The sequence below is a fragment of the Streptomyces amakusaensis genome (genome assembly GCF_039532665.1).
Lineage (GTDB): Bacteria > Actinomycetota > Actinomycetes > Streptomycetales > Streptomycetaceae > Streptomyces > Streptomyces amakusaensis.
The window spans coordinates 1-54,568 of record NZ_BAAASB010000029.1 but is presented as its reverse complement, the minus strand read 5'-3'; the positions used below and the strand labels follow the sequence as shown (position 1 = coordinate 54,568).

The window sequence follows — 54,568 nt, the reverse complement described above, 5'->3', positions numbered from 1 at the left end:
ACGGGACCGAGCACGGTCACGAACCACATGGGCAGCAGGGCGCGGTCGCGGACCGCGTCGGCCAGGCGGCCACGCAGCAGCCGGTTCAGCTCCCGCTCCGCCTTGTCGCCCTGCTCGATCAGCGACGCCTTCGCCTGCAGCAGAAAGTCGTCCTGGGCCAGTGCCGCCTGCGCGGTCTGGGCGGGGCCGGCCAGCTTCTTGGCCCGCTGATCGTGGATCTCGGCAAGGGGACGGGACCTGCCAAAGTCCATGGCGGCCTGTTTGAATTCGCGGGACGTACGCGGCTGGCTGGCCAGGACGCCCGAGGCCTCCACCACCTTGTCGCGGTGCTCGTCGCGCTCTTCGACCGCTGCTTCGTACTCTCGGATCTTGAGGCGGTGGGCCTCGCGCTGGTGTCCGGGAAGCAGGCCGGAGCGTACGTTCCAGCCGTGGCCGGCGGCCCTGGCCAGCTTCTTCCACTCCGGGTCGATGGTGTCGAGGTCGGCGAGCGGAGTGCCGCCCGCGGCGAGCAGGTGCGCTTCGAGGGCCTGGACCCGGCCGGTCAGCCGTTTGAGGGCCCGCTCGGTGCCCCGGATGTCGCCGCGTACGTCCTCGTCCAGTTCGGTGAGGTCGTTGCGGACGGTGCCGAGGTCGTCCTCGACGCTGCGGATGTCGCCGCGGATGTTGCGCAGCTCGTAGTCGAGGTCTTCGACCTCCCCCAGCTTCGAGCGCAGCGAGTACAGCTCGTGTTCCATCCCGCCGGTCCGGCTCTCCAGACGGCGGACCTGGTGACCGTAGTCGTCGCTCACCGTCGCGCCTCCTTCGGGTCGGCGTCCGTGCTGTCCACCGTGGCCCCGGCGACAAGCATCCAGCCCAAGACCGCGGCGATGATGAACCACCGGCTGATCACGCTCAGGCTGATGAGGGCCATCAGAAGCGCGACCACGTGCAGTGCGACGGCTCCGAAGCGGCGGTCACTGTGCTGTTCGACGCCGACCTTCTGGAAGCAGCCGGCCACCGTGCCCGCGAAGTGCGGGACCAGCAGGACCAGCCACCAGGCCGAGCGGTCGAGGACGAAGACGAGCGCGATCAGCACGGCGCCGATGGCCGCCTGGCCGCGCCAGGACCACATCACGATGCGCTCACTGCGTCTGCGCTCGGGTTCGGCCAGACGCTCCGGAATCGTCTTCTCGAACTCCACCAGCTTGCTGATGGAGTTCACGAGCCGGGCGTACTCCACCGCGAACCGGTCGTCGTCGACGTCGTGCTTCAGGACCTCGGCACGGCAAGCGCCGACCTTCTGCTGCAGCTGCGCCAGCTGCTCCTCGATCTGCTGTTCGGTGCTGCCCACCGAACCACCCCCACCCGCGATGCGACGACATGCCGACCGGATACTTCCCCGCCGGCGGAAATCTCCAGCCGGAAAATCGATCGACCGTATCCGCAGCGGTCCGGCACTCGCCAGGTAATCGCCTACGGTGGCCGAAACCTTGCCGATCACGTCCGTGTACCGATGCCTGGCCAGGGGCTTTACGGCGAGGGCGGAGTGGGGGTCAGCCAACGGTCGGTGCCTCCCGCTCAGGAGCGAGCGCGGCCACCAGGCGGTCCAGCCGTTCATAGAGGGATCGGACCAGGCGGGCGCGGTTCTGGACACAGCGCACCGTGCCTTCCACCGTCACGGACAACCGGCCTTCTGCCTCGCGCAGGACGACGTCGGCGAGCGCCCGGGGCCCGCTGCTCTTGGGCAGTTGGTCGGCGCGGCGCCGTACATCGGAGGCGACGGCGCGGGCGTGGCCGGTGAGCTGGAGGCCGATTTGCTCGTAGTCGCGTACGGCGAGCGTGTCCTCGCCGGTCCAGGCGAGGACGGCCTTGACGAGGCACTCGTACGGTTCGCGGTCGAGCGGGAGTTCTGCCTCGATCAGTCCGTCGGGGTCGTGCAGGACGGTGTGAGTGCTGGTGTGCATGGCGGGCCTCACTGCCGGGAGCGTCTCGTGCGGGTGACCGGCGGTCACCGCTGGGGCGCACGCCCGGCCGGGACGTCCGGCCGCGCGGGCACCACCTCAGCACGCGGGGGCGGGCCGGGCAAGCCCACCGTTCGAGGACGGCTTGTCCAGGGCCTCCGGTCAGGCGTGCCCGGCCGCCGGTTCCCACAGCGGGCGGGCCCGTCCGGTCCCGTCGCAGTGGAAGCACCGGCCGCCCCCCGGTGTGGTGCGGGCCCTGATGGTGCCGGCGGCGTGTCGGAAGAGCCGGGTGAGGCCGGCGGTGTGCGCCGCGTGGACCGGGAGCTCCTGCCGTCTGCCAAGCGTGAGCTCCAGGGCGACGCCGGGGCCGGTGAAGTGGGCGTGGGGAAGATGGCCGGTCATCGCGCGGAGCGTCTCGTTCACTTCGTGCATCGTCTCCGCGCCGGTCAGCTGCACCCGGGCCGCGAGGATGGTGTCGGCGGCCGTGGTGAAGGACAGCAGCCCGGCGGGGCGGGCGAGCGGCCCGACACGGCCCACCGGGTCGGGATGGGTGTGCTGAAGCTGGACCAGCGCGTGCCACAGGTCGCCCGCCAGATCCTGGGGCGCGGTCTCTTCTCTGCTGCGTCTCATGAGCCCTGTCTAGGGCCTGGGACCGGCGTACGGCCGAGCCCGGCTGCATCTCTCCCGTACGGCGGTGCCCCGACTTCACGAGCCGTCCCGCCGGGCGGGCGGTCGCGCCCGGCCCGGCGGGCGGCGTGGCTTGTTCAGGCTCCCTTCGGGCTTGCCCGGGTCAGGTCCGCCGGCGGAACCAGCCGCGGCCCCGGTCCGGCTCGGGGCCGTCCTCCGGCTCCGGCGGCGTGGCGGCCTGGAGGCGGGCGGCTTCGGCAGCAGTCTCCTGGCGGGCGATGTCGTCGGTGTGGCAGGTGCCGCACACGGTCAGGTCCCCGGCCGTCCAGGCTCCGCCGCGCGCGGTGGTGGCCTCCCAGCGCTCGTCGGTGAACTTGTGCCCGCACCGCGTACAGACCGGGCGCTGCGCCTCCCGCCGTGCGGCGCGGTGCTCCTGGTCCTGCGCGTGGGCGCGGGCCTCCTGGGCGCGGTAGAGAGCGTGGCCATCGGGGTTGGTGAGCGCCTCCGTCAGCGTCTGCTGACCGGTCCGCCCGAGGCGTCGCCACACCGCCGCGTCCGCGCCGTGCTCCTGGAGCTGCTCCAGGGTGGTGACGACGACGGGCACCGCCTGGCTGTAGTCCCGCGCGGTGACCGCGTTCTCGTAGAGGGAGTCGTACCGGCGCGGCGCCCAGTAGCGGCGGCCGTACTCCTCCAGCACCGCGATGGTGTTGTCGACCTTCGCGGTGGTGGTGTCCGCGAACACGAACCCGAGCGGCACCAGGCCCTCCCGGCCGGTCGGCGGATAGACCCGGCGCCACAGCCGCTCCTCGTGGCCGACGACCTCCTCGATCGCGTCCGGCCGCGAGCGGACCAGGTCGACGGTGCGCTTGTCCGCGTCCTTCGGGAGCAGCCAGCCCCACTCCCAGTACCGGCGCAGCTTGGCCACCAGTTCGTGGGCGTCCTCGGTGCGGCGGTCGATCTCCAGCAGCAGCACCGGCACCCCGGCCTCCGGTGCCCGCACCACCAGGTCCGCCCGTTGCACGTAGCCGTCTGGGAGCCGGTGTCCGATCTCCGTCTGGAAGCCGAGCCGGTGGCCGACCCCGGCTTGGTGGAGTTCGGCGGCGGTCGAGGTGACCGCGGCGGCGTGGTCGTCGTAGGCGGCACCGAGCAGCTTCCCCGTGTCCGGGTTGTACTCCTGCTTGCGCAGTGCGGAGACCCGTATGCCCTTCGGTTCCAGCAGCCGCTTCGCCTCGACGTGGCCGCGCTTGGTCAGCACCCACACCTGCCGCTGGTCCTCCCGCACCGACTCGATCCGCACCAGCTGGTGGTCCTCCAGATCCAGGAGGTTGTCCCGTACGAGCTTGTCGTGCCGGTTGCCGGGGCGGGTCAGCTTCCAGAGCTGGTCGGGCGTGGCCCGCTGGAAGATCCCGAGTGCTTGCAGGATCTCCTGGCGTCGGGGCTCGGTAGAAGTCCTCCGGTGCTCAGGACGCCTCGCTACATCTACATGAGGGATGTCGACGCTGCGACGCCCCCCTGTCCGCCGGGTCTGACCTGAGGAAACACCCGGCCGCTGAGCGCGCGGCGCGGAGGGAACGACGGAGGGGCTCGTGGAGGGGGCCTCCCCGGTGCGGTCAAGGGGATACTCGGGGCCATCTGTAGTGCCCACAGGCGCTCCTGAAGAGTGGGGCGGGCCCATCCCGCCATTCACCTCCTACAGGTGCGAAAGTCGGGCTCCGTGTGACACCGGCCCCGGGAAACCCTTCCACCGTCACCGCATCGTGACCAACCGATGTGGCACTGATTCGTAGGTGACCAACGCTGGCTCGAAGCCAGTTGGCCCGAAGCTGTGTTGATTCTTGGCTGGCCAGCGCGGGCGGGCAGTTTTATCCGTGTGGTCACGGGAGGCGGAAACCGGCTGCGCAGTGGACGGCGGGTGGTACAGGGTCGAGTTGTGACGGGACTCGGAGGGCGCCGCCAGGGGCGTGTGTGGCTGCTGATGTGTGTGGTGTGTGTGCTGGTGGCGTTGGCGTGTGCCGGGTATGTGGGGCGGCAGCTGAGTCATGGCGGGTTGAAGGCTTCCGATACGGCGGGGCTGGCTGCGGTCGGTTTGGCGGTGGTGGCGGGGTTGGTGGCGGTGGTGGCGTTGCGGAAGCAGTCGCAGGCCAATACCGCCGCGTTCGCGGACGTCGCGCTCGCCCGGGGCTGGGCCGGCACGCTGGCGAAGCAGGTGGAGACCGGGGAGGGCGCGGTGCGGCGGCAGTTGCTGGGGGATGACACCCGGCGCATCAACCTCGTCTACCGTCTCCACCCCGCCGGGGCGCGCCCGGCTGTGGCGCCGGGCGCGGGGCGGTTGTTCGTGGACGGCCCCGGAGGGCCGGCGCTGCCGGAGATCGCCGCCTACTACCGGCAGACCCGGCCGGACCGTCTGGTGATCACCGGCGCCGGAGGGGCCGGGAAGACGGTGTTGGCGCTGGAACTCCTGCTGGCGTTGGTCGAGGGGCGTGGGGAGGCGGATCCGGTGCCGGTGCGGGTTCCGCTGTCGCGGTGGGACACCGAACGGCATGCCTTGCCCGAACTGCTGGTGGAGCGGCTGGTGGAGGCGTACGACTGGCCGCGGGGCATGGCGGAGGGGCTGGTCCGGCACGGCTTGGTGCTGCCGGTCCTGGACGGCCTCGACGAGATGGACGCGCCGGGCCCCGGCGGGATACCGGACCCGGCGGCGCCGCGGGCCACTGCGGTGGTGGAGGCGCTGAACGCGTACCACCGGGGGCGGGAGGCCGGGCCGCTGATCCTGACCTGCCGCACCGCACACTACGACGTGCTTCATCCGCAGGCGGCAGTGGTGGACGCGGCCCGGATCGAAGTCGCGCCTGTCGGTGTCACCGACGCCGGGGAGTACCTGGCCGGCCGTGCGCTCGACGAACTCCGGTGGCAGCCGTTGACCGACCATCTTGCTGCCGAACCCACCGGGGTGCTGGCCGGAGTGCTGTCGACGCCGTGGAGGCTCGGCCTCACCGCGACCGTCTACCACCGCGAAGGCGACCCGGGCGACCTCCTCGCGCTGCCCGACACCAGGGCGGTCGACGAACATCTCCTCGCCCGCTACATCCCCGCCGCCGTCCGCACCGCACCCAACCCGAACCGGTACACGGCCGAACAGATCCACCGGTGGTTGCACCGTCTGGCCGTCCATCTCGACCCGGTCGGCACGGCAGGCGGTCCACCCGGAGCGGTCCCGGGGGGACACGGACCGGAAGGAACCGACCTGCTCCTGCACGAACTGTGGCTCCTCGCCGGACGCGTGCGTGTGAAAGCGACCGACGCCCTTCTCACCGGCTTCGCGGTGCTCAGCGGCCTGCTGTCCCTCGCTCCGCCCCCTCAGGAGGCGACTGCCCCCATTGTGGGCATGGCCGTGGCGGCGGGGGCGTTTGTCCTCAGGGAGCCCGGGGCGCCCAAGCACTGGACCAACCCGTTCCGGCAGGCTGGGGCCAAGCGCCGGATCGTGTCCGGGCTCGCAGCCGGGACCATCATCGGCACCACAACCGGCACACCGGCCGGGATCATGGCCGGGATCGTGGCCGGGCTCACCATCGGGATTTCGTCCGTGACAGTGGGTGAGCCGGGCGCGAACCGGGGAGCGCGGGCGGCCATGAGAAGCGACGCCCTCCTGGGAATCACAACCGGGATCGTGGCTGGGCTCATCATCGGGCTCATCATCGGGATCCTGGCCGGGAGCGCAGCCGGGCTCACGTTCGGGCTGACGGCCGGGCTCATCATCGGGCTCACGGTGGTGATAACGGCCAGCACGGCTTCACGCAGATATCTGTTGTTTCTGGTGTGCTCGCTGGGGCGCCTGCCCTTCCGGCTGGCACGCTTCCTGGACTGGGCAGTAGGCGCTGGGCTGCTGCGGTACAGCGGGGCGGGGTACCAGTACCGCCACCGGGAACTCCAGCACTGGCTCCGCCGCAACCCAGTTCCGCCGCCCCGCCTGCCCTGACACAGCCCTTGGCTCACCACGCGATGCCCGCCTTCCGGATCATGCGCACCGACTGACGATCTCCGGCACTCTCGTGCACGCCACGATGTCGAGCGTCCGATGTTCCGCACCGCACGCGATGCCCGCTGCTCGGATCGCGCGCACCGGCGGCCTGCCCCCTTGTCCGGCTCCGGCCGGGAACTCAGCCACCCCTTGTCCAGGTCCGGGCGGCCGCGCGTTTCCCCGGCTTGGGGCCCATGCTCGGCGCCCGCGTCCTCGCCGAGCTGGGCGACGACCGGTCACGGTTCGCCGACGCCAGAGCGTTGAAGTCATACGCCGGATCCGCCCCCATCACCAGGGCTTCCGGCAAGAAGCGATTCGTCGGCCGCCGGTTCGTCAAGAACAACCGCCTCATCAATGCCGGCTTCCTCTGGGCCTTCGCCGCCCTCACCGCCTCGCCAGGAGCGAACGCGCACTACCGGCGCCGACGCGAGCACGGCGACTGGCACGCCGCCGCACAGAGGCACTTGCTGAACCGCTTCCTCGGCCAGCTCCACCACTGCCTCAAGACCCGACAGCCGTTCGACGAACAGCACGCCTTCACACCGATCCTGCCACCTCCAGCCGAGCAGGCGGCTTGACTTCATAGCCCCCTGAGATGTCTTGACAGCGCCGGTCCCGGCCACCGATCAGATCGTGGTCAAGGGGGCTGTGATAGAGAGCCCGCCACCGCGCGCCGTGCGCCCGGTGCGGTGGGGCGGTGGTCCGGCGCGCGGCGCATCGGATGCCCGACATCGTGGCGCGCGTGCCGGGCATCGTCGGGAGGCGCGCCGGGTGTCGTGCGGAGCATCGTGATGCGCGCGGGAGTGGATTCCAGCGTCAGCCGGTGCACCCCGGAGTGGCTTCCACCTGGTGGAATCCATTCGATGTTCTGCATCCGGTGCCGGGCATCGTCCACTGGATACTGAACATCGTGGATTCCACTCGGTGGACGATGCCCGGCATCGTCACCACAGCCAGACGCTGGAGTGGGGCAGCCGGGACAGGGCCCAGCCATCGTCGTCGGATGCTGCCTCGGCCCCTGCCGGTGGGCACCGGCGGTGCGGTCCACGGCACCGTGTTCGGCCACGACGGCTCGGCTCTGCCGGCCCTGCCTAGGTGAGGCCAAAGAGCGCGATGACGCCGAGCATAAGGGCAAACAAACCGAGGTACCACAAGAGCCACTGCTGCGGGGTGCACCGTTCACGCGCGATCAACACAGCGAGGACAATCCCGAACGCAGGGCCGAGCATGACCAGGATCACGACTTCGAAACCGGCTATACCGTTCTGAGCAAGCATGATCCCTCGCAGGTCCATACACGTCGAACTAACCACAGAACACGGCTACTTGCAGACGATAGCGCGCCACCACCCCGGTGCGGTGGTGTCCATCGTCATCCGGCGCACCAGAGTGGGGCCCACTCGGTGGACGATGCCCGGCATCGTCACCACAGCCAGGCGCTGGAGTGGCGCACCCGGGACAAGGCGCGGGCGTCGCGGCGTGCGGCCGCGTTGCCGATCCGGTTCTGCCGGGGGCGGGGCCGGCGCGTGTTCCCGGCGGCGAGGCGGCGCTTGGCGGCGTCCTGGAGCCGCCGTCGCTGCTTGCGCAGCTCCTGCTTCTGCGCAGCCTTCGATTTGTGCTTCCGGGGGCGCTTCCACACCGGCTGCCACCCCGGGTCCTGATCGAGTTCGGGCTCTGGGTTCTCGTCGAGCGCGGTGGTCATCTTCTTGTGGGCTGCGCGGGCCCGGGCGAGGGCGTCCTCGAGCCCCGGGATCTCCGGAGCCTCCGGAGTCCTGCGGTTCTCGGGGTTCTCGGGGTTGTCCGGTGTGGTCATGCGGGTCCTCCGGTGGGGGTGCGGCCCGGCGTGGGCTGCGCGCCAGGCGGCGGGGTGTGTGACGGCGCGGGCGCCTGCGGGGCGGGGTGCGGCCGGTGGCGGTGGGCGGCGGCGCGCTCCCGGACGCCGTTCTGGAGCCTGGCGGCCATCTGGGCGACGGCCTCGATCGTGGTGCGGGTCTGCTCCAGCGCGGCGACATCCGGCCCCTGCTGCTGCTCCTGGGCGCGGCCAGTCTTCCGGTCCGGGCGCGAGGGGCGCGGGCCGGACCTCGGGACGGCGGGCGCGGCGACGGTGTGCGGGCGGGCACGGGAGCCCAGTCGCTCCGAGCGGCGCACCGCGTGAACCCGGGCTTCCAGCACGCGGGCGGCAAGGCGGGCCCGCGCGTAGAGGGGCAGTGTCCGGTTGCGGGTCAGCGGCCGCAGCACGGCCTGGTCCTCGGTGTCGTGCGGGTACAGGGCGTTCAGGTCGGCGGTCATCATCAGGCCCCGGCCGACGGGGCGGGTGTAGTCGTCGATGACGGTCTGCACGATTCGTTCGTCCAGGCCGGGTTCGTGCGGGCGGCCGCGCAGGACGTAGGAAAGGTGACGGCGGGCCTCGGCGAGGAGATGGTGGCGCTTGAAGGCGCCGCGCATCACGTACACCATGGCCACGACGTCGACGGCCGCCAGGGCGACGTCGACCATCGGCCGTACCCGCGCCCAGACCGCGGCGGCCGCCGCCCGCGCCCGTTCCGCGAGCCGGTCCACGACATCGGCGCCGAAGGCCCGGATCGCCGAGTTCCGCCATCGCTCGCGGAGCTCGGACAGCGACCGGAGCTCGGTGCGCTTGGGCGGGCGGGTCCGGTCGGCAGCCCGGCAGCCCAGCCCGTAGCCGGCCTTCTCCCCCGGCTCGTGCCCGTGCTCCTGGACGTACTCGGCGGTGAGGACGGACAGGGCGTCCTCGATCTGCTGACGACGCGTCGACTGCCAGCCGATGAGCCGCCGGTCGACACCCGCGATCTCCATGACGGGACGCCGCCCCGGAGTCACCTCGCGCGGCTCCCACGCCCACCCGAGCCGGGCGGACACCTCCTCCATGAAATAGAGGAGGTAAAGGGTGTCGGCGGCGACGATGTGGGTCATCAGCGAGTCCGCCGACAGATTGCCCCACTTCCCGTCGTGCCGCCGCCGGGCCCGGATCGACACCACCGCGTGATCGTGGAGAAGTGGCCTCGACTCGGCGGCCCTCGATTCGTAGTGCCGGAACACCGCGACGATCAGCCCGTCCTTCACCGGGGCGCGCTGCTTCCCGCCGGCCTTCCAGCGGATCTCCGCGACCGACTCCCCCAGCCACTTCAGCGTCCTGGCCACGGAGATGTCCTGGCACTCCTCCAGCACCCGACGGATCCCGTCATCCATCAGCGCCCACGCGATGTGTGCCGTCGGCGGCGGCCGGAACGTGAGGTCCATGCCCAGCCAGGGGATGCGCTCCTTGGCCTTCTCCGTCTTGGGTGAGCGGTTGTGCTCGATGGGCCTGCCCAGCACGGTCGCCCGCCGGGCCTTCGCCGGATCGTCGCCCGCCTGAAGGCGCTCGGCCTCGATCCGGTCCGCGTCCGGGTGCCGGCCGTCGCCCAGGAGCAGCTCGGCCTGCCGCTCGGTCACCACGTCCCCGGCCGCAAGGCCCACCGCGGCCAGTCCCCCGCCCCTCCAGATCCCGGGCGGGACACCGGCTTCGTTCTGGGCGGCGCGCAGCGCCTTACCTGCGGGGCGGTGGCCGTCGCCGACCATCACGCCGCGGAACAGGTAGCGCCACCCGTCCCCTGGGCGGACATCCGATTTACTGATCACGGGCCCATGGAACACCGGAGTTGACCTGCGGAAGAGGCCGATCCCGGGTGCTTCCCGCCGGGCGGGAGGCCATCACCGAACCTTTACCGGAGCGCCCGTCAGACGGGCCGCCGTATCGGCCCGCGACGGTAAGCCGCCGACCTGTGCACAGTGCGCCGCATGAACACAGAACAGCTCCACGGAGACCTCTGCCCGCTGTGCCACCGCCCCCTCACTGAGCGGATCACCACTGTGGTCAGGTCAAACCAGTCCGCCTACCCGACACGCATCGACACCCCCCCTGCGCCCCCTGCGCCAACGACATGACCCGCGCGCAGCAGTTCTGGGACCTCATGAACGCCCGCGACGAGAGCTGACCCCGACCGTGCGAATACTGCGCGCCAACCACCACCCACACCCCACCGGCCTCAAAGACGCCGGGTAGGGCCAGGGAACACCACCACTGGTATCCAGCACGCAGCAGCGCACCGCTCCCCCACCCGACCACCACCGCGTCGCCGACGCCCTTCAACACGACCAGCCACCACCGCCCCCGGCCGACCTCCGGCCGGGGGCTTCGCACGTCCCGGAGAAGATCGCCGTGCCCACGTACGAGACCCTGACCCGCTTCACCCGCGACTGGGACCGGCTCACCGCAGCGCAGCGAGACCGCCATCGGTTCAGCGTCTGGTGCGGACGCCCTGGTAACCGGGCCCGAGCCCACGCCGCCCCGCCCGGGGCCGGGCTGGCTTTCCAGACGCGGCCCGTTGCCCGGTACCAGCATCAGGTACAGCCCGTTCCCCGGACGCGGCGGTGTCAGGGTCGGCGGGGAGACCGAGCCGGCGGCGCGCCTCTGCGGTGGCCGCCGCCACGGCGGCGAGCGCCTCGGCGGTCTCCGGGCCGATCCCGGACAACGCCGTGGCCAGCACGCCGATCGCGTCCAGCACGTCCTCGGCCGCCGCCTCGCTCCAGGCAGTGGGCGTGACCGCATCAGCAAGATGACAGGCACTCACCACCGCCATCTCCGCCCGCTCCTCGACCCCGGGCGCAGCCCGGGAGTTCAGTCCCATACCCGGGTTCAACGACGCAGCGGGTGGAAACGATCGCCGCCTTCGCGCTGATGCCGGTCCGGTTTTTCAATTCGCTGTCCGGGGTCCGGGGTGTTCACGCCGTCTCCAACCTGGGTTGTCTGTCCGGTCTGGAACGGAAGTCGCCCGCGAGGGGGCGGGCCCGGCCGGAGGCGGCGTCCGGGCCGCCGTCCTCACTGTGCCTTCGACGGCCCTGCACGGGGGCGCTGGTCCAATGCGTCCTTCAGCACTGACCGGCCGGGCGGCAGCCGTCCCCGAACACGACTCCGCACAGACCGTCCGGACCATGCGCATGCCGGGCGGCAGCCACCACACCAACCCCACACACCTCAAAACGCCCAGCAGACGACTTCTTCGCCGCACCGCACCTGCTCTACGCACCACTCCCCCACCGAAGAACCACCGCCCCCGGCAGGCAACGCCGGGGGCTTCGTGCTTCCCAGAGGAGATCGCCGTGCCCACGTACGAGACGCTCCCCCGCTTCACCACCGACATCCACCGGCTCACCCCCGCCCAGCGCGAACGCTTCCGCCGCGTCGTGCGCACCGCCTTCGTCCCCGACCTCCGCACCGGCCACCGCCGCTCCGGACTCAGGGTGAAAGGGGTCCAGTGCGCCCGGCAGGGCGTCTACGAACTGACCTGGGCACCGGACGGACGCGCCACCTGGGAATTCGGCATACCGCTACGGCCCGGGCAGCCCCACATCGTCTGGCGGCGCATCGGTACCCACGCCATCCTCACCAGCCCCTGACTATCCAGCACAACCCCGCGTACAACGAACACATAGCTGCGTACCGTCGGAACACAGCAGCGCTGCTACTCCCCGCCGTCATCGCCGAGTGCGAGCCGAGCCGGGAAGCAGGACTGTCGAGATCCACAGCCTTCATCGTGCCGGTCTGCGTCGCGGGATCCCGTCGGCTACTTACACGAGACGGCCGTGACATGACGAGGGGAACGCCGCGTCAGCAGCTGCTATCTGGCATCCCACTCCCAGTCGTACTGACTACCGACCACTCGCTGTCATTAGGCCAGCACGGTGGAGCAGTCCGACGCGCGACGCGCCAGGAGGCCGATTCTCGGCCTGCCCATCCGGCTTGGTTTTACGGCCGTAAAACATCTCAGAGGGGGGCTTCGCCAGATCGCATGCCCTGTCTGAAATGATGCTCTCCGTCCGAAGTACCGGAACGCGGGAAGCACTCGGAGAAGTACATGCCCCACATCACTGTCGTCCTGAACCAGAAGGGCGGCATCGGAAAATCTATGATCGCGATGCAGTTGGCTGCGGTCTACGCGGAGACCCTGAGCGCCGAGGGGGACCCTGAGGTCGCCGTGGTGTCGATAGACCCTCAGAGCACAAGCGTCGACTGGGCCGAGCGTATCGAGAAGGCCGGACGGGTTGTCCCGTTCAGAGTCATCGAGGCCAGCGGCAACATCGGCAACCTGCGCAAGCTGCGTCGCGCGAAGGCCAGCATCATCGTGATCGACACTCCCGGCTTCTTGCCCTTGGGCGAAGACGGAGAGAGCATCGACCCTCTCGGTGACGGCCCTGTCGGGGATGCTCTGCGGGCGGTGCTCGACATCGCCGATGACGTCATCGTTCCGCTGGAACCAGACCCGGCTGGCTTCAAACCGACCCGAACCACGATCGAGAGGGTCATCAAGCCACGAGGGCTGCCCTACGGCGTAGTGGTCAGCAACTGGGAGCCGCGTGACGGACGTCTGGACCTGGAGCGAACCCAGAGCATGGTCAGAAAACAGGGCTGGGAGCTGTACCGGTCGGACATTAGGCACTTCCGGATGCATGCTCGCGCTCTGGAGGAGGGCCGAGTCTGCACTCAGTACATGTCCAACCACACCGCGACGAAGGCCAAGCAGGACTTCCTCGGCCTGGCTCTGGAGCACCAGTTGCGTCGCCAGAAGCAGGCGGCACTGTGATGGCGGCCAGCAACCGGAACGCGTTCGATGATTTCTTCGACAATGACGAGCCTGAATCAGTCGTTGACACCAAGGCTGAGGGCCGCCTCTTGCGTGTGCCCCTCGGCCGCATGGCACCGAACGGCGTGAACCCGCGAACCGATTTCGGCTCGCCGGAACAACTGGAAGACCTCGGACGCAGCCTCAAGCGTCGGCAAATCCAGGCGGTACCGGTCGTCACAAAGCGCGCCTACTTGAAGCTCTGGCCCGACCATCGGGACCGGGTCGGCAACGTCGACGTCGTCATCGTCAGCGGCGAAAGGCGATGGCGCGCGGCGACTGTGGTGGACCTCGGAGCTCTCGACTGCGTCATCAACGATGATTTGGCTGCCAGCCGGAAGGTGTTCATAGAGGCTGTCGTCTCCGAGAACGTGGACCGGGCGAATTTTGACCCGGTGGAGGAGGCTTACGCCGTCGTCGCCCTAGTGACGGAGTTTGGCACCAACCGGGCCGTCGCGCAGCACTTCGAGCGGGCCGACGGTTGGGTCACCCAGCGGGTCCTGCTGACGCATCTGGCTCCGGCAATGCAAACGCTGGTTCGACAGAAGGGGATGCCGGTCGAGAAGGCCCGCAGCCTCGGCAAGCTGGCCCGCGACCATGCCTGGACTGAGGAACAGCAGGCGGAGTGGTGGCAGGAGCAGCAGGCGGAGCGGGAAGCGGCAGCGGCGACCCGAAAGGCCGGGAGGAAGGACCGCAAGGATCCGTCTCGCCTGAACGGCACATCTCCCCCGCGTGCGGCTTCTGGGAGGACTGCGAACGACCAGCAGGCCCAGCCTCAGGCCGGGAGTGCTCCGGTCATCACTACGCAGGCATCAAGCTCTGCCGAGCCGGATGCTCTGCGGTCTGACGAGCTGGAGCAGAAGAGGATTTCGGATACTCCGGATGTTCCGGACCCCCGCGGTGAGTCGTCTGCGGGCGCCAAGGAACCGGCTCGGTGGACGGGGAGGGTTCCGTGGCGGGATGTCGAAGGACTCGCCAGAGCGATGATCGAGCACATGACTGAGGAAGAGATCGGGCTTCTTGCCACCCGGTTGATCGAGCACCGGAGCGCTCATCGGAACATCGCTTCTTCCTGAGGTCTGAGACACGTCGACCGCCATGGGGTTTTACGGCCGTAAAACCCCATGCTCCGAGCACTCAGGGCCTGTGGCTGCGCCAGGAAGCCGCTGCAAACTGCGCTGGCACCCGGTGGACAAGCTCGACGGCGTCCTCTCTGGCAGTCAGGGGAAGCACAGCCCGCCGCAGAGGCCCTGAAACAGAAAGAGCCCTGCTCCTTCCCTGTTTGGGAAGGAGCAGGGCTCTTTGACGTGCGCGTTGTGTCTCCTACAGGACGATGAGGATGGTGGCGGCCAGCGTCAGGTCGATGGCGTTGCTGTGGTGGCAGTGCTTGTGGTGGGTGACCCGGGAGAGGCTGTGGATCTTGTCCGGTCGGCAGCCTTCCTTCATCTCGACGCGGATCTGCGCGGGGTGCTTCTGGCCCGGTGGTGGGGGGAGCTGGCGCGGTCTGCTCCGCTGAGGTGGAGGCGGACGACGAGAAGGAGCAGGACTGCGGAGGCGGCGAGGGCGGCGATGACCTTGCCGTCGGTCCTGCCGACCTCCGTGGCCGCTGCGACGACCGCTTCGGTGAGATTCAGGTCGGTCCGGTCGGGCACCACGGTGCCGGCGGTATCGAGGTCGGGGTGTGCAGGGCGGTGGCGAGGTCGGCGGTCGGGTTCGGGGGCAGGGCGGTGGCGAGGTCGGCGGTCGGGTTCGGGGGCAGGGCGGCGGCGACCCGGCGGCGGAGGTCGTCGTCGGGGATCCACAGGCCCTGGCGGCCGGGTACGGGGACGGGCTGGGGGAGTGGGAGGACGTCGGCGAGTTGCCAGTGCGAGTGGCCGGGAAGGGCCCAGGTGCTGCACGTTCCGCCGCAGTCGGCGTGGGTGCCGGTGATGCGGGCGACGGCCAGGACGGCCTTCGCGGGCATCGTGAGGTCGCGGGGCATCTGCCGTGCGGCTTCCGGGTCGGTGCGCAGCCCGGCGTGGATGAGGACCAGGCCGCGGTAGGTGGTGCGCCAGGTCCGGTTCTCGGTGTCCTTGCCGAGTTCGGTGATGGCGGATGCCCAGGGCTGCCGGAGGGTGAGCGCGCGGAGCGGGCGGGTCTCGGACACGGCGACCGGCCCGCTCGTGTGGGGACGGGGTGTCATGCGGCGGTCGGAGTTGTGTGGTGGGTGCCGGGGCGGCCCGGGTGGCGGCCGTTGACGCTGGGCACGCGGTGGTGTTCGGGGCGGGCCTCGATGGCGTGGCCGGTGCGCTTGCCGTCGTACATCGCGATGTCGGCGGCCCTGAGCAGTGTGAAGAGGGTGCGGGTTTTGAGGGTGTCGGGGGAGGCAGCGCCGATGGAAACGGCGATGTCGACGGCACCGTCGCTGGTGGTGATGGGCCGGCGCAGGGCGCGGTTGAGCTGGTCGAGGCGGAGGGTGCGGCGGCCGGTGCCGATCCGGGTGATGGCGGCGAACTCGTCGCCGCCGAGCCTGCCGACGAGACCTCGGCTGCCCCTCCCAGGCGGTGAGTCGGGCGGTGGTCTCGGCGAGGACCAGGTCGCCGGCCGGGTGGCCGAGCCGGTCATTGACCTGTTTGAAGTGGTCGAGGTCGCAGACGAGGACGACGGCCTGGTCGCGGTAGCGGTCGAGGAACCGCTGCGCGTGGGCTGTCCAGCTCTCGCGGCGCAGGGCGCCGGTGAGCTGGTCGCGTCCGGCTTCGGCGAGGCGGCGGCGCAGGCGGATGCCGTCGGCGACGGCGGCCAGGGCGAGCGGGACGGCGGCGGTCACCAGTGCGGCAGGGGACTGCCGTAAGGCGGCGGGGCGGGCATGATGCTCTCCGTTCTCGCCCTTCGTGGGCGGGGATTGGGAAGAGGCGCACCCGGAGCTCTGCAGGCGGTGGGTGCGCCTCTTTGCGTGTCGCTTGGTGCCGGCGCTCACTGGCTGGCGGGAAGGGGCGGTGCGGCTGGTCAGTCGCTGGTGCCGGTGACGACGATGACGGTGGCGTCGTCACGGCGGCCGGAGGGGCGGTTCTCGGCGGCGGCCACGAGCTTCTTCGCGAGCTTCTTCGGGTGGGTGGCGTACCGCTTCGTCAGGTGTTTGATCGTGCGGCGCTTGACCTGGTCGGTGATGCCGTCGGACATCAGCAGGAGGACCCTCGTGCCGCTCGGGGCCTTGGTCTCGGCTTCGGCGACCGAGGTCGGTGTCGCGAGCGCGAGCGATGTGCGGATCCAGTTGTTGTGGAGCCGGGCGCGGGTCTTGTCGCCGTTGCGCCGCAGGAACACGCCGATGGTGTGCGGGTCGGTCAGGGTCCGCAGCCGGCGGCCGTTCCATTCCAGTGCTTCGCAGTCGCCGACCCAGGTCAGGCGGGTGTGACGGCCGGGGTGGATGACGGCCAGGACTGCGACGCCGTCGGGCACGGACTCGGGGCCGGCCCCGTCGTCGGCGACGAGGGCACCGGCGGCGAGGAGTCCGGCGAGCGCGCCGCGCTGGACTCCGATCCGGACCGCGGTCTCGGCCATCAGTGTGCCGGTCTTCGGCGCGGTCTTGGCGTGCCCGATCATGTCGACGACGCACACGGCGGTCTGGCCGGTGGAGCTGGTGAACTGGGCCCAGCGGTCGGCGTTGTTGCGGTCGGTGCCCTTGCGGGTCGCGGCCGCGATGCGGATCTCGGGCATGAAGCTCCTCCGGGTGGGATGCGAGGGGCGTCCGGCCGGAGTGTTCCCGGCCGGACGGAAGAGGCGGCCCGCTCGGTGCGAGCGGGCCGCCCCTGGGTGGTGTGGGTCCGGAGCCGGGCCGCCGTGGTGCCTCTGCGGCTGACGGCGGCGTAGGTGCCGTATCGGTCGAGGATGAGCTGCGCCTCCACCGCTTCGGTGTCCTCGGTGGTGTGCTGGGGCACAGTGGCGAGGTTGTCGAGCGCGTCGACTGCAGCAGCCGCGCCCCGATGGGGCGTGGCCTGTGGGGGTTCTGCCGGGTCGTGCTGCGGGTGTGTTCGGCGTGTGCGTGGCTCAGCGGGTCAGGTTGGCGAGGAAGGATTCGGCTGCCGACCAGGGGGTGAGCTCGATGCCGAAGGCGCTGTGTGTATGGGGGTTTTGGATGTGGACGAGTCTGCCGGACAGGTAGACGGTGTCGCCGGTGCGGAACGCTCCTGTGTAGGCGCCGAGGTAGCTGCGGAAGTGGGTGATGCGGTGGGCGAACACGGACGGTTCGTCGACGGTGGACTCCGTGACCGTGTCGACCTCGATCCCGTAGAGCGCCGGTGTGACCAGGCCTTCGGAGTGATCGGTGATGCGGGCGAGGACGGAGATCTCGCCTACCTCTTTGGCGACCGTCCCGGAGAATGCCTTGTCGCCGTCGGGCCTCAGCGGCTCACAGTTGATGTGCGCGCCCGCGCCGGCTGTCAGGCCCTGCAGTTTGCGGGCCTCCTGGCGCATGAGGGCGTCGAAGCTTCCCCCGGTCATGTATTTGGCGCGGCGCACATACAGGCGGGTGAGGGTCTCGCCTTCGTAGGGGTGGATGAGGGCGCGTTCGGCGAACAGTGCTTGTGCTGCCTGGTAGCCGCATGGCCCGTAGCAGACCAGATCGATGTCGGAGCGGGCGTTGGCGGTGCCGACGAGGAAGGATCCGGTCACGCCGATGACGTCCGCGGCGCCGGCCGCGACGATCCAGTTGATGATGGCGAGGAGGTCGTCGCTGACCGGGGTTGTGTCCAGGAGGTCGGGGGAGTGGTGCAGTGCGGTGAGGGTCTGGCGGCAGGAGTAGTGGGTGATGATGTCCTCGCGGGGGACGCCGGTGATGACGCAGCCCACTGTGGGGGAGTAGAGGTAGCACTCGGGCCGGTCGGCGAGAATGCCGAAGGCTTTGGACACGATGCTGTTCTGCCGGTAGGTGCGGCCGAAGAGCGTGCGGTCGCCGCGGGGGTCCGGGTAGTACTTGACGTAGCCCAGGTAGTGCGTGCCGGGATGGACGTCGCCGATGACTTTGAAGATCACCCCAGCGCGGTCCAGGAGGTAGTCGCGGTCACGGATGGTCGCCAGCGAGGTGCCGAGCGGCGAACTCTTCGAGGCTGGGGAAGAGGGCGGTATCGACCGTCCAGGTGCGCTCATACTGCTCGAGTCCCTTCGTGAAGAGGTGTCGGCGGTACTGCCATTTCAGGTGCTTGTCCGTGCGGGAGGGGTCGGTGGGGCGCATGAGGGCGAGGAAGAAGGAGGCCTTGACGAGGAGGTAGGCGCCGAGGTGCTGGCTGACCGGTTGTCCGGTGGTGCTCTCGCTCGCGTCGTCCAGGACGGCGAGGTACCGGCGGCGCTGTCCGGGGTCGGCGGTGTAGCCCTTGGCGTCGCCCTTGAAGGCGATGATTTCCAGGGCCGGGAGGGCGTCGTATCCGAGGGGCACCAGGCCGTGGTGCTGCCAGTCGATGACTCCGGCCGGCAGGACGTTGGGCAGGCCGTAGTCGAGGTGGCCCCGCACCAGCGGGACCGTGCCGAGGCGGTGCAGCGCGTCCTGGAGCGCGGCGTGGGTGCGGGGGCTGTCGAGGTCGGGGTTCTCCTGGAAGACGTTCTGGGTGAATCCGGCGCGGTCCAGCCACTGCCGCAGTGTGCTGGGTGTGGGCTGGACGAGGTGGGCGGCCTGGGCGTGCAGCAGCCGGGCGGCGACCTGGGCGGCGGTGTCGGCGATGTCGTCGGGCAGGTTCCGGCCGGGGCCGGGCGATGTGATCGCCTGGTTGTGGAGGGTCTGGTCGCCGAGGGACTCCTCCACCGTGTAGTAGTGGCCGTCGTCGGTGATGCCTTCGTCCAGGATGTGGGGGACCGGGTAGTCCAGGTCCGCGATGAGGCGCTGGAATCTTGCTTCTGCTCGGAGTTCGGGTCCGCCGGTGCGGCGGTAGCGGGTTCCGTCGGCGGAGACGTACACCGCACCGTCCGCAGCGGTCCGCTTCTTGACGTACCGCCAGTTCTTGTCGTTCATCTGCTCGTTCCTTCCGGCCCCTGTGGGGAGCCGTGGGTGGCCGGGGGGTCGGGGATGGCCAGGGGGAGGGTGTGGATGTCCATCACCCAGCGCATATCACCCGCGGCAACGCGGTGCCGGAGTTCGGCGAGGGCGTCACTCCCGGGTGTGTCCTGCCGGGCCAGGTGGGCGCGGCGCCAGAATTTCAGCAGGCCGGGGAGCTGTGCGGGGGTGATGCCTGCCCGGAAGTGGAGTGAGCACAGCGGGAGGAACCAGGTGAGGAACCGTTCCCGGAGTGCCGGGCTGACGCGGTGGACCTCGCAGAGCCGCTGCAGGACCGCAGGGTCGTCGTTGTAGGGGACGCGTCCGTGGAGCGCGTACGTCAGCCGTGTTCCGTTGTGCCGCCGGAACACGGTGCCGTAGGCGGCGACGTTGGCCGCGGCGTTCGCGGTGACCGTCATCACCGGCCGCCCGGCGCCGCACTGGGATGCGGCGGCCAGGGCGGCGATGTGGACGCCGGCGCGCGGGTCGAGGACCAGGCCGTGGAGCCCGAGCGGTGCGAGGCTGATGCCGTGGTCGCGGGTGCGGGACAGGATCAGCCGCTCCGGGACGTTCTGGGCGATGGTCAGCAGATGTCCCGGTGGACGGGCCCGGTGGGCGTGGAAGTCGTCACGTGCGAGGACGAGTGTGTCCGGGGGCCGTTCCCAGAGCAGCAGTTGGCGGGTGCGGGGCCGGGAGCCCTGGTGCCCGCACGCCCGGCAGGTGCGGGCGGCGGCACCGGTCATGTGATGGCAGCGGGTGCAGAGACGGACCTCGGCGGGAGTGATGGCCAGGGTGCCTTCCGTGAGGAGGCGTTCGGTCATCTCCAGCGCGAGGGCGGCCACCACGGCCGCGGTATCGGTGAGAACGGCCGGGGGTGGGCCGGGCGCGTATTTGGCGGCGATCGCGCGCTCTTCCCGTTCCTGCCGGCCGACGGTGTCCCTGTCGGGGGCGGCGCGGTGGCGCAGGTCTCCGGCCAGGGTGACGGTGTTCCACAGATGCGGGACCGGCCCGGTCCCGAGGAGGGTGTTGAGGGCTTCCGCAATGCGGATGCCGGCTGCTTTGCCCGGCCGTCCGGCGATGGTGAAGGGCCCGTTCTGCACCGGCCCGTTGACGTACAGGACGCTCACGGCCGCAGCCTCCTCACCGGTCCGGCCGGGCGGTGCCGCGGGCGTGGAACAGGCCGTCGGCCTGTTCGTAGATGAGGACGGCGGCGTTGGGCGTCTTGCACACCCGGGCCTCGTCGACGAGCTCGGTCACCGGCCGGCGCTCAAGGACCGCGCGCAGGGCGAGGATCGCGGTGTGGTGCGTGAACGCCACGACATCCCTCGCCGACAGGGTGTGCAGGCCGTCGACGAACGCCGTGGCCCGCTCCAGGACACCGTGGGCGAGGGATTCCCCACCGGGGCCGGGGGGCGTCCACAGGTGCTTGCGGCTCCGCCGGTCCTCCGCCAGCTCGGGATAGGTCGCGTACAGCTCCTGCTTGGTCATGTAGGTGGCAGCACCGTAGTGCTGCTCGTTGAGGAGCCCGGTCACCTCGCAGGGCAGACCGGGCAGAGCGAGCGCGGCGGTGTCGCGGGCGCGACGGTACTGCGAAGCGCGGATCGCCGGTCCGGGACGAGTGAGGTCCCGCAGCGTCTCCCGCAGCCACAGGCACTGCACAAACCCACGGGGCGTCAGCCCGACGACATCCCGCGACAGGACATGCGCGGCCGGCCCGGACCACGGACGGGGATTCTCGTAGAAGCCGGTGTACTTGGTGGCGTTCTCAACGGACTCGGCGTGACGAACAAGGAAGAGCATCCTCATCCTCTCGTTGAAAGCGCTGCTCCGGTGGTCTGGGGCGGCGCAGAGTGCGCTCAACTCGGTCAGGGGTCAGCTGGCGGTCTCGATGCCGTCACGCAGACGGGTGCGGGCCCGGGCCAGGGGCGCGGCCTGTTCTCCACGTCCTTTCCGGCGAGGATGCAGGTGGTCCAGGGCTGGCGGATGGTGCTGCCGCGGATCCAGTCGGGGTTTGAGAGGTTCATGCCGCCTGCCTCAGGGTCGCGGTGCCGGGGCGACCGGCGCGGCGGCCGTTGACGGAGGGAACGGTGTGGTGGCGCGGTCCGGCGAGGATCACACGGCCGGTGTGCTTGCCCTCGTAAAGGGCGGCGTCGGCGGCCCGCTGCAGCGGGGAGAGGTCGGTCGTCCCTGCCGTGCCGGGCGAGGCCGCACCGATCGAGGCGGCGACGTCGACCGGCCCGGTACCGGTGGCGACCGGCTCGGCGAGGAGCCGGATCAGGTGGGCGAGGCGCAGTTGGTGGTGGCGGGGGTCGATGAGGGTGAGGACGGCGAACTCGTCGCCGCCGAGGCGGCCGACGATGTCGCGGGGGCCTGCCCAGTCGGTGAGCCGGGCGGCGCTCTCGGCGAGGACCAGGTCGCCGACGGCGTGGCCGTGGGTGTCGTTGATCTGCTTGAAGTGGTCGAGGTCGACCAGGAGGACGACGGCCTGGTCGTGGTGGCGGGCGAGGAGCCGCTGCGCGCGGGGTGTCCAGCTCTCACCGCGCAGGGCACCGGTGAGTCGGTCCCGTCCGGCTTCGGCGAGGCGGCGGCGCAGCCGGATCCCGTCCGCCACGGCGGCCAGGGCGAGCGGGACGACGACGGCGGTGGTCAGCAGTGCGGCGGGGGAGTGCCGTAAGACGGCGGAGGCAGGCATGATGGGACTCCTTCTGCCGCCCTTTCGGGGCGGGGGATTGGTGAAGAGGCGCACCCTGTTGCTGTCGTAGGCAGGGGGTGCGCCTCTTCGGTGTCTTCGCGGGATGACTTTTGTTCGTGTGGGGTCGCGGCCGGGACGGGGATGTCGTCCAGGTCGACGGTCAGGCGCGGTAGACGGGCGGGCGGACCCCGGCACGGAGCTCGCGGATGAGGGAGCAGGGGCCCTTGGTGGCGCAGTAGGCGTCGTCGGTGTCCGGCAGGGTGTTGCCGGTGGTGCCCCACATGTCGCGGGCGACCGCGTTCACGACGCGCAGCATCTCGCCGTTGTTGGGGCGGCAGGCGCTGTTGGTGCCGCTGACGCCGTGCCGGTGGGCGCTGATGATGTGCTGGCGGGCCTGGCGGGCGGCCCAGCGGCGGCTGGTGGGGCCGGTGTTCTCGTGCACGTGTCCGGAGTCGTGGGCGGTGTCGAGGTGGCAGGCGGTGCAGTGGTAGGTGACCAGCTGATGCGGCTCACCGCCGGGGCTCCAGGTGCCTTCGAACTCGTAGACGATGACCTCCGCACCCGGGATCTCGGTGTGCGCGAAAGCCGTGATGAGGCCGATGCCGTCCGCGATGCCGCCGCGGGTCTTGGTGTTCCAGTAGGTGCGGGGGAGGAAGGTGTCCCAGCCCTTGCCGTGGGGCCACTGGGCATACATCACGCCCTGCGAGGCGTCGAAGGCCGCGTTGCCGCCGGTGTTCTCACGCTGGTACCGCTCGATCTGCGCGATCGACCCGACGTACATGGCGGAGAACTCCTCCGACTCCAGGAAAATCAGCCCGTATCCCTCGGGACGGGTGTCGTGACCGTCGCCCTTCAGCATCTCGACGATGTCCTCGTAGCCGGGGGTTACGGGGGTGATGGTGCCGACGAGGGAGAGCCGGTACCGGTCGCAGCTGGTGACGTTGGCCGGGTTGGTGTCGCTGACGTGGTGCGCGGTGCCGTACGTGGTCGTGATCATGATGCCCATCGGGGTGTCCTTCCTGGAGTAGCCGCGGGCGCGGGGTGTGTCCGGTGCCCTGCGGGTGGTGAGGGACCACCGCGACCGCCCCCGCAGAACCCGTTCGGGGTGCGGGGGCGGCACGGAAATCCGTCACCGGCCCTCAGCCGGCCTGCCGGTCCGGTGTGGTGTGGTGTGGGCGGCGTCGTAGGCGTCGAGGACGCGCTGCGGGATGACGCCCCGGTCGGCCACCTCGTAGTGGTTGGCGCGGGCCCAGGTACGGATCGCCGCCCGGTCCCGGCGGCCGGACGCGACCGGAACGGGGTCCGCCTCCGCGCCGGTGCCCGCGGCACCAGCCCGGTTCTTGACCGCCTTCAGCTCCCGCTGCGCCTGGTCCAGCTCGGCACGGAGCTTGGCGACCCGCTCCTCCGCGGCGCGCTGGGCTTCGTCGGCGGAGTGGCGCTCGCGCAGACCGTGGAGGCCGTCCCGGATCCGTACGGCCTTGGTGCGGATGGTGGCGGCGGGGTGGTCGTCGGCCCAGGCGAGGAGCTGCTCGACGGTGACGTCGGCAGTGGGGGCGGGGTGCTCGGTGACCTCGGTGATCGGGGTGTCCATGGTGTCTCCGTCAGGGGTGGTGGGGGAGGGGTGGGTGGCGGGGGCGGGGAGGCCGAGCGCGTCGAGGAGGTGGTGGAGGTCGTCGGGGCCGGTGGCGGCACGGGCGACAGCCCGGGCAGCGGCGGCCTCCTGCTGCTCGGTGGTCTCCGTGAGGTCGAGGCTCTGTGCCTCCCGGGAGACGTCCCAGTCGGTGAACACCTCATGCCTCCATGCGGTGGAGCGGGAGGAGGGCGGTCTCGCAGGTGTCGCAGCGGGCCTCGTCCGGGTCGCCTCCGAGATGGACCGAGAGGAGGTCGGCCGGGCCGGTGACCCGGGTCCACAGTGCGCGGTCACCGCAGTCCGGGCAGGACTCGGGGAGGCGGGCTTCCCAGCCGTGGTCGAACGGGTCACCGTCGTCCTGCTGGCGGAGCAGGAGCTCGCGCCCGGCGACAGCCAGGAGCAGATGTCCGGGGGCCGGGTGGGGGGAGACAGCGGCGGCCAGGTCGTCGCCGAAGGCGGCCCGGAACTCGGCCCGCAGATCACCGGCTGGTGTGTTCGCGGCGCTGGTGCGTTCCAGCAGCATCCGGAGCAGGTCGAGGCCGGTGACGTCGTGGACCTGGGCGAAACCCTCCTGCCGGAGCGTCTCGGGAGAGGGGATGTTCTGGTGCTGGTGGGCGATCACGTCAGCGGGCACCTGCCGTGCCGGGGGCCGCCCTTGCTGGCGGTCCTGGCAGACGGTCAGCGGGGTGCGGACGACGAGCGCGACCGCCGGGACTTTGTGGGTGCGGGCCCGGTCTACCAGAGCAATCCGGTGGGCGTGGTGGGTGCTCGTTGCGTCCACGACAGTCGGCAACCGCCGGGCCAGACGGCCCGCAAGGACGGCGTGGAAGACGGCGAGCGCCGCAGGGGTGGAGCCTTGGTCCCCGGCGCAGCCGGACACCCGGGCGCGGCAGTCGTCGAGGGACAGCCTCCACTCGGCCGGGAAGGCCGCGGTCACGGCCGTCTTCCCGGCGCCGGCAGCCCCGATGAGGACGTACAGAGCCGGTTCGGGCAGCCGCAGGCGGGCGAGAGCGCTGGCGGTGGCGGTGTGCGGGTTCATGGGGCTCCTGATCGGTGGCTGGGGGCGGTTGCTGAGGGTTCACCGCAACCGCCCCGGCATCAGCGGTCCGAGGGCGTCTGTGCGGGGCGGGTGCGGGTCTTGAGTCGGGCCGGGCACCGGCCGCGGTGGCCGGTGCCCGGGGTGCCAGGTGGTGCTCAGGCGGTGGTGGTGTCCGCGGTGGTCGTGCTGGTGTCCGTGGCCGTCGTCTCGTACGGGGCGGTGAGTTCGTCCAGCGCGCGGCGGATACGGGCGGCGTTGCCGAGGACGTACTCGCGGTGGTGCTCGGCGGATACGGGCGCGGTGTGGGCGGCGCGTTCCTGCTCCGGGGTGCCCACGGTCTCCACCAGGTGCTCCAGGTGGAACATGGCCGCGGCCATGGCGGTGAGCATCGGTGTCTCCGTGCGGGAGACACGGTCGGCGAACGGGCAGCCGGACTGCGGAAGTCCGGGGGTGCGGGCGCTGCTGGGTACGGACGTCGTCATGCGGGATCTCCTTGCGGGTTGAGGGCGCGGGCCGCCCAGCTGAGGCGCGGCCCGGCGTTGGGGGTGGGGAGGGCGGCGGCCTCGTGCAGGTAGCGGGAGGCGTCACCGTCGCGGTCGGGCTCGATCTGCTCCGCCCGCCGGGCGGCGGTGGTGACCAGCTGCGCGAGGGCGGGGACGAGGCCGCCGGGGACGTCGGCGTCCTCCTGGAGCTCGCGCAGGATCGCGGCGAGCTCCAGGCCGTCGACGTCGTCGGCACCGAGGTCGTCCTCGATCTGCTGGAGGGCCAGGGAGGCGATGCCGACCGCCGCGCGGACGCGTTCCAGGCGGGTGCGGGTCACCGGCTGGGGCGGGTGGTGAGCCAGGTGGTGACGGCGGCGGCACCGACGCCGATGGCGCGGTGGAGGGCCGCGTCCAGCTCCATCCACGCACTCCCGGGGCCGGTGATCTCCTTGGTGACCGCGCCTTCGGCGTTGAGGCGGAGCGCCTGGCAGTGCTCGATGTAGCCGGTCTTCTTCGTCTTCTTCGCCAGCCACAGAAGAAGAGCTCCGCGATCAATGGCGGCGTGCGTTCCGGCGTTGATGGCCGCGCCGGCGAGCAGCGCGGCCGGGGTGATCCGGTAGCCGAAGGCACGGGTGATCGCGACGGTCGCGGTGAGCTGGACGGCGGTGTAGGAGGCGACGTGGGATGCGACGGCGCGGCGGCCGAGGGTGGTGGTGGTCATGGTCGGGCGGGTGGAGTCCTCGGTGGCGGGGGAGCCGTCGGCGTGGACCAGGTCGTCGCCGTACAACCGCTTCCGGGAGGCGGTCTTGCTGCCCTGGACCCAGTGGTCGCAGGCGGGGTGGAGTTCGCCGAAGAGGGTCAGCAGGGTGCCGAAGAGGGCCAGGCGTTCGATGGTCAGCGGGTTTCGGGGCATGCTGGTCTTCTCCTGATCTCGAAAGGGTGAAGGGGAGTGGGTGGCCGGCCTCTTGCCGATGCTGCGGTCACCCGGCAGTCCCGCCCCCGGCCTGTGTGGCCGGGGGCGGGACTTGTTTCGGAACGGGGTTCGTCCGGCCGGGCCGGTGGGAGCGCAGCCGGGTCAGCTGCTGCGGCGGCGAGGGGTGCCGGTGTTGTGCCGGCTGCGGGGGATACGGACTTCGCCGGTCATGCTGTTGGCGTGCACGTCCAGGTCGTCGGTGACGGCCTGTTCCGTGCCGGTGACGGTGATGTCGCCGGACACCGTCTTGGCGGTGATGTCGCCTCCGGCGGTGGCGTGGATACGGATGTCGCCGGACGTGCTTTTGAGCTGTGCGGTGCCGCCGAAGTCGCGGATGGTGACGTCGCCGGAGACGGTGGTGGCCTCCGCGAGATCGGTGCGGCCGAGCCGTACGTCGCCGGAGATGGTGCGGGCGGTGATGGTGGGGGAGTTCTCCACGTCGATGTCGCCGGACTGGGTTCGGGCGGTGACTCGCTCGCTCTGGCCCGGGGCGCGGAGGTCTCCCGACTTCGTGGAGGCGGAGATCTCGGCGAAGGTGCCCTCGGCGGTGACGTCGGCGGAGTGGGTGGAGGCGGTGACCGAGCTTCCTTCGGGGACCACGGCGGTGATCGTGATGGGAGACCCACCCCGGATCGTGCTGAGGGTGTCGCGGTACTGGAACCGGGACTGGCCGCTGCTGATGTTCAGGTCTCTGCCGGACACCATGACGATCGAGCCGTAGTTGTTCTGCACGCTCTGAACGACGCCGCCGTAGTTGTCGCCGGTGATGAAGACGCCGCTCCCGCTCATGCCGCCGCCATCGCCGTTGCCCTGGACATGGGCGGTCAGCACGCCGCGGCTGTCCCAGTGGAGGTCGGCGTCGCGGACCGCGTCGGCAAATTCGCCGGTGTCGTCGGCCGTGTGGACGGTGATCTCGGCTTCCGTGCGGGTGGGGTCGGTGCGGACGGTGACGACGCCGCCCGCGCCCAGGAGCCGGGCGTCGATCAGGACGGGGCCGGGCTGCTGGGCGGTGAGGGTGCGGGTGGGCATGGCAGATCTCCTCTGCGGTCGGTGTGGGGTGAGGACGGAGTGAGCTGCGGCCGTCAGGTGACAGCCGCGGGAAAAGGGAGTGCAGGTGCCGGGGCCGGGGCCGGCGGGGATGCCCTGGCGCGGTCCGGCTCGATCGGGTGTGGGCTGATTGGCCACCGCACCGCCCCTGCCGGTGGCCGGGGCGGAACGGGCAGTCCGTCAGACCGCGACCGTGGGGGTGAAGGTGGGGTCGTCGTCCAGGAGCTCGCTGCCGGCCGCCGGGACCGCGGGGAGACCGGCGGTCCGGGCGGCGAGGTGGTGGCGGATCTCCTCGATGCCGGTGATGGTCACCGGCTCCTCGCTGTCGCCGGTCAGGAGCGTGAAGCGGTGCTCGCGGACGTAGGTGCCCTGCTCGCCGCGGTGGTGGAGGACCACTCCGGGGGCGAGGTAGAAGGACGCCTCGCCGTCCTCGTAGCCGCGCCACCTGTTCTCGTCCTGGAGGAACCCGGCACTCTCGTCGATGCGGAACGCGGCCGTGGCGGCGCGGTGCGCGGCGTCGTTCTCGGTCGCGGTGACGACCTGGGCGAGGGCCTCGTCCAGGGTGACGGCCGGTACGGGGGCCGAGGGGCGCGTGCTGCTCAGCGGGGCACGGGTGCGCAGCAGGCGGCGCAGTGGGGCGAGGGCGAGTTCGGTGAGTGTGTCGGTGGTGATGGCGCCGATGACGGCGGTGGCTCCGGCGAGGAGGATCCGGGGTTCGTGGGACCAGGTGGGGGTGAGGTGGTGGCCGAGGTAGGCGCCGATCGCGCCGCCGGTCAGCATCGATGCCATGCCGCCGCATTCGATCGCCGAGGTGGCGATGGTCTTGGCCGTCTGGCGCAGGGTTGCGGTCATGTGGTGGAACTCCTTCTTCTCGGTGCGCTCAAGAGGGGTGGGGGCTGCTGCGGGGCGGAATGGGCGCTCGCGGTGTCGGGTCAGGTCCGGGGTGCCTCGGCGGCGGGGGTGGTGGGGTGCTGGTCGAGCCATGTCCGGGGGTTGTGGCCGGCGGCCGTGGCGGCGTCCCAGGCGAACTCGCCGGTCTCTCCGCTTTCGAGCTGTTCGGCGGTGTCGGCGACGGTGGTGGCGGCGAGGTGCGGGTCTGCGGTGTGGAGGGCGTCGAGGTAGCGGTAGGCCGTCCAGGCCGTGGCGCCCGCGGTGGCGTAGGCGGCGAACGCCTCGGTGCCGATGCCGTCCGCCGTGAGCAGCGCGTGGGTGTTGCGGAGGGCCTGTTTGAGGAGGGCTCCGGCGGCTTCGGCGATGTCCGTGGGGACTTCGCCGGGGGAGTGGTCGGGGGCGGTGGGGATGCCGTCCGGCATGGTGGTGGCTGTGCCGGTGGAGAGGGTGTGCTGCCAGGCGGTACGGACGCTGGTGGGGGTGGTGAGGTGGTCGGTGCCGATGCCGTGGCGGCGGCTGCGGGTGGGCATCTGGGCTCCGAGGAAGTCCTCGCCGACGAGGAGGACAGCCTGTTGGTCGGCGGTGGCGCGGAGGCGGATCCTGGTGTCGGCGGTGCTGAAGCGGGCCAGGAGGCGGGTGTCGAGCGCGGGGAACGGCACCCCCGTACCCGTGTCGGAGGTCTGCTCGATGATGCCGAGGAGAAGACCGCGCCAGTCGAAGAACTTCGTGTCCGGGCTGACCGCGATGCCGAGGTCGCCGGTGGTGGTGAACCGCAGCCGGTCGCCGTCCGGGGTCACGGTGACCGGGATGTGTCCGGGCTGGGCGGTGGCCCACTCGCGCAGGGAGCCCAGGGCGGGGGCCGGGATCGTGCGGACGAACAGGTCGCCGTCCAGGCCGTGATGGCGGTAGCGGGCGGCCGCGACGGTGAAGCGGTCACTGGCCACCGCGTAGAGGTAGGTGGCGTCGGCCTCCAGGCGGATGCCGTGGAGCGGCGTGGTGAACTCGTCGCCGATGTGGTCGACGGTGCGGTCCATCAGACGGATGAGCTGGTGGGCGTTGACGATGACCGTCACAAGGGTTCCTCGGTGCCGTGGGTCGTCGGGTGGGTCGGACGCGTGCCTGCCGGCCCCTTGTTCCAGGGGCCGGCAGGCACGGGGTGGTCCAATCGGGTCGAGGGGTACGGGGCTATGCGCCGCCGTCCCTTCGCGCGGCCTCGGCGGCGGCCTCGGCAGCGCGGCGGGTCGCTTCCTGCTGGGCCTCGGCGGCGCGGCGGAGTTCTTCCATCAGGGCAGCGGTCTGGGCGTCGTCGGACATGTTGGTCTCCGTCTGGTGTCGGTGGTGGCGGGCTGTTGCGCTGCGCGCTGCGGGCCCCGAGACCGGGGCCGCAGGGCGCGAGGGTGTACGTGGGGGAGGGGTTGGGTTCTCTACAGGGCGAGGGCGGCGAGGGAGAGGGCGAGGGCGGCCGCGGCGGTGAGGATGAGGGCGGCTCCGGCGGTGGCCCACCAGTAGTGGCCCATGGCCTTCTCGTCGTGGAGGTCGCTGAGGGCGTCGGCGAGGCGGGCGTGGACGGCGGTGAGCGGGGGGAGGGTGGTGTACCAGCGGCCGCGGCGGTCTATCTCCCCGAAGGTTTCGCCGTCGGGGAAGTGCCCGCCGTGCTGAGTGGTGCGGTGGTCCTCGCCTTCGGCGGCGAGGGCGTTGAGGCCGTGGCAGACGGGGCTGGTCGTCCGGCAGACCGGGCAGCGGTATCGATAGCGGCGCACGGGGCGTGGTCTCCTGGTGGCTCGGGGGGCGGATTCTGGGCAGGGCAGTGCGACGCCCCGCCGGGAAGGGTTCTCCGGCGGGGCGTCTGGTCATTGGGGTGGTGCGGTGTTCTCGGGCGCGGCGGCCGGATGGGGACGCGCGCCGAATCGGGGCGGCGGTCAGGCGGCCTCGTCGTCGGCCTTCTCGGGTCGGGGGCCGAGGGCGACCTTGGAGGCTTTTCCTTCCTTGGTCCGGTGGATCTTTCCGGCCTTTTCCAGCTTGTTGAGGACGTTCGCGAAGGTCGATTCCGCGACCTGGCAGGCGGCCTGGAGCTGGCCCCGTTCCACGTAGTCGACGTCGTCGGGGTCGATGTCGTCGCCCTGGTCGAGCATGTCGACGTACATCGGGTCGGATTCGTCGCGGAGGGCGGCCAGGACCTTCTCCTCCGAGGTGAGCTCCTTGGCCTTCGGAAGGTCGACACCGGCGAACATGCTGCCTGCCTCGCCGGTGGCGCCCTCGCCGTCCTTCTCCTCGAAGCCGGGGATGGGGGTCATGGCCAGCTCCTCCATGCGGTCCTGGTCGCCCCACCAGGGGACGTCGACCGGGGCGAAGATGTTCTCCGGCCGGATGTGCGGAGCGGCGTCCTCAAGGGTGTCGATCCGCATCATGCCCGCGCGCCCGCCGGGGGCGGCGACGTAGCCAAGGCCGAAGGTGCGGCGCGGGTCCGACTCCTCCAGGGTCGGGTCGTACACGAGCGCGTCGTCCTCTTCCACCCACACCGGCGGGATCAGGGAGGGGTCGATCCCCTCGAAGCCCGGGGGGAGGTCGCCGAGGTTCACCTGGTCGCTGTCGGTACGCAGGATGATCCAGGTTCCGCCGGCCAGGAGGTTGGCGCGGATCGCCTGCTCGCTACCGAGCTGGTCCAGGTTCACGGTCTGGTTGATCAGGACCCAGGGCATGCCCAGGGAGCGGGTCAGGGAGGCACCGTCCTTGACGATCTTGACGGCCTCCTTGCGGTTCGGCGCCCCGGGGGCGAGCATCTGAGCGGCCTCGTCCAGGATCGTGGCGCAGTACGGCCGCATCGCGGACGGTTCGAAGTTCTTCAGCTCCAGGCGGGCGGCCTCTTCGATCCGGTGCTGGAGGACCCACCAGGACAGCCGCATGGCGCCCAGGGCGCCCTCCTTCGTCAGGCCGCTGTAGGCGGCCATCTTCGGGATCGCCGGGTTGGACGCTCCCTTGGGGTCGCCGTAGAGCTGGGCCATCTTGTTGGCGTGGTAGGCGAGGCTGATCATCTGGCCCGTGCCGCCCTTGCCGGAGCCGGTGGTCCCGGCGATCACGACGTGGAGGGCGCCCAGCTTCGGGTCGAACAGCTGGATCCTCGCGGGGAACCCGCTCACGATTTTGCCGATGCTGACCCAGCCGCCCGGGGTGGCCTTCAGGGAGTCCAGGCCCTGGAAGTCGTGCCCGGCCTCCAGGGGGTTGTGGTCCATGACGCGGATGATCGCGCGGCGCGGGTCGCGCCGTCCCGGCTCGTAGGAGACGAGGTCGATGGACCGGCGCAGCGCTCCGGCGAGTTCGCCGAGGTTGACGACGCGGGGGAGTGCGTCGAGGTCGTCGTCGGCGACGACGCGTGCGACCTGGCCGCCGGTGTTCTCGTCGTGGCCGACCTCTTCCAGGTGGGTCTTGGGCAGGACACGGGCCCGGACTCTTTTCCAGGCGCCCTGGAGGGTGGCGGGGTCCAGCTCCGCGCGCCGGGTGTACCAGACGGTGATGAACGCCTCGCCGGAGTGCGCCCCGTACTTGATGGTGATGTCGTCGACCGTGCGGCCGAAGAGGCTGGAGACGGTCTCCTTCGACACGTTCACGGAGTCGCCCAGGGCGGCGGTGATCCGGCCCTCCCAGCGGTCGGCGTAGATGACGACGTCGGACAGGACCTGGCCGCGGTGGCGCCCGTTCTTGGGGTCGCTGATAACGCGCCCCCAGGCAGCGATCATCTTGTCGGCCAGGGACACCGCGGCCGGGCCGCGGGTATTGGCCGGGACGGCCTGCGCCAGCGGCTGCGCCTGCTCCACCACGAGCCTGCGCCGTCCGAAGACGCGGCGAAGGCGCCAGCCGGTGAAACCGACTGCGGCCCACCAGCCCAGCGACAGGATCCCGGGAACGGTGACCGGCTCCAGGAAGCCGGCCATCAGCGCCTCGGACGCCTCGGCCCCGCCCAGCTGGCCCAGGGCCAGCCCCATACCGGTGGTGATCGTGGAGATCCCCATGGTGTCGCGGTGCGCCCGCGCGATGTCGATCCCGGGCAGCAGTTCGGCCCAGCGGCCCAGCCGGTTCATGTAGTTGGCACCGGCGAACGTCGCCCCGGCCAGGAACCCGGCCCCGGCGTAGGCCGCCGCGTCCGGGTCCAGGAAGGGGGCCAGGATGCCCACCCCGACGGGGAGGGCGATCTGGAGTGCCGCGGCGGCGCGCTCCGCCGGCTCCGCCTTCGGCACGGTCCTGGTGAGGGTGGGCATCGGGGACATCAGAGGGAACTCCTGTCTCTTCTGGGTGGTCCGCAAAACGGCGCGGCCGGCCCGCGGGGTCTGTTGATCCCCGGGGGCCGGCCGCGCCAGCGGTGTGGGTGATGAAGTGGTGGTGGTGCTATTCCTGCTCGAACCAGTCGCGCGAGACCTTCTCCAGGTCCGTCACGTCCGAGCGGTCGAAAGCCTCCTGGAACCCGGCGTGGGTGGTGCGGGCCTGGTCCCCGGCCGCCTTCGCCGCCTTCGCGGTGTCGGACGTCGTCGACGCGTAGGTGAGCGCGGCCTCCGACACCCCGCGGATGATTTTCGACAGCTCCTGGCACTCCGACAGGGAGTCGCGGTCCACGCTCTTGGCTCCCAGCGCATCCGCGTCGGAGGCGGTGTCGTCGGCCAGCTCCTTGATGCTGTCCGCGGCCTTCTTGACGCCCTCCGCGTTGCGCGCCAGGGCCTTCTCCTTGGCCTGCGTCTTCCGGACGAGGACCTTGTACGTCAGCTCCGCCATGACCATCTCTCCTGTCCGGTCCTACGCGGCGGGCGCGTAGGAGCCCTTGTCGTTGTAGAAGCGGAGCTCGGCGGGCTTCGTCTCGTCGCTGTCGACCACGGCCTTGTAGAGCGGTGCGTACCGGGTCCCGATGTTCGTCAGGACGACCCGGCACATCTCCGCCGCCCGCTGTGCGCGCTTGCGGAGCTCGGCGGCCTCCGCCGCCTGGGCCTTCGACGCGTCGGCCAGCCTGGTCAGCTTCGCGGCCAGCTTCTGTCCGCCCTCGACAGCTTTCGCCTGCTCGGCGAGCTTCTGGCAGTCCCTCGCCTCCTCCTGGGCGGCGGCTTCGAGCGACTTGCACGCCTCGGCCACCTTGATCAGGTGGTTCTCCTTGGCCTCCAGCTTGCGTTCGTACTGCTTGAAGTTCCGCAGCTCCTTCCGGCTGACCGTCCCGCGGGCGCCCTCCGTGCCCAGGGTCAGTGTGTTCGCGTCGATCTCCTTGACGGTCAGCGGCTTCACGTCCGTGCTCACTCCGTCGTCCTCCTCGTCCGGCGGGGCGATGACAACCGTCTGGCCGCCGGGCCCGGTCACCGCCGTCCCCCGCTGCTTCGGGTCGTCCTTCTTCGGGTCCTGCTGCTTCGCCTTGAGGCCGGTGTGCGCCTCGTCCAGCCGCGCGTGCTCCTTGCCGTTCTCCTCCTTCTTGTCCTGGTAGCCGTCCTTCGCGCCCTTCGCGTACGCCTTCACGTGGTCGACCGCGTTCCGCACCTTGGAGCCGTCGCCGTGACCCGTCTCCCTGGAGCGCTGGAGCGGGCTCCGGCTGCCGGGCCCGTCCGAACTATGGCTGATGGCACCGGTCTTGCCGTTCTTGCCGGTGCCGCTCGACGGGCCGGATCCGCCGCCGCTCCCGGAGGAGCCGCCCGAACCCCGGCCACTGCCGCCCTTCTTCAGATCGGGCTTCGCGCCCGTGCCCTTGGAGTCGCCGGAGCCCGCTCCGGACGTGCCGCCCGACCCCGAACCACCGCCGCTTCCCGAGGCACCCGTCTTCCCGTCCTTGCCTTTCGAACCGCCGGAGTTGGCGGAGTTGCCGCCTGCCGTCGAACCACCGCCGCTCCCGGAGGAGCCGGCCTTGTCGGCCTTGCCCTTCGAGCCGCCGGAGTTACCGCCGGACGGACCGCCCGCCGCCGAGCCAGCACCGCTTCCGGAAGCACCGGACTTTCCGTCCTTGCCGGTATTTCCGCCAGGTCCCGCTTTCCCCGAGGAGCCGTCCGCCCCCTTGTTCCCGGAGTTCTTTGCCGCCTTGGAGCCGGTGTCCTTCGGCGAGCTTCCGCCACCGTTTCCACTGATGCCGCGCCCGCCTCCGGACCCGCCGCTCCCATTCGATCCGGACGAGCCGCGACCACCGCCTCCAGCGGTGCCGCCGCTTGTGCCGCGCCCGGTACCCGTTGAGCCGTTCCCAGTAGAACTCCGGCCCGAATTTCCGCCACTGTTTCCTGCGGAATTCCGGCCCCCTCCACCAGCCTCCTGGGAGCGATTCCGGGTGGGAAGTCCCGGCGATTTCATGACCGTGGTGGTCCGGGTCTCTTTCACCTGGTGCGCTCCGGCCCTGGCCTTCTCCAGGTCGAGGCGCTTGTTCGCCGTCCCGCCGCCCTTCGCCCAGCGGGTCGCACCGGCCCGGATCAGCGTCTTGATCACGCCCTCCTTGTACCGGGTGCCGGCCGCGTCGGAGCCCGCCCCGGCCAGGTCCTCCGGGGCCTTGAACCCCGCGCTGGTGACGCCCGGGGAGGAGCGGTCCACCACCCCGCCGGGGTCCGCCTTCGCGGCCGGATCGTCACCGTCCGGCCTGGCCCCCGCGCCGGTCCCGGCGACCGGCCGGGCCGGCTCCACAGCGGCCATCAGGGCGGCCATGATGCCGGTGTCCCCGGCTGGCACGGGCGCGGTAGCGACGGCCGCCGGGGCGGGCGGATCAGGTGGCCCTGCGGGCACCGGGGGCGCCGTATCGGTCGCCATCTCCTACCCTCCTTTCTCGTGTACCGCCAGCGACCGCTGGCGATTCGAATCACCGACTAGGTCACTCAGGGTGGTTACTCCTTACTTACTTCCCGGGCCGGAAGGCCCCAGGGAACGCCCCCTGGGGGCACTTTTCGCTGTTCAGGCGGTCGGGAGTAAGTAAGGAGTAACCACCGCGACTACATTCCGTGACTAGGCGTCGGTCTTCTTGCCCTTGCGCGCGAACAGCGCGACGGCCAGGCCGCCACCGGCGACGAGACCCAGCAGGGCAGGGGAGTTGATCCCGCCGCCATCCCCTCCGCCGTCGGCACCCCGGGCGGTGCCAGCGGCCTCCATACCGGACCCGTCGGCGGTCTCGTACTGCTGCTTGCAGTCCGCCACGACGTCACCCCGCGAGGGCGATCCGTACCCCTTGCCGATCAGGCCGGAGGAGTCCTTCACGCACCTGTCGACGGCCGCCTGGATCCTGCTCGCGGAGGCGGTCGCGGCCTTCTTGTCGGTGCTCGCCCGCTCGTTCCGGAGCCTCATCTCCTCCAGCTCCAGCTCCTTCATCTGGACCTGGAGGGCGGCGGCCTCCTTCTCCTCCTTCGCGACGGCCGCCGAATGCACCTGGAACCAGACGGCCCCGCCGCCGACGACCGCGACTCCGGCGACCGCAACGGCGACCTTCCCGCGACGGGTCAGACCAGCCTTCCTGTGCTGCACGACCGGGGTCCCGTACGGCCCTTCACCGGCGTACGGTGACGCGTCCGGAGAACCATTCCCGAAGGCCATTCCTGCCGTCATTCCGGCCTGAATTCCTTCGAATTCCCTCTCTTCTTCCGGCGTCATTTCAGTCTCCGTTCCTGCGCGCCATGTCGGAAGCCGCTGAGATCGTGGCCTCCACGCCCCTAAACGTGTTGCTGGAAAGGTCGTTCCACTCCCAGAACCGCATGTTCACGCCCTGGCGGGCGAGTTGGGTCTGGAGGTAATGGACGGCCCTGCCCCGGTCGATCGCGGTCACGTGCCCGGTGGATTCCAGAAAGGTCTGGGCACCCCTGATGCACATACGGCCGGTGGGGGAGAAATCGAAGGACTGGGACCAGCCGTAGCGGGTCAGGACTTCGATCACCTGGACCAGGTGGTACGACGGCTTCAGGGGGCGCGGCTCCTGCCAGAGCCCCAGGTCGGCCATCGCGTCGCGGATCCCTTTGGGGATCAGGCGCTGGGCCCGGGTCGGGGGGTCGGGCGCCCAGATCTCCAGGGCCGGCGGGATCACCGCGGGGGGTGCCGGCGCGGGCGTCGGCGGGGTCGTCGTACGGGTGAAGATCCCGGCCGTCGGGGGCGGCCCGGTCGTCGGGGGTGCCATGGTGTGCTCCTTTCTTGTGAGGGGACAAGCCGAAGGCCCCCTGCTGACGTGTGATCAGCGGGGGCCTTCGTGTGCCGCGGCCGCGCGGTTCTCCGGCCGCCCGGGGCGGCGCCCAGGCTGGATACGGGGAGACGGATGCGGTCGCGGCACAGGGTGGATGGCACTCGGTCGTGCCTGGCCCGCGGTGTCCGCGCTCGGGGCGCGGTGCGGGCGAGCGGCCTGCCGGCCGTGGCCGTCACCGGCACGGCGCTCACGCTCGGGGAGCGCGGGCGCGGGCCGGGGGCGGCCATGAGCGGCAGGGCGTTGTGCCGAGGAGGGTGAGCGCGTCGGCGCTCACCGGGCGCTCGCCTACGCGCCCGGGGCGGCCTCTTCGACCTGAGCGCGCAGGCGCTGCGCGGTCGGGCGGGAGACCGGCTTGTCGGACAGGCCCGCGCCGGTGAGCGCGTCGCGGATCTCCGTCCACTCGGGGCGGCGCCCGAGCTCGGTGTAGAGCAGGCGGATACGAGCGTGGCGGCGCTCGGTGAGCGCGTCGCTCTCGCTGCGCGTGAGCGCGCCGTCCGCTCGCCGGGCGTCATCGTCTTCCACGGTGCGCTCACCTTCGTGAGCGCCGGAGGTGAGCGCCTGGCGCTCGCGCTCGCCGTCCGTCTCTCCGGAGGTGAGCGCGCTCACGTCCGGGTGAGTGCGAGCGCTCTCCTCCACCCGCTCGACGGTGAGAGCGTCCTCGGGGGTGTCGGGGGTGAGCGTGTCGGCGAGCGCGGCGGGCACGCTGCCGAGCTTGAGCGCCATCCGCTGCTCCAGCGGAGCCTTCCACCGCCACAGCGGACCGTGCTCCTCGCGCAGGCGCGCTCGCTCGTAGGTGTCCCGCTGGAGGCGGGTGAGCGCCTCCTCGTAGGAGGTGATCTCCCACAGGATCATCCGGCGGCGCAGCCGGGCGGTGGGGATCGGAGCGAGGATCCACCGCGAGCGCCGGACCGTCTCCATGCGCTTCTTGCCGGTGACCGCGCCGATCCGGGTGGCGTAGACGTGAGCGGCGATCTCACTGAAGATCACCCAGAGCAGGGCGAGGACGGCGTGCCCGATCTGACCCTCAAGGCCCTTGGAGGCGTTCCAGTTGAGGTAGACGGTGGCGGCGGTCAGCGCCCTCGGGACCCACCGCATCCACCGGAGCTCCATGCCCATGCGGATCAGGACCAGGTGGGCACCGGTGAAGGCGGGGATGGCGATGTCGATGCCGACGGGCAGCAGCCACGGCCATTCCCAGCCCCACCGCATGGCCGCTTTCTCCAGCGTGGCGTAGGAGGAGAGCAGTCCCAGGGCGGAGACGGCGGCAGCGGCCAGGACCACGGCCAGGACCCCGGCCATCTCGTGCCGGGTCAGCAGCGGCACCCCGTCCTTGGGGCGGGCATCCGCACGGGCCTGGCGGCGGGCGGCGCGGGCGTCATCCCGGATCTGGCCGCGCCTCGCCCGCTGCGCGGTGCGCTGCGTCGCCGCCTCGAGGATCCGCTCCGCCTCGGCGAGGGCCTGAGCGGCATCCGTCTGGTCGGCGGCGGCCAGGGCCGCCGCCTCCCGGGCCGCCGCTTGGTCCGTCTCGGCCTGCCCGCGTAGCCGGGCGACGTCCTTGTCGGCCGACGCCCGCAGTTCCTCAGCGGAGGTGCGGGCGTCGTCCAGGGCGCGGTCGGCGTCGGCGCGAAGGCCGACCGCCAGCTTCTCCGCCCCGGCCCTCACCTGCGCGGCCTGGTCGTCCGCGCTCTCGCGGACCCGGTCGGCCTCGCCCCGCGCCCGCTCCAGCACCTGTTCGGCCTCGGTGGCGGCACGGGCGCGGGTCTCGACCGCGGTGCGCTCCGCCGCCGCGAGAAGCTCGGTGCGCGCGGCCTCCGCGTCGGCACCGGCCGACGCCGCAGCCTGCGCAGCATCGGTACGGACCCGCTCCGCCTGCACGACCGCCGTGGCGGTGACCTCGTCGGCCTGGCGGCGCGCGTCGGCGAGCAACTGCTCAACCGCCGTGCGGGCGTCGGCGAGAAGCCGCTCGGCCGTCGCGTCGGCATCGGCACGGACCTGCTCCGCGTCGGCGGCCGCCGTAGTGGCGGCCGCCGTGCGGACCTGGTCGGCGTCGGCCTGGGCGGCGGCCAGGAGCCGGGACCGCTCGCTCCCGGCGGTCCCGGTGATCGAGGCCGCCTCGGTGCGGGCGCCGTCGAGCAGCTCGGTGGCACGGGCCTCGCCGCGGGCGAGGATGCGGGCGACGTCGTCGGCGGCCTGGTCCCGGAGGTCGGCTGCACGGTCGGCGGCGTCGGCCCAGACCGGGTCGGCCTCCGGATGCACCAGCAGGACGGTGGTCTCGCCGGTCTCTTCGGGTGCGGCGGCCTGGACGGGGATCGAGGCCGGCGCGGCGGGCGCCTTGGCGCGCCCGGTGCCGCGGGGCTTGGCGGCCGGGGCGGGCTTCCGCCTGCGCCGGGTGGTGGTGCTGGCCACGGGGGGATGTCCTCTCTTACGTTCCGGTGCCTCGTTCAAGAGGTCACCGCGGGTCGGCGTCGGTCGGTAGGGTGGCGGCCAGGTCCCCCGAGTCCCCGGCAGCTGAAATGCCGGGGACTCGGGGGACCGCCTTGCTCCGGGCTGGTAGGTCAGTCGGCGGGCAGTTCCGGGCGGCGGTTGGCCGTCGCGTGCTGCTGCGTCAGCCAGGCCATGGCGGCCGCCGTCATGTCGTCGACCGCGCCCTCGGTGTTGAGCGGGGCGGTGTCGATGTCGCGCATCGCGTCGACGGGCGGCAACAGCCGCATGTAGTCGCCCTGCGCGTCGCGGATCAGGCCGCCCGCCACCGGGACGAGCGTGTAGCGGACCTTGCCGCTGCCGCGCCGGTCGACGAAATCAACGCGGCAGACGACCGTGTGACCGGTCTCGCCGCGCCAGAACTTCGCCGGGTCGCGGTACAGCACGTACTGGTCGACCCGGAACTCGATCGCCGCCGTGGCGGACGGGGTGGAGACCTTCACCAGTTGCTCCTCATGTGGTGTTCGTACGGTCCGGGCTGTCCGGCTCCCCGTCACCGCCCGTCCCGGCCACCGTGGTGAGGCGGTCGGTGCGGGCGGATCAGGCAACCGTCAGGCCGGCCGTCCGGCGAGGCGCGGGGCCTCGGCGCAGCGGGCGGCGAGGTCGGTGGTGGTGGCGAGGTCGACGACGACCAGGCCGCGGTCGTCGGCGTGCTGCCCGACGACGACCAGGCCCTCACGGGCGGCACGCTCGAAGTCGGGGTGGACGAACTCGGTCAGGCGCCCGTAGGACTCGAAGTCCTCGGCGCTCCAGACCGTGCAGTCGCCGTGCTGTTCGCGGAACTGAGCGGGAGTGGTGGCCATCTGTTCCTCCTCGTCGAGGACGTCCTGGCCTGGGGCTGTTCCCGGGCCGGAGGTGCGTAAAAACCGGCCGCCCGTCAGGCGGGCGGTCGGCCTTCCAGTGGTGCAGGGGAGCGGACAGGGAGTTGTGATCCGCTCCCGCCAGGCGGGCGGGGCGGGTCAGTCGCGGGCGAGGCGGTGGACCCGCCCGGGCCCGCCCCCGGATGTGTTCGGGGCGGGTCCGGGGCAGGGAAAGGCAACCGTCAGAAGACGGTCAGCGCTGCAGGTACGCCTGGGCGCGCTGGAGCTCCTCGGTCGACATGGTCTGGGCGACGGCCGCGACGGCGTCGGCCCCGCCGGCCGCGGCGGCCTGGACCAAGGCGTTGGCCTGGGTCTTGGCGACCGCGTGCTCGGTGGTCTTGCCGATGGCGTTGCCGAGGTCGCGGGAGAAGCTGTCCAAAGTAGCCATGGTGGTGACTCCTCTTGCTGGTGGTCCGGGCTGTCCGGCTCCCCACGACCGCGCCCGTCCCACCGGCCCCGGGGGGTACCGGGCCGGTGGGACGGGCGCAGGAGGCAGTCGGCAGACCGGAATCAGCTGACCCAGCGGCCGTCCTTGATGACCTGCCGGCCGTCCTTGAGGGTCAGGTCCGTGATGAACGCCGAGAGCACGGTGCCGTCCGACGCGCGCCGGGTGTAGTCGACTCCCCACGTCTCGCCGCTCGGGCCGAAGGGCTTGACGGTGGTCGCGTAGGCGGGCTCCAGCGCCGCGGCCGCGTTCTCGGCCCGGGACTCCGTGGGCAGGACGATCGTTCCGCAGTCGTCGTTGATGCCGATCAGGAACAGGTCACGCAGTTCGAAGCCGCGCACGTCCAGGATGCTGAGGACGGGCTGCAGCGAGCCGTGGGTGTAGACGCCGTTGGGGTGGGTCTGCACCCAGCGACTGCGGCCGAAGACGCTCATGTCGAAGGCCATCAGGAACTCCAATCAATCGAGGTCGAGGAGGTGGTGGGTGGTGGTGTGGGCCGGAGTGTTACTGGGGACGGGCGGCGCGCAGCTCGTCGTCCGTCGCGCCGGCCGCGCGGGCCGCGACGACGGCGTCCAGCACGCCGTGGGTCGCGCTGACCGCCTCGGCGGCGGCGACGCCGTAGTCGTTGATGACCTGCGTCGCGACAGCGGCCGCGTTCACGGCGTCCTGCACCGCCGCCGCCTTGCCCTCGTCCTTGTCCTTGCGTCCGAACATCCGGTGCCTCCTGGCATCGAGTGGTTCGCGGAACGGCGGCACCCGCCATCGGGCACCGCCGGAGAGAAGAAAGAAGAAGGGGAAGGGCTGGTGATCACCGGCCCGCCGACCCGGGAGTCGGCGGGCTGACCTTCCAGCGCACTGGTCCACGTCAGCCGCGCCGACGGTGGAGGTAGGCGTCCTGCAGGGCGCTGAACAGCCGGAACAGACGCTTTCCGGCCGGGCACCGGCGGTCACCGGTGCAGACGGCGCACGTGGCGGCGTGCTCGCGGTGGGCGCGTGCCGCGGCCATGTAGCGGTCGTACAAACTGCGGTCAGACATGGTGTGGCCTCGTGGTGCTGTTCTTCGGCGCGGGATGCACTGCGGCGACCCGGTGCCCGGCGTCCCACGCCCGCGCAGCCGCCACAGCGGCCACGGTGAGGAGAGCACGGGACACCGGGTGCGCCAGGCCATATCGGGCGACGGCCCGGAGGGCGCGACGCTGAGCGTCCCGCGCGGCGGATATGGGAATGGGGGATGTCCAGGTGTCAGCAGAAGCCGCAGGAGATGTGGCCGTCGGCATTGAGGCACCCGCAGTCCGGGCACTTCCAGGATCCGAGGGCCTGGACCAGGCGGCGGATCGTCAGGTGGAGAGACTTCATCGGTTGCCCTCCTCAGCGGGGCGGGATCTTGGCGACGGTCTCGGCAAGTGCCTGGCGCGCGGCTTCGGCGGCCGCGAGCTCGGCCGCCGCCTTCTGCCGGGCCGCCTCCACCGCGGCGATGGCCTCCAGACGGGCCTGCTCACTACTGCTGGTCTGATCACTCACCCCCGTACCCCCACCCTGCAGGTGAGCAGCATGGGGCGGGTGGTGGTGCCGGGCAGCATGTCGTCGAGCGTGCGCCGCGCCCGCCGGCCCAGGGTGGCGGCTCGGCGGTCGCCGTCGGCGACGAGGTGCCGCACCAGCCGGTGGAGTACCTGGTGGGGCGCGTCGTCGTGGGGTTCCGGGCCGCGCGCGTTGTCGTCGGACTCCATCTCCTCGGCCAGACCGGCCCACAGCGGCCGGGCCGCCTGGCGGAGAGCGGCCGAGGCGGGCTGGGGGAGAAGCCGTCGGGAGACACCGGGCCGTTCGCGGGGTGTGTCCGGCCCGGCGACGACGGACACGGGCCCCGCCTCGAGCACGGACCCGGCCACGAGTGCGGGGTTGAACGGGATGGTGGTGCTCATGCCGCTGTCACCGCCGTTCCCTCGTGCCGCAGAGTGCGGATGGCGCGGAGTTCGGTGATGAGGTAGCGGGTCTCGGCGGGGTCCGCGGCCCGGCTGGTCGGGGCGGCGATCAGGGCCTGGCGGAGACGGATTGTCAGGTTCCGCTGGCGGCGGCGCAGGTAGTGGTCCTCGGCGTCGCGGGCCACGGCCTCCTGGAGGCTGCGGGCCTGGGTGGTGCCGAGCTGGTTGAGTTCCTGGGCGGTGTGGCCGGCGCGGATCATGTCGTCCCCGCGGAGGGTGTTCATGCCCTCACCGTCGCGGAGGGCGAGCTCCAGGCATGCTGTCCGGGCCGGGCAGGCCCGGCAGACGCGGACGGCCTCCGGCTGGCGGGCCTGCCACGCGGTCAGGAGCTCGTGGTCGGTGCGGAAGAAGAGGCCCTGATCGGCGGTGGTGCATCGGGCCTCGGTGTCGACCACGGCCTGGAGCCGGGGCCGGCGGGTGATCCGGGCGAGAACGGGCGAGTCCTCGGGCTGGAGCCAGTCGTCCGGATCGGAGTCGTTGCTGATGATCGGTTGTGCGATGCTGTGCTGCATCAGGTCCTCCACTCAAGGTCCTGGACAGCCCCGGAGGGTCTCAAGTCGCCGGGGCTGTCGCCATTTGGGGAGCCGGCTGCCGTACGAGCAGCCACGGGCGCCCCCACCCCGGGAGATCAGAGTGGGGGCGGCCGTGGTCGATCGTCACCGAGCAGGTCAAGCCGCCGTCGCGATCGACGCCACCGACGACGGGAGCGGCTCCAGCGGAGCGGGCGGGAGACCCCGGGCGGCAGGGAGAGCCATCCCTGCGGCGAACTCCCGTCGGCGGGACGCCTCCAGGGTGGTGATCGCCCGGTCGAGGAGGGCGACGAGGGCCGACCAGGCGTGGTCCGGGGCCGGGAGCGACACCGACTCCGTCGCTGCCAGCCACGCAGTCTGAAGGACGTCGTCCGCATCGGCGGCCGGATCAGCACCAATCTCGGCGAGCCGATCGGCGGCCACCTCGGCGAGCCGGGCAGCGTAGCGCTGGTAGATCACGTAGAGCCGGGCACGGCGGGCAGCACGCATAACTGGGGTCTCCTTGGCGGTGAGGCAGAAGGAAACCCCCGGGGGTGGGTTCCCGGGGGTTGGGGTCGATCAGGTGTGGGTGGTTCAGCGAGCGGGACGTTCGGGGCGGAGTCTGGTGAGCGGCACGTCGGGCCCTCGGAACTCGGAGACCGCGCCAGCCAGGGGGGCCTTGCACGCGTTGTTCGTCTCTTCGGCAGCGGTGCCGCTCCGCTTGGCCAGGGCCTTGCGGTCCACGGTCCCGGCCAGCCGGTCCCACTCGGCGGCGGTCGTCTTGCGGGCTGCGGCCGCACGATGACGCGTCAGCAGCGCGTCGACGCGGGCCTCGGCCTGGTGCTCGCGGTCCCTGTGCGGCTGGGTACGAAGCAGCCGCTCGTAGAGGGCGGCGAGCCGAGTGCCAGTGGCACAACGGTGGGTGCCGCCGCAGCGGCCGGCCGCCTTGCTGGACCGGCATTTCTTGAGGTGATCGCAGTAGGCGGTGAGCGTGGTGGCCGCGTTCACCGGGGCCGGGCTCATCTGGGCGATGGCCGGGGCCGGGGTGCGACCCGTGCGTTTGACACGGGTAGTGCGCCGGACCTCGGCGGGGATGGCGTCGGGGTATTCGGCGAGGGCCGACAGCGAAAGCGGGGTACTGATCGTTCTGAGTTGGGCGCGCCAGGTGGTGGGGGTGATATCGGCGGTGATGGGGCGGCCGGCGTTGGGGCATCGGGGCTGGCGCTCGTCCGGGCGGTTGGGAACGGTGAGGGTGGCGCGGTGGGGGTGGATGCGGTTGCGGCGGATGTCCTGCCAGGTGCCGCAGTCGGGGCACTTGAGGGAGCGGCGTTCGCCGGAGAGGTCGAGGTCGTCGGGGGGCAGGGTGCTGAGCAGAAGAGGCGGGAGAGAAATGCGGGTGCTCGTGGGCATGGCGGAGAGCTCTCTGGCCAGAGGGTGAGGGGAAGGGCAAGAACCCGTGGTGGCTGTAGTCACCGCCCACCACGGACCCGCTCAAGGGGCCGGGGCCATGGAGGACAGGAAACGACAGCCAGCCGGTACGGCTGGACTGGTGGTACAGAAGGGACAGCCGCGTGAAGAGCCAGGGATCTTGTGGATCATCACCCGACGCTCTGAGACGGCAGTCCTATGAGGGTTTCAAGAAACGGACGCTTCCTTCAGCCCCTTCCGAGGGGGCCTCCGGGCGGTGGAACGATCAGGTGCCGAGGTTCCGGCTCCCTCATCCGGCCGCGTACGAGACGGCGTCCGGGTGGGGGAGCCGGGTCCGCGAAGGACCCGGCTGGAGCTAGGCAAGCGAGACGCAGCCTTACGAAGTGGTTTAACAACCCTCCGTAAGGGCTAGCCCTTATTCAGGATGGGGCTAGCCCTAAAAATTGTCAAGAGAGGTAGGAGATAGCCTTTACCCGACGACGTCGACTCGCTGAAGGGAGGCCAAGGTGCGGGGATACCGAGACCTGGCCGAGGCTCTGCGCCAACGGATCAACGACGGCGAGTTCACCTCCGGGGAGACCCTGCCGCGGATCGTCGATCTGATCGGCGAGTACGGACTCTCCCGGCAGACCGTCCGAGACGCCATCGGGATACTCGCCGACGAAGGCCTGGTGGTCACCATGGGCAAGGGCGGGACAATCGTGCGCAATCGAACACGGGTCCGCATCCCGTTGAATCGATACTCCCGCGTTCTGAGCCCGGGAGGAAGCAAGGGGCCTTGGGAGACAGCCTGCTCCGAGCAGGGCCTGGACGGGCAGATGAAAGTCGTGCATGTCACCAGGGGCGCGGGCCCCGAAGACGTCGCGTACCTGCTGGGCGTACCCGCCGGTTCCGAGCTAGTGCACCGCCGCAGATACGCCATGATCGGATCTGACGATGTCGTCCAGGTACAGCGCGTCTGGTACGCGGCAGACCTGGCCGATGAGGCTGGCATCTCCGGTGAAGGGAAAGTTGTAGGCGGGGTCTTCGGCGCGCTGGCTGCCGCTGGGCACACCCCAGCAACTGCGAGCGAACAGGTCGATTCCCGGATGCCCACACCTGGCGAGGCCACCGAGCTCAAGATCAGTGGCAAGGTCCCCGTGATAGCTGTACAGCGACTCACAAAGACCGCCGACGGCCGGGTACTAGAAGTACTCCGGTCTACAGCGCCAGCCGACCGAATCCAGCTCACATACGACGAACTGCCCTTGGAGTAGAGACCTCTGCTGCATCTCCCGAGCGAGTGAAGCAAGTCCGCACTGCTCCAGCAACCGCCAAGGAGCACCCAACACACCGTTGCCGCCGAGAGACTGTTGCCCTCCGAACCCCGCACCATCACCCCTCCATCCTGGTGGATTGCTTGTGGTGGCTATCAGACCGGCTACGAGGATGAAGCAACATCACGGCGGCTTGTAGAAGTCTGTGCACATGCTCATTCACAGATTTTCAACATCTGCGTACACATGGGATTTGGTGACCGAGCTCTAGGCTCGCGGCCATGACGATGACGGAGGGGCAGAGGGTGGGGAAGCAACGAGCGGGGTGGCGGCCAGACAAGCTGCGTGACCAGCGGGAGGCTCACGGTTTGACGCTGGAGAAGGCCGGTGAGCGCCTCCGGGCGGTTGCCGAGCAGGCCAAGCTCAAGGGCATCCCCGCCGCGAATCCTCAGACCTTGTGGCAGCACGAGACCGGGGAAGTCTTCCCCGGTCCTCACTACCGGCGGGCCTACTGTCTCCTCTACCGGGCCACTGAACCCGACTTGGGGTTCCGCACCGCACTGCCTGGCGAAGAGTCCTCCTTCAAGCTCACGCCGCTGGACGACCGCCTTAACGGATCGCATGTCCTGGCCGTTGAGCGCGCGGTGCACCGGATCGCGCCGGGCTCGGGGGAGGCCGGCCACTTCGACCTGCAACAACGCATCATCGACGCGTGGAAGCGCCGGCACACGGGCGGCGATCCGCACCGTCCGGTCCTCATCCTGGTCGGAGGGTTCGCCGGCAGCGGGAAGACCGAGCTCGCCCGGTTCTTCGTCCAGCTCACCGGGTGGCCGCTGCTTGACAAGGACCCGCTGACCCGGCCGCTCGTGGAGAAGCTGCTGGTAGCGCTTGGCGGCGACCCGAACGACCGGCACACGGACCTCTACAGGACCCAGGTTCGTCCAGTGGAGTACGACTGCCTGATGCAGGCTGCCATGGCCAATATGCGCTGCGGGATCAGCACCGTCCTGAGCGCGCCGTTCATCGCGGAACTGACGGACGCGGCCTGGATGCAGCGCCTGGCCAACAAGGCCGCGGCTATGGGCGTCGACGTCTTCCCAGTGTGGGTGCGCTGCGACGAGGAGTCGATGCGGGAGTACATCACCTTCCGCTCAGCGGCTCGGGACGCGTGGAAGCTCCAGCGCTGGGACGAGTACACGGCCACAATCGACCTGGACCTGCGCCCGGCGGTACCGCACCTGGTGGTCGACAATCGGCTGGGCACCGCCGTGAGCCTCACGGATCAGGCCCGGCAGGCGATGGGGGCGATGTACGCATGAGCCAGCAGGGTGTGATCCTGTACGGCCCGCCGGCGGCTGGCAAGGACACCGTCACCGCCGCGCTCACGGAGCTGAACTCGAAGTACGGGCAGTTCGCGCGGCTCAAAGTCGGCTCGGGCAAGAGCTTCGGCTACCGGATGGGTACAGCGGAGCAGCTGGTCGAGCTGGAGGCTGCGGGCGATGTCGTCTACGCGAACAGCCGCTACGGCAACACGTACGTGATCGACGCGCCCGGCCTGGACGCGGCGTTCGCGACTGGGGTGCCCGTGGTGCACCTCGGGCAGGTCGACGGCATCCGTGCGCTGGTCGACGGCTATCCGGCCGACTGGTCAGTGGTGCTGCTGTGGTGCTCGCGCGCGGAGACCGAGCGGCGGTCGGCGGGGCGCGGCGACCGCGACACCGCGGCGCGCCTGGTGGCGTGGGACGCGACCCGCGAGGATCTGGACGCGCACCCGGACGTGGCCTGGGACCTGACCGTCGACACCGCAGCGTCGGCTCCGCAGGACGCGGCGCGGCTCATCGACGAGTTGCTCGCGCAGCGGACGGGGGCGGCGTCGGCATGAGTGCGGGCTACGGCTGGGCGAGCCGGTCCAGGGCGTCGGTGAGCGTGAGCTCGCCGTCGTCCTTGACGTCGTGCCACCGGGCCAGCGTGGACGCGGCAGCGCTCAGCATCTCTGGTGGAAGGCCGGCGGCCGCGAGCGCGTCGGCGGCTTCCTCCAGCTCCGGGCCCCAGCGCCAGGCGCGCGCTGCGGTTTTGGCGACGTACTCGGGCTCGGCGAGGTATGAGTCGGTGCGCTTCGAGGCGATCTCGATGAGCTCCTGGTCGACGCCGTGCTCGCGCGCCATGCCGACCGCGAGCGCCACCAGCACCCGCGACGTCTTCTGGAACGACGCGTACGCCAGCTTCAGCGCCGACGCCTTCCCCACCTCTGTGCCGAGCACCGCCGTCCGGACATCGGTGCCCGCGAACAGCGCCTCGATCCGCTCGGTCCCGACGATCAGGCCGGACAGGTACAAGGCCGGCGACTTGCCCCCGACCGGCGGGGACCCGACGACACCGCCGTCCACGACAGTCGCAGCCGGGCCGAGGAGTTCGGCTATCCGCTGTGTCCGTACAGGGTTGATGGCGTTCGCCTCCACGTACACCCCGGCAAAGCCGAGCCCGGCGACATCGCGCGCCAAGTCCTCGGCGGCAGCCGGCGGACAGAGGCTGATGACGATGTCGCTGCGTTCCAGCAGCTCGGACACCGTGGGTGCCGAGGTCAAGCCGAACTTCTCGGAGCGCGCTACGGAGGCCGCGCTGCGCCCGGCTGCGCACCACAGCACTGTGGAGGCGTTCGCCGCAGCGCAGGCGGCGACGGCGGCGCCCATGCTGCCGGGGTGGAGGATGCCAACGGTGGGCTGGTCCACGGTGCTACTCCGTCTCGTTGAGCAGGATGGTGATGGCGTCGGTGACGTCGTCGACGACGTGATCGGCAGCGGGAAGGCCGCCGGGCCAGGGGCGACCGCGGATCCAAATGGTGTGCAGGCCGGCCTGCTGTCCGCCGCCGATGTCTCCGGCCGGGTTGTCACCGATCATCCATCCGCCGTGGGCCAGGCTCCGGCCACAGCGGCTCGCCGCGAGCTCGAAGAGTTCGCGAGCCGGTTTCCGGATCTCCACGTCGCCGGAGGCCGCGATGCCGACGACCAGGTCGGTAATGTCGGCTGCGGCCAGCTTGGCCCGCTGGATGTCGCTGGCGCCGTTGGTGATGATGCCGATGGTCCATGCCGCCGTGCGCAGTTGCCGCAGGCCCTCAAGGACCTCTGGTCGGCAGGTGATGGCTCCGGCGATCAGATCGACGTACTCCTGCCACAGCTGCTCGGCAGGCTCCGTGAGTTTGAAGTCGGTGCACAGCCGGGTGAAGTCGCTGAGGTTCGCGCGGTCAATCAGCGCGGCGCGCAGCCACTGCTCGATGGGGGTGTTGAAAGCGTGGGCACGGCACAAGGCGGTCACAGCGTCGCTGAGCGCGGCCTGACGGTCGATCAGCGTGCCGTCCAGGTCGAAGAGAACGAGTCGGGGCACGGTCCTGGACTCTATCGGGCGTCCTGCGCCGCACCGTCTTGGATGGCCTCATCCCCACCCCAGGGTACTGATCGTGTATATTTCGGGGATCTATCGATCATGGGAGGCTCCCCGATGTCCGACCCGGACCGCCTGAAGCAGGTCGACGACCTGCTCGACGGCCTGGACGATGCCCTGCCCCCGCCACATGTTCGCGTGCAGCTGCGCCTCGCGGCGGGCTTGACGCAGAAGGACATCGCGGAAGCCATGGGCGTGACACGAGTTGCGGTAGCCCGCTGGGAGCTGGGCCAGACTCACCCCCGGCGCCCGCAGCGCGATCTCTACATCCACCTGCTCAAACGACTCGCAGCACGCTTCCCTGAGGCCGCGAAGGCGAATGAGGGCATGCCGACGCCGACCTCCGGAGGGGGATCAGGATGACCTAGCGGCCATCGACCGCGCGTGCCAAAAAGTGGACTCGCAATCCACTGCGGCCGCGCGGCCCGTCTCGCCGATCGGATTCGCACCCGCTTCGGCCGCCCAGTCCCCGGTTCGCACCCGGCTCTGGGCTCCAGCTCATCGAGCTGGGTCTTCATCTGAATAGCAGCACCGCTTCACAGCAGTACCGGCACGGCAGTCGCCCCCTGGCAGGGGCTTCAGCCGCTCGTTCCACCGGCCCCTGGCAGGGCCGACGGAACACCAGCACGTCCAGCCCCGAGGGCTGTCCGCACTACCCGTCCGAATCGCCAGAAGGAAGGAAGCCCGCCTCTGGTTCTTCGTCCGGGGTTTCGCTCGCTCCTGACGGAGTGGGCGGAACCCCACCAAAAGGGAGGGAGATTTCTCCCTCCTTCACGTCGGCCGCTCCTCGCGGAGGGGCCGGGTGGTGTCACATCCGTTGGTCGTTCCGTCCCGCGTGGCGGGGTGGTGCGGCCGTGAATATGAAAGGTGTCCCCTCATGGTGCCCGATCCGGTCGCCCCTGAAAAGCCGAGCGCTGACCGTTTCCATGCGTTTTGCCTCTTTGGGGCGTTTCACGTCTCGGGAGTCACGCCCGACTCACGCACTTTTTACTGTTTTCTACCGGAAGTTAGGTTTCCGGTAGGAAGCTACAAGAGCAGCGGTTTCAGGTCTGTTCCGCCGGGCTCGGTCCCGGCCACCTGGCTCGTGTGCCTCCCGGTCACGGCGACCGTGGCGGTGTCCCGGTGAGCGCGGTGGCGGCGTCGGCGGGCGTACTGGACCGACCTCTGCGGGAGGACGCCGACAGCGTGGTCGACGTGCCCCGGTTTCCCGGGCAGCGGAACGCGCTGCGGTCGGTGCCGGCCTGCGGGAAGCCGGACGGCGACGGCCCACAGGACCCGCTGCGCCTCGGGCGGACGATGCGGCTGCGGTTGCTCGCCGCGGTCCAGGCGCTGCTGGCGGATCCGTCGATCGCCGGGCAGCCGGACGTGGCGAGGCTCGCCGCAGTGGTGCTGTTCGCGAAGTCGCGGGCGCCGAAGGGACGGAAGGACGACCTCCAGACGTCCATCTGGGTCGCGGAGCTCGGCCGGTGGATGGGTGTGGGCGAGTCCACGGTCCACCGCCGTGTGCTGGCTCCGATGCGTGCCACGGACGGGCTGCACACAAGGGTGGTGACGGACGCGAAGGGGCACCCGACCGGGCTGGACTGCCTGGTCATGCCGCTGTGGAAGGCCCGCAAGAGCGGGGGAGCGGGGCACCCGCTCGCTTTGACGAAGGCGGAGCTGGCGACGCTGCTGCGTCTGTGTGAGGCGTTGTTCGGGCACGGCTGGACGCCGGAGGACAGGGAGCCGACGCCGCCGGGGCTGCTGGCTGGCCGTACGGGCAAGGGCGCGGCGACCGACCGGCTCGGGCTGCTGCTGATGGTGCTGAACACGAGGGCGTCTGGCTGGCTGCAGTTGGTCGGCGGCTCGGTGAAGAAGCGTGAGGGGCGGGGGGCGGCGACGGTGGCCCGGCTGCTGGGCTGCTCGCCCTCGGGGGCCCGGAAGGTCCTGGCCAGGTTGACGGAGGCCGGTGTCGTAGCGCGGCAGCACCGGGAGACGTCGACGCGGATGCGCGGCCGGGCCCGGGTCATGCTGCTGCCGGTCGCCCGCGCGTACGGCCGCTCCGTGGCCCCTGTGGAGGCTGTTCAGAGCGCCGGTCCAGTGTTTTCGGCGCGTCCCGATGATGCGTGCGGAGATCATGCTCCGGCCGACCCTGCCGGTGCCCTTGGCACGCCTGGGATCGGCAGTGCTCAGGGCCCCGAGGATGCGGTGGATCAGGAGCGTCCCGATGGTGCAGAGCTCCACGCAGACCACACTCCCCTGGTTACTCCCGTCGGTTCTCCGCAGCTTGATTGTGGTTTTTCCGGCGAAGGCCGTGGGGCTGACGGCCGTCGGCCGGGACGCGCGTGCGTGCGCGAGGACCAGGCAGCCGACGGCGAGGCCAGCGCTGCCGTGACCGGGTCTCCAGTGGTTGAGGGCGGCCCGCTGCGCGGGGAACAGCCGAAGAAGTCCCCGGCCGAAGTGCGTGATGGGCAGCCGGCCGCCGGGGCTGATGCCGGTGATCGGCCGAAGGCCGGAGGGTGGGAAAAAGCGCAGCGGCAGCGGAGGGTGTGCCTTCCGGGTGATCTTCGTCTGCGGGTGGCTCTGGGACCGGTCTCCTGGCTGTGGGAGCGGCTGTCCCGGTGGCAGCAGGACCAGGTCGAGGCCGCCGCGAAGACGGAGCTGACACGCCTGACCGATCTGGGGGTGGCGGCGGAGGGTGCGCCTCGGCTGCTGGCCGACCGGCTCACCGACCGCCTGGCGGAGACCGGCGGCGAGGCGATGATCACCGGCCCGTACGGATGGCTGATCCGCCGGGGCCTGCCCCAGCGGCCGTCCTGCTCCGACCAGCGCTGCGACGACGGAATCCGCCTCGACACCAGCGGCGACTGCGCCAACTGCGGCAACGTCATCCACCTCCGCCGCAGCTGGCGCACCCGGGCCGCCGCCGACGTCGACCGGGAACAGCCCGGTCTCGGTGAGGATGCACGCCCCCGCGCCGTCGAGACCCGCCTCCGCGAGATCGCTGCGCTGGACGCCGAGGACTACGTGTGGCGCCGGGAACAGGCCCGCGAGCAGCAGACCCGCCGCGACGCAGTTCGTGCTGCTGACCAGGAGCGGGCGGCGATCGAGCGTGCGGCCGCGGAGGCGGCTGATGTGGTCCGGCAGGCGCTGGCGTGCGAGGACTGCGGGCAGCCTCGTGCGGCCGGGCTGTGCGAGGCGTGCGGCTACCTGCGCCGGACCGAAGCAGCGATCGCGGAGGCCGGACTCATCGCGGCGACCTGGGCCGCAGACCTGGACGACCCGGCCGACGTCGCCGCTGTCGCCGCCGATGCCCGGGTGTCGCTGGAAGCCGACATCGCACGCAACCAGCGCGAGTTCCTGGCACTGATCGACCCAGACGAGCTGGACGCCGACCCGGCCGCGGCGGCGTCCGCTCTCGCCTTCGCCGCGTTCCAGGCCGTGGAAGTGGCGCTGCCGGAGTACCGCGCCAGCGCGCTGGGCCGGCTCGGGCGTACCGGGGAAGCCGAGACGGAGGCACGCCGGGCATACGCCACCGAGCAGAACCGGCGCTGGTACCAGCACAACCCACACGGCACGGACGCCGTCACAGCAGCGACGAAGGCCGCCGACACCGCCCGCACTCGCACCGCGCAGCACCTGCTCACCGCGCGCCTGGAGCAGCTGCGCGAACAGACCACCACCCGGACCGAGCAGGCCGAGAGGGCCGTGCCGTGGGCGGAGCGGCTGGCCCACCTCGCCGCCCGCCCCCTGAACGACGACGGCGGAGCAGTGATCGCGTGGTCGCCGAGCTGAGCGGCGTCGGCCTCGCCCACCAAGCCCCTGGCCGCGGGCAGGGGCCTGGTGGGCAGTCGCCTCCGTGATCCGCCGGCGGCGTGCCGGTGTGGGTGGTTCTGGTCCTCGGCGCAGACGCATGCAGGTGACCAGGACCGGCGTATACGGTGGTGGCCGACGTCGACAACACCGCAGCAGCACCCGGGAGCTGTCCTGAAGCAGGTAAAGGAAAACAGCATGATCACGTAACAACGCCCCAGGTCACGAAGTGTCCGCCCCGCCCGCGCGGGGGTCGTTCGCGGAAAGGATTCCGGGCGGAACTCCGAACGCTGTCCGCCCCGCCCGCGCGGGGGTCGTTCCGGGGCTGCGGAACCCTCAGACCCCCGCTGGCAGTCCGCCCCGCCCGCGCGGGGGTCGTTCGCGGCAGACCTGTACGGCGTGACCGTGTCCACGGTCCGCCCCGCCCGCGCGGGGGTCGTTCACCCCGGGCCGGCTGTGTCTGCCCCGCGAGGACGTCGTCCCCGCCCGCGCGAGGGTCGTTCCTCATTGATGTTGGTGGCCCAGTCGATGATGGCGTCGTCCCCGCCAGCGCGGGGAGCATTCGTACCGGTCGGCCATCGCCAGCACCTTCGGCACGCCGTCCCTGCCCGCTCGTGTGCCGGACCGAGGCGACCATAGTGGAAGCCGGGCTGGTGACCGCCGCCGCCGAGGTCCGGACATCACTGGCGGCGGGGCTGCGAGCGCACCGGCACGAGCTCCCGAGGCTTGATGGATCCGGGCGAGCTGAACACGGACCCGCCACGGCCGTATCCGCGCTCACCTTCGCCATCCTCCAGACCGTGGAGGCCGCGCTGCCGGAGTACCACGCCAGCGCCCTCGGCCGACTCGGGCGAGCTGAGGAAACCGAGACAAAGACCCATCGGGCGTATCGGCTGGGCAGAGTCGGCTCTGGTGCAAGCCCAACCCGAACCGCACGGACACCATCGGCACCGGGAGCAAGGCCCCCGACACAACGAGGGAACACACCGCACGGTCAGTGCACCATCCGCCGACGCGACCGCCATACCGACGGATACCGTGCTACCAGAGCCCGGTGGCACTTGCCCGTGGCCCGCCAGCAGAATCTGGGAACGGTCGTGAAGCATGTAAAGGAAAACAGCATGATCACGTGACAACACCCCAGGTCAGGAAGTGTCCTCCCCGCCCGCGCGGGGGTCGTTCGCCCATCGAGGTCACGCACCTTGGGTGGCACGAGTCCTCCCCGCCCGCGCGGGGGTCGTTCGTGGGGAGTTACCTACGCGGAAGCATTCCTAGAGTCCTCCCCGCCCGCGCGGGGGTCGTTCCGCCACGGTGCTGGCGCTGCCGCCGTCACCAAGGTCCTCCCCGCCCGCGCGGGGGTCGTTCGCACCGCCCGGGGGTTAGAGGCCCCGGGCGGCGGTCCTCCCCGCCCGCGCGGGGGTCGTTCTCCGGTCCCCGATGACCGTGAGGCCGACGCCGCGTCCTCCCCGCCCGCGCGGGGGCCGTTCGGTCGGAGACAAGGTCGCGCCCGCCTCCCAGCAGTCCTCCCCGCCCGCGCGGGGGTCGTTCGGTAGGCACCCAGTTCCTTCCTGGTGTGCTGGCGTCCTCCCCGCCCGCGCGGGGGTCGTCCGCTCTCGATACGCGGCTCCGGAGGGCACTCCAGGTCGTCCCCGCCCGCGCGGGGGTCGCTCCGCGCCACCGACGGCGCATGGGTCGAGGCCACCGTCGTCCCCGCCCGCGCGGGGGCGCTCGCCCAAGCATCGCCTCACGTGAGGCGATGCTCAATCCGCTCCGCCCGCGCGGGGTGATCCGGGCGAGATGGAGGCTCAGGCGCGCCGGGTGGTCTCCGTGCCCGCGAGGGTGTCCGCCCCGCCCGCGCGGGGGTCGTTCGAAAGCCAGGTGCCCCGCACTGATGTCTACCTGTCCGCACCACCCACGCGGGGGTCGTTCACAGCCAGTCGCTCAGCTAGCGTGGGTTCGCCGGTCCGCCCCGCCCACGCGGGAGTCGCTCACTGCGGGCTTCACGCCCGCGATGTGAAAACCGTCCGCCCCGCCCGCGCGGGCGTCGTTCAGAGCCACAGCCGGCAAACCTGCCACCACTACCCTGAGCCGACAGGGCAGAAACGGGATCGAAGGGAGCCAACCAGATGACCAGCGCGCCCGATTACAGCCACGGCATCGACTCCGAACGCGCCCTCAAGTACGCCGTCCAGCACATCCGCGGCG

Annotated in this window: 58 protein-coding genes, 2 pseudogenes and 2 CRISPR repeat arrays (1 of these 62 cut by a window edge); of the genes and pseudogenes, 10 read left to right on the top strand and 50 right to left on the bottom strand. The window is 71.1% G+C overall.

Features of this window, described 5'->3' with window-relative positions; all coding sequences use genetic code 11:
- The 5 genes from ABD371_RS33135 to ABD371_RS33115 form a co-directional block, all read right to left on the bottom strand.
- Positions 1–788, bottom strand: partial view of a hypothetical protein gene (locus ABD371_RS33135; protein ID WP_344485505.1) — the 5' portion only. The gene continues 175 nt to the left of window position 1, outside the view; only the first 788 of its 963 coding nucleotides appear in the window; it begins with the start codon at positions 786–788; the stop codon falls past the left edge of the window.
- Positions 785–1,330: a hypothetical protein gene (locus tag ABD371_RS33130; protein WP_344485502.1), complete on the bottom strand. Its 546-nt coding sequence runs from the start codon at positions 1,328–1,330 to the stop codon at positions 785–787. Before ABD371_RS33130 ends, ABD371_RS33135 begins: the two co-directional genes overlap by 4 nt.
- 202 nt (positions 1,331–1,532) lie before the next feature.
- Complete coding sequence (locus ABD371_RS33125; protein WP_344485499.1) at positions 1,533–1,943, bottom strand: DUF6415 family natural product biosynthesis protein; 411 nt, start codon at positions 1,941–1,943, stop codon at positions 1,533–1,535.
- Positions 1,944–2,102: 159 nt separating this feature from the next.
- Positions 2,103–2,570, bottom strand: a complete 468-nt coding sequence (locus ABD371_RS33120) for a hypothetical protein (protein WP_344485497.1) — start codon at positions 2,568–2,570, stop codon at positions 2,103–2,105.
- A 160-nt stretch (positions 2,571–2,730) separates the two neighbouring features.
- A complete protein-coding gene (locus ABD371_RS33115; RefSeq protein WP_344485494.1) occupies positions 2,731–4,212 on the bottom strand; it encodes a replication-relaxation family protein in 1,482 nt (493 codons plus the stop codon).
- 402 nt (positions 4,213–4,614) lie between these two features.
- Here ABD371_RS33115 and ABD371_RS33110 point away from each other — a divergent pair, with 402 nt between their 5' ends.
- Together ABD371_RS33110 and ABD371_RS33105 are read left to right on the top strand one after the other, a co-directional pair.
- Positions 4,615–6,543, top strand: a complete 1,929-nt coding sequence (locus ABD371_RS33110) for an NACHT domain-containing protein (protein WP_344485491.1) — start codon at positions 4,615–4,617, stop codon at positions 6,541–6,543.
- 218 nt (positions 6,544–6,761) lie between these two features.
- A pseudogene (locus tag ABD371_RS33105) lies at positions 6,762–7,163 on the top strand (transposase); the annotation flags it as partial.
- Between the two features lie 513 nt (positions 7,164–7,676).
- Here the strand turns inward: ABD371_RS33105 and ABD371_RS33100 are convergent.
- The 4 genes from ABD371_RS33100 to ABD371_RS33085 all read right to left on the bottom strand — a co-directional run bounded on the left by ABD371_RS33100 (position 7,677) and on the right by ABD371_RS33085 (position 11,225).
- A complete protein-coding gene (locus tag ABD371_RS33100; RefSeq protein ID WP_344485489.1) occupies positions 7,677–7,862 on the bottom strand; it encodes a hypothetical protein in 186 nt (61 codons plus the stop codon).
- Between the two features lie 146 nt (positions 7,863–8,008).
- A complete protein-coding gene (locus ABD371_RS33095) occupies positions 8,009–8,398 on the bottom strand; it encodes a hypothetical protein (protein ID WP_344485486.1) in 390 nt (129 codons plus the stop codon).
- A complete protein-coding gene (gene mobF / locus ABD371_RS33090) occupies positions 8,395–10,164 on the bottom strand; it encodes a MobF family relaxase (protein ID WP_344485556.1) in 1,770 nt (589 codons plus the stop codon). Before mobF ends, ABD371_RS33095 begins: the two co-directional genes overlap by 4 nt.
- 719 nt (positions 10,165–10,883) lie before the next feature.
- Positions 10,884–11,225, bottom strand: a complete 342-nt coding sequence (locus ABD371_RS33085; protein WP_344485483.1) for a hypothetical protein — start codon at positions 11,223–11,225, stop codon at positions 10,884–10,886.
- 520 nt (positions 11,226–11,745) lie between these two features.
- Here ABD371_RS33085 and ABD371_RS33080 point away from each other — a divergent pair.
- The 3 genes from ABD371_RS33080 (at position 11,746) to ABD371_RS33070 (ending at position 14,341) form a co-directional block, all read left to right on the top strand.
- On the top strand, positions 11,746–12,042 hold the full coding sequence (locus ABD371_RS33080; protein ID WP_344485480.1) for a hypothetical protein: 297 nt from the start codon (positions 11,746–11,748) through the stop codon (positions 12,040–12,042).
- Positions 12,043–12,500: 458 nt separating this feature from the next.
- The gene (locus tag ABD371_RS33075) at positions 12,501–13,226 is read left to right on the top strand and encodes a ParA family protein (protein ID WP_344485476.1); all 726 of its coding nucleotides are present in this window, start codon (positions 12,501–12,503) and stop codon (positions 13,224–13,226) included.
- Positions 13,226–14,341 carry a ParB/RepB/Spo0J family partition protein gene (locus ABD371_RS33070; protein WP_344485473.1) on the top strand — a complete coding sequence of 372 codons (1,116 nt, stop codon included), beginning with the start codon at positions 13,226–13,228 and terminating at the stop codon, positions 14,339–14,341. Before ABD371_RS33075 ends, ABD371_RS33070 begins: the two co-directional genes overlap by 1 nt.
- 247 nt (positions 14,342–14,588) lie before the next feature.
- Here the strand turns inward: ABD371_RS33070 and ABD371_RS33065 are convergent, their stop codons facing one another.
- The 39 genes and pseudogenes from ABD371_RS33065 to ABD371_RS32875 all read right to left on the bottom strand — a co-directional run bounded on the left by ABD371_RS33065 (position 14,589) and on the right by ABD371_RS32875 (position 43,859).
- A complete protein-coding gene (locus tag ABD371_RS33065; RefSeq protein WP_344485470.1) occupies positions 14,589–14,711 on the bottom strand; it encodes a hypothetical protein in 123 nt (40 codons plus the stop codon).
- Positions 14,708–14,920: a hypothetical protein gene (locus ABD371_RS33060; RefSeq protein WP_344485467.1), complete on the bottom strand. Its 213-nt coding sequence runs from the start codon at positions 14,918–14,920 to the stop codon at positions 14,708–14,710. The genes ABD371_RS33065 and ABD371_RS33060 overlap by 4 nt, the downstream gene beginning before the upstream one ends.
- Complete coding sequence (locus ABD371_RS33055) at positions 14,896–15,447, bottom strand: ASCH domain-containing protein (RefSeq protein WP_344485553.1); 552 nt, start codon at positions 15,445–15,447, stop codon at positions 14,896–14,898. Before ABD371_RS33055 ends, ABD371_RS33060 begins: the two co-directional genes overlap by 25 nt.
- On the bottom strand, positions 15,444–15,869 hold the full coding sequence (locus tag ABD371_RS33050; protein ID WP_344485464.1) for a diguanylate cyclase domain-containing protein: 426 nt from the start codon (positions 15,867–15,869) through the stop codon (positions 15,444–15,446). Before ABD371_RS33050 ends, ABD371_RS33055 begins: the two co-directional genes overlap by 4 nt.
- A pseudogene (locus tag ABD371_RS33045) lies at positions 15,862–16,071 on the bottom strand (diguanylate cyclase domain-containing protein); the annotation flags it as partial. The gene ABD371_RS33050 and the pseudogene ABD371_RS33045, both read right to left, overlap by 8 nt.
- Before the next feature lie 179 nt (positions 16,072–16,250).
- Positions 16,251–16,958, bottom strand: coding sequence for a PP2C family serine/threonine-protein phosphatase (locus ABD371_RS33040; RefSeq protein WP_344485461.1), 708 nt, complete (start codon positions 16,956–16,958; stop codon positions 16,251–16,253).
- 330 nt (positions 16,959–17,288) lie between these two features.
- A complete protein-coding gene (locus tag ABD371_RS33035) occupies positions 17,289–18,386 on the bottom strand; it encodes a nucleotidyltransferase domain-containing protein (protein ID WP_344485458.1) in 1,098 nt (365 codons plus the stop codon).
- Positions 18,301–19,242 (bottom strand): phosphotransferase, encoded by a 942-nt coding sequence (locus tag ABD371_RS33030; protein ID WP_344485455.1) that lies wholly within the window; start codon positions 19,240–19,242, stop codon positions 18,301–18,303. The genes ABD371_RS33035 and ABD371_RS33030 overlap by 86 nt, the downstream gene beginning before the upstream one ends.
- The gene (locus ABD371_RS33025) at positions 19,239–20,390 is read right to left on the bottom strand and encodes a hypothetical protein (protein ID WP_344485452.1); all 1,152 of its coding nucleotides are present in this window, start codon (positions 20,388–20,390) and stop codon (positions 19,239–19,241) included. Before ABD371_RS33025 ends, ABD371_RS33030 begins: the two co-directional genes overlap by 4 nt.
- Before the next feature lie 13 nt (positions 20,391–20,403).
- Positions 20,404–21,063 (bottom strand): histidine phosphatase family protein, encoded by a 660-nt coding sequence (locus ABD371_RS33020; protein ID WP_344485450.1) that lies wholly within the window; start codon positions 21,061–21,063, stop codon positions 20,404–20,406.
- A 220-nt stretch (positions 21,064–21,283) separates the two neighbouring features.
- Positions 21,284–21,955 (bottom strand): GGDEF domain-containing protein, encoded by a 672-nt coding sequence (locus ABD371_RS33015; protein WP_344485448.1) that lies wholly within the window; start codon positions 21,953–21,955, stop codon positions 21,284–21,286.
- 160 nt (positions 21,956–22,115) lie between these two features.
- Positions 22,116–22,961: a hypothetical protein gene (locus ABD371_RS33010; RefSeq protein WP_344485446.1), complete on the bottom strand. Its 846-nt coding sequence runs from the start codon at positions 22,959–22,961 to the stop codon at positions 22,116–22,118.
- A 123-nt stretch (positions 22,962–23,084) separates the two neighbouring features.
- Positions 23,085–23,744: an Lsr2 family DNA-binding protein gene (locus ABD371_RS33005; RefSeq protein ID WP_344485444.1), complete on the bottom strand. Its 660-nt coding sequence runs from the start codon at positions 23,742–23,744 to the stop codon at positions 23,085–23,087.
- Between the two features lies 1 nt (position 23,745).
- On the bottom strand, positions 23,746–24,624 hold the full coding sequence (locus tag ABD371_RS33000) for an AAA family ATPase (RefSeq protein ID WP_344485443.1): 879 nt from the start codon (positions 24,622–24,624) through the stop codon (positions 23,746–23,748).
- Between the two features lie 155 nt (positions 24,625–24,779).
- Entirely contained in the window at positions 24,780–25,106 is a 327-nt protein-coding gene (locus ABD371_RS32995; RefSeq protein WP_344485441.1) for a hypothetical protein, read from the bottom strand.
- Complete coding sequence (locus ABD371_RS32990; protein ID WP_344485439.1) at positions 25,103–25,444, bottom strand: hypothetical protein; 342 nt, start codon at positions 25,442–25,444, stop codon at positions 25,103–25,105. Before ABD371_RS32990 ends, ABD371_RS32995 begins: the two co-directional genes overlap by 4 nt.
- Positions 25,441–26,019 (bottom strand): hypothetical protein, encoded by a 579-nt coding sequence (locus ABD371_RS32985; RefSeq protein ID WP_344485437.1) that lies wholly within the window; start codon positions 26,017–26,019, stop codon positions 25,441–25,443. Before ABD371_RS32985 ends, ABD371_RS32990 begins: the two co-directional genes overlap by 4 nt.
- Before the next feature lie 162 nt (positions 26,020–26,181).
- Entirely contained in the window at positions 26,182–27,108 is a 927-nt protein-coding gene (locus tag ABD371_RS32980) for a DUF4097 family beta strand repeat-containing protein (RefSeq protein ID WP_344485434.1), read from the bottom strand.
- A gap of 198 nt (positions 27,109–27,306) precedes the next feature.
- On the bottom strand, positions 27,307–27,978 hold the full coding sequence (locus ABD371_RS32975; RefSeq protein WP_344485431.1) for a hypothetical protein: 672 nt from the start codon (positions 27,976–27,978) through the stop codon (positions 27,307–27,309).
- A gap of 80 nt (positions 27,979–28,058) precedes the next feature.
- Positions 28,059–29,090, bottom strand: a complete 1,032-nt coding sequence (locus ABD371_RS32970) for a hypothetical protein (RefSeq protein WP_344485428.1) — start codon at positions 29,088–29,090, stop codon at positions 28,059–28,061.
- A 112-nt stretch (positions 29,091–29,202) separates the two neighbouring features.
- A complete protein-coding gene (locus ABD371_RS32965) occupies positions 29,203–29,331 on the bottom strand; it encodes a hypothetical protein (RefSeq protein ID WP_344485425.1) in 129 nt (42 codons plus the stop codon).
- Between the two features lie 110 nt (positions 29,332–29,441).
- Positions 29,442–29,777 carry a hypothetical protein gene (locus ABD371_RS32960; protein WP_344485422.1) on the bottom strand — a complete coding sequence of 112 codons (336 nt, stop codon included), beginning with the start codon at positions 29,775–29,777 and terminating at the stop codon, positions 29,442–29,444.
- 159 nt (positions 29,778–29,936) lie between these two features.
- A complete protein-coding gene (locus ABD371_RS32955; protein ID WP_344485419.1) occupies positions 29,937–32,279 on the bottom strand; it encodes a hypothetical protein in 2,343 nt (780 codons plus the stop codon).
- A gap of 118 nt (positions 32,280–32,397) precedes the next feature.
- Positions 32,398–32,778 carry a hypothetical protein gene (locus tag ABD371_RS32950; RefSeq protein ID WP_344485416.1) on the bottom strand — a complete coding sequence of 127 codons (381 nt, stop codon included), beginning with the start codon at positions 32,776–32,778 and terminating at the stop codon, positions 32,398–32,400.
- A gap of 21 nt (positions 32,779–32,799) precedes the next feature.
- Entirely contained in the window at positions 32,800–34,764 is a 1,965-nt protein-coding gene (locus tag ABD371_RS32945; protein WP_344485413.1) for a hypothetical protein, read from the bottom strand.
- A 192-nt stretch (positions 34,765–34,956) separates the two neighbouring features.
- On the bottom strand, positions 34,957–35,469 hold the full coding sequence (locus tag ABD371_RS32940) for a hypothetical protein (protein WP_344485410.1): 513 nt from the start codon (positions 35,467–35,469) through the stop codon (positions 34,957–34,959).
- Positions 35,470–35,596: 127 nt separating this feature from the next.
- Positions 35,597–36,112, bottom strand: a complete 516-nt coding sequence (locus ABD371_RS32935) for a DUF6197 family protein (protein ID WP_344485407.1) — start codon at positions 36,110–36,112, stop codon at positions 35,597–35,599.
- A gap of 348 nt (positions 36,113–36,460) precedes the next feature.
- Positions 36,461–38,581, bottom strand: coding sequence for a DUF2637 domain-containing protein (locus tag ABD371_RS32930; RefSeq protein WP_344485404.1), 2,121 nt, complete (start codon positions 38,579–38,581; stop codon positions 36,461–36,463).
- 149 nt (positions 38,582–38,730) lie between these two features.
- Positions 38,731–39,099 (bottom strand): hypothetical protein, encoded by a 369-nt coding sequence (locus tag ABD371_RS32925; protein ID WP_344485401.1) that lies wholly within the window; start codon positions 39,097–39,099, stop codon positions 38,731–38,733.
- A 108-nt stretch (positions 39,100–39,207) separates the two neighbouring features.
- Positions 39,208–39,459, bottom strand: coding sequence for a hypothetical protein (locus tag ABD371_RS32920; RefSeq protein ID WP_344485398.1), 252 nt, complete (start codon positions 39,457–39,459; stop codon positions 39,208–39,210).
- A gap of 250 nt (positions 39,460–39,709) precedes the next feature.
- Positions 39,710–39,904: a hypothetical protein gene (locus ABD371_RS32915; protein ID WP_344485395.1), complete on the bottom strand. Its 195-nt coding sequence runs from the start codon at positions 39,902–39,904 to the stop codon at positions 39,710–39,712.
- A 122-nt stretch (positions 39,905–40,026) separates the two neighbouring features.
- Positions 40,027–40,407: a hypothetical protein gene (locus ABD371_RS32910; RefSeq protein WP_344485392.1), complete on the bottom strand. Its 381-nt coding sequence runs from the start codon at positions 40,405–40,407 to the stop codon at positions 40,027–40,029.
- Positions 40,408–40,465: 58 nt separating this feature from the next.
- A complete protein-coding gene (locus ABD371_RS32905; protein WP_344485390.1) occupies positions 40,466–40,675 on the bottom strand; it encodes a hypothetical protein in 210 nt (69 codons plus the stop codon).
- Positions 40,676–40,826: 151 nt separating this feature from the next.
- Positions 40,827–40,997, bottom strand: a complete 171-nt coding sequence (locus tag ABD371_RS32900) for a hypothetical protein (RefSeq protein WP_344485387.1) — start codon at positions 40,995–40,997, stop codon at positions 40,827–40,829.
- 332 nt (positions 40,998–41,329) lie between these two features.
- Positions 41,330–41,482, bottom strand: coding sequence for a hypothetical protein (locus ABD371_RS32895; RefSeq protein WP_344485384.1), 153 nt, complete (start codon positions 41,480–41,482; stop codon positions 41,330–41,332).
- Positions 41,479–41,880 carry a hypothetical protein gene (locus tag ABD371_RS32890; protein ID WP_344485383.1) on the bottom strand — a complete coding sequence of 134 codons (402 nt, stop codon included), beginning with the start codon at positions 41,878–41,880 and terminating at the stop codon, positions 41,479–41,481. The genes ABD371_RS32895 and ABD371_RS32890 overlap by 4 nt, the downstream gene beginning before the upstream one ends.
- Positions 41,877–42,452: a WhiB family transcriptional regulator gene (locus ABD371_RS32885; RefSeq protein ID WP_344485380.1), complete on the bottom strand. Its 576-nt coding sequence runs from the start codon at positions 42,450–42,452 to the stop codon at positions 41,877–41,879. The genes ABD371_RS32890 and ABD371_RS32885 overlap by 4 nt, the downstream gene beginning before the upstream one ends.
- A 156-nt stretch (positions 42,453–42,608) precedes the next feature.
- Positions 42,609–42,959, bottom strand: coding sequence for a hypothetical protein (locus ABD371_RS32880; protein ID WP_344485377.1), 351 nt, complete (start codon positions 42,957–42,959; stop codon positions 42,609–42,611).
- 84 nt (positions 42,960–43,043) lie between these two features.
- Entirely contained in the window at positions 43,044–43,859 is an 816-nt protein-coding gene (locus ABD371_RS32875) for a hypothetical protein (protein ID WP_344485375.1), read from the bottom strand.
- Between the two features lie 524 nt (positions 43,860–44,383).
- Here ABD371_RS32875 and ABD371_RS32870 point away from each other — a divergent pair.
- The 3 genes from ABD371_RS32870 (at position 44,384) to ABD371_RS32860 (ending at position 47,015) form a co-directional block, all read left to right on the top strand.
- Positions 44,384–45,133 carry a GntR family transcriptional regulator gene (locus ABD371_RS32870; RefSeq protein WP_344485374.1) on the top strand — a complete coding sequence of 250 codons (750 nt, stop codon included), beginning with the start codon at positions 44,384–44,386 and terminating at the stop codon, positions 45,131–45,133.
- A gap of 281 nt (positions 45,134–45,414) precedes the next feature.
- The gene (locus ABD371_RS32865; protein WP_344485373.1) at positions 45,415–46,452 is read left to right on the top strand and encodes a P-loop nucleotide/nucleoside kinase family protein; all 1,038 of its coding nucleotides are present in this window, start codon (positions 45,415–45,417) and stop codon (positions 46,450–46,452) included.
- Positions 46,449–47,015, top strand: a complete 567-nt coding sequence (locus ABD371_RS32860) for a phosphotransferase-like protein (protein WP_344485371.1) — start codon at positions 46,449–46,451, stop codon at positions 47,013–47,015. The genes ABD371_RS32865 and ABD371_RS32860 overlap by 4 nt, the downstream gene beginning before the upstream one ends.
- A gap of 7 nt (positions 47,016–47,022) precedes the next feature.
- Here the strand turns inward: ABD371_RS32860 and ABD371_RS32855 are convergent, their stop codons facing one another.
- Positions 47,023–47,862 (bottom strand): DUF1932 domain-containing protein, encoded by an 840-nt coding sequence (locus tag ABD371_RS32855; RefSeq protein WP_344485368.1) that lies wholly within the window; start codon positions 47,860–47,862, stop codon positions 47,023–47,025.
- Positions 47,863–47,866: 4 nt separating this feature from the next.
- The gene (locus ABD371_RS32850) at positions 47,867–48,514 is read right to left on the bottom strand and encodes an HAD family hydrolase (RefSeq protein WP_344485365.1); all 648 of its coding nucleotides are present in this window, start codon (positions 48,512–48,514) and stop codon (positions 47,867–47,869) included.
- Positions 48,515–48,628: 114 nt separating this feature from the next.
- Between ABD371_RS32850 and ABD371_RS32845 the strand changes: the two genes are divergently transcribed.
- Both ABD371_RS32845 and ABD371_RS32840 read left to right on the top strand, forming a co-directional pair.
- Entirely contained in the window at positions 48,629–48,934 is a 306-nt protein-coding gene (locus tag ABD371_RS32845; RefSeq protein ID WP_344485362.1) for a helix-turn-helix transcriptional regulator, read from the top strand.
- 759 nt (positions 48,935–49,693) lie between these two features.
- On the top strand, positions 49,694–52,345 hold the full coding sequence (locus ABD371_RS32840; RefSeq protein ID WP_344485359.1) for a hypothetical protein: 2,652 nt from the start codon (positions 49,694–49,696) through the stop codon (positions 52,343–52,345).
- 249 nt (positions 52,346–52,594) lie between these two features.
- Positions 52,595–52,866: a CRISPR direct-repeat array (repeat unit 28 nt; unit sequence GTCCGCCCCGCCCGCGCGGGGGTCGTTC).
- Between the two features lie 650 nt (positions 52,867–53,516).
- Positions 53,517–54,033: a CRISPR direct-repeat array (repeat unit 28 nt).
- Positions 54,034–54,568 lie beyond the last annotated feature (535 nt).

What these genes read in the sequence shown, in the direction of transcription:
- ABD371_RS33125 (WP_344485499.1), bottom strand. Translation starts at nt 1,943, where the DNA reads ATGCACACCAGCACTCACACCGTCCTGCACGACCCCGACGGACTGATC.
- ABD371_RS33120 (WP_344485497.1), bottom strand. Translation starts at nt 2,570, where the DNA reads ATGAGACGCAGCAGAGAAGAGACCGCGCCCCAGGATCTGGCGGGCGAC.
- ABD371_RS33100 (WP_344485489.1), bottom strand. Translation starts at nt 7,862, where the DNA reads ATGCTTGCTCAGAACGGTATAGCCGGTTTCGAAGTCGTGATCCTGGTC.
- ABD371_RS33095 (WP_344485486.1), bottom strand. Translation starts at nt 8,398, where the DNA reads ATGACCACACCGGACAACCCCGAGAACCCCGAGAACCGCAGGACTCCG.
- mobF (WP_344485556.1), bottom strand. Translation starts at nt 10,164, where the DNA reads ATGGTCGGCGACGGCCACCGCCCCGCAGGTAAGGCGCTGCGCGCCGCC.
- ABD371_RS33085 (WP_344485483.1), bottom strand. Translation starts at nt 11,225, where the DNA reads ATGGCGGTGGTGAGTGCCTGTCATCTTGCTGATGCGGTCACGCCCACT.
- ABD371_RS33075 (WP_344485476.1), top strand. Translation starts at nt 12,501, where the DNA reads ATGCCCCACATCACTGTCGTCCTGAACCAGAAGGGCGGCATCGGAAAA.
- ABD371_RS33070 (WP_344485473.1), top strand. Translation starts at nt 13,226, where the DNA reads ATGGCGGCCAGCAACCGGAACGCGTTCGATGATTTCTTCGACAATGAC.
- ABD371_RS33065 (WP_344485470.1), bottom strand. Translation starts at nt 14,711, where the DNA reads ATGAAGGAAGGCTGCCGACCGGACAAGATCCACAGCCTCTCCCGGGTC.
- ABD371_RS33055 (WP_344485553.1), bottom strand. Translation starts at nt 15,447, where the DNA reads ATGACACCCCGTCCCCACACGAGCGGGCCGGTCGCCGTGTCCGAGACC.
- ABD371_RS33050 (WP_344485464.1), bottom strand. Translation starts at nt 15,869, where the DNA reads ATGACCGGCTCGGCCACCCGGCCGGCGACCTGGTCCTCGCCGAGACCA.
- ABD371_RS33040 (WP_344485461.1), bottom strand. Translation starts at nt 16,958, where the DNA reads ATGCCCGAGATCCGCATCGCGGCCGCGACCCGCAAGGGCACCGACCGC.
- ABD371_RS33035 (WP_344485458.1), bottom strand. Translation starts at nt 18,386, where the DNA reads ATGAGCGCACCTGGACGGTCGATACCGCCCTCTTCCCCAGCCTCGAAG.
- ABD371_RS33030 (WP_344485455.1), bottom strand. Translation starts at nt 19,242, where the DNA reads ATGAACGACAAGAACTGGCGGTACGTCAAGAAGCGGACCGCTGCGGAC.
- ABD371_RS33020 (WP_344485450.1), bottom strand. Translation starts at nt 21,063, where the DNA reads ATGCTCTTCCTTGTTCGTCACGCCGAGTCCGTTGAGAACGCCACCAAG.
- ABD371_RS33015 (WP_344485448.1), bottom strand. Translation starts at nt 21,955, where the DNA reads ATGCCTGCCTCCGCCGTCTTACGGCACTCCCCCGCCGCACTGCTGACC.
- ABD371_RS33010 (WP_344485446.1), bottom strand. Translation starts at nt 22,961, where the DNA reads ATGGGCATCATGATCACGACCACGTACGGCACCGCGCACCACGTCAGC.
- ABD371_RS33000 (WP_344485443.1), bottom strand. Translation starts at nt 24,624, where the DNA reads ATGAACCCGCACACCGCCACCGCCAGCGCTCTCGCCCGCCTGCGGCTG.
- ABD371_RS32995 (WP_344485441.1), bottom strand. Translation starts at nt 25,106, where the DNA reads ATGACGACGTCCGTACCCAGCAGCGCCCGCACCCCCGGACTTCCGCAG.
- ABD371_RS32985 (WP_344485437.1), bottom strand. Translation starts at nt 26,019, where the DNA reads ATGCCCCGAAACCCGCTGACCATCGAACGCCTGGCCCTCTTCGGCACC.
- ABD371_RS32980 (WP_344485434.1), bottom strand. Translation starts at nt 27,108, where the DNA reads ATGCCCACCCGCACCCTCACCGCCCAGCAGCCCGGCCCCGTCCTGATC.
- ABD371_RS32975 (WP_344485431.1), bottom strand. Translation starts at nt 27,978, where the DNA reads ATGACCGCAACCCTGCGCCAGACGGCCAAGACCATCGCCACCTCGGCG.
- ABD371_RS32965 (WP_344485425.1), bottom strand. Translation starts at nt 29,331, where the DNA reads ATGTCCGACGACGCCCAGACCGCTGCCCTGATGGAAGAACTCCGCCGC.
- ABD371_RS32955 (WP_344485419.1), bottom strand. Translation starts at nt 32,279, where the DNA reads ATGTCCCCGATGCCCACCCTCACCAGGACCGTGCCGAAGGCGGAGCCG.
- ABD371_RS32950 (WP_344485416.1), bottom strand. Translation starts at nt 32,778, where the DNA reads ATGGCGGAGCTGACGTACAAGGTCCTCGTCCGGAAGACGCAGGCCAAG.
- ABD371_RS32945 (WP_344485413.1), bottom strand. Translation starts at nt 34,764, where the DNA reads ATGGCGACCGATACGGCGCCCCCGGTGCCCGCAGGGCCACCTGATCCG.
- ABD371_RS32935 (WP_344485407.1), bottom strand. Translation starts at nt 36,112, where the DNA reads ATGGCACCCCCGACGACCGGGCCGCCCCCGACGGCCGGGATCTTCACC.
- ABD371_RS32920 (WP_344485398.1), bottom strand. Translation starts at nt 39,459, where the DNA reads ATGGCCACCACTCCCGCTCAGTTCCGCGAACAGCACGGCGACTGCACG.
- ABD371_RS32915 (WP_344485395.1), bottom strand. Translation starts at nt 39,904, where the DNA reads ATGGCTACTTTGGACAGCTTCTCCCGCGACCTCGGCAACGCCATCGGC.
- ABD371_RS32910 (WP_344485392.1), bottom strand. Translation starts at nt 40,407, where the DNA reads ATGGCCTTCGACATGAGCGTCTTCGGCCGCAGTCGCTGGGTGCAGACC.
- ABD371_RS32905 (WP_344485390.1), bottom strand. Translation starts at nt 40,675, where the DNA reads ATGTTCGGACGCAAGGACAAGGACGAGGGCAAGGCGGCGGCGGTGCAG.
- ABD371_RS32900 (WP_344485387.1), bottom strand. Translation starts at nt 40,997, where the DNA reads ATGTCTGACCGCAGTTTGTACGACCGCTACATGGCCGCGGCACGCGCC.
- ABD371_RS32890 (WP_344485383.1), bottom strand. Translation starts at nt 41,880, where the DNA reads ATGAGCACCACCATCCCGTTCAACCCCGCACTCGTGGCCGGGTCCGTG.
- ABD371_RS32885 (WP_344485380.1), bottom strand. Translation starts at nt 42,452, where the DNA reads ATGCAGCACAGCATCGCACAACCGATCATCAGCAACGACTCCGATCCG.
- ABD371_RS32880 (WP_344485377.1), bottom strand. Translation starts at nt 42,959, where the DNA reads ATGCGTGCTGCCCGCCGTGCCCGGCTCTACGTGATCTACCAGCGCTAC.
- ABD371_RS32875 (WP_344485375.1), bottom strand. Translation starts at nt 43,859, where the DNA reads ATGCCCACGAGCACCCGCATTTCTCTCCCGCCTCTTCTGCTCAGCACC.
- ABD371_RS32865 (WP_344485373.1), top strand. Translation starts at nt 45,415, where the DNA reads ATGACGATGACGGAGGGGCAGAGGGTGGGGAAGCAACGAGCGGGGTGG.
- ABD371_RS32860 (WP_344485371.1), top strand. Translation starts at nt 46,449, where the DNA reads ATGAGCCAGCAGGGTGTGATCCTGTACGGCCCGCCGGCGGCTGGCAAG.
- ABD371_RS32845 (WP_344485362.1), top strand. Translation starts at nt 48,629, where the DNA reads ATGTCCGACCCGGACCGCCTGAAGCAGGTCGACGACCTGCTCGACGGC.